Source organism: Paraclostridium sp. (genome assembly GCF_051656405.1).
Lineage (GTDB): Bacteria > Bacillota > Clostridia > Peptostreptococcales > Peptostreptococcaceae > Paraclostridium.
Genome location: NZ_JBOGBV010000002.1, coordinates 1 through 56,363, shown reverse-complemented (window position 1 = coordinate 56,363; position 56,363 = coordinate 1). Strand labels below are relative to the sequence as shown.

General features: G+C 28.4%; 54 protein-coding genes and 1 other annotated feature. Of the genes, 47 read left to right on the top strand and 7 right to left on the bottom strand.

Annotation, left to right across the window (positions count from 1 at the left end; all coding sequences use genetic code 11):
- Positions 1 to 468 precede the first annotated feature (468 nt).
- The 14 genes from ACRDDE_RS00610 to ACRDDE_RS00545 all read left to right on the top strand — a co-directional run bounded on the left by ACRDDE_RS00610 (position 469) and on the right by ACRDDE_RS00545 (position 16,024).
- A complete protein-coding gene (locus ACRDDE_RS00610; RefSeq protein WP_438624820.1) occupies positions 469 to 1,155 on the top strand; it encodes a sugar transferase in 687 nt (228 codons plus the stop codon).
- 82 nt (positions 1,156 to 1,237) lie between these two features.
- Positions 1,238 to 2,626: a hypothetical protein gene (locus tag ACRDDE_RS00605; protein WP_438624818.1), complete on the top strand. Its 1,389-nt coding sequence runs from the start codon at positions 1,238 to 1,240 to the stop codon at positions 2,624 to 2,626.
- A 10-nt stretch (positions 2,627 to 2,636) separates the two neighbouring features.
- Positions 2,637 to 3,737, top strand: coding sequence for a glycosyltransferase family 4 protein (locus ACRDDE_RS00600; RefSeq protein WP_438624816.1), 1,101 nt, complete (start codon positions 2,637 to 2,639; stop codon positions 3,735 to 3,737).
- A gap of 2 nt (positions 3,738 to 3,739) precedes the next feature.
- Positions 3,740 to 4,864, top strand: coding sequence for a glycosyltransferase (locus tag ACRDDE_RS00595; protein WP_053832678.1), 1,125 nt, complete (start codon positions 3,740 to 3,742; stop codon positions 4,862 to 4,864).
- Between the two features lie 19 nt (positions 4,865 to 4,883).
- Positions 4,884 to 5,957, top strand: coding sequence for a mannose-1-phosphate guanylyltransferase (locus ACRDDE_RS00590; RefSeq protein WP_438624814.1), 1,074 nt, complete (start codon positions 4,884 to 4,886; stop codon positions 5,955 to 5,957).
- Between the two features lie 36 nt (positions 5,958 to 5,993).
- Positions 5,994 to 7,697 (top strand): phospho-sugar mutase, encoded by a 1,704-nt coding sequence (locus tag ACRDDE_RS00585; protein WP_438624813.1) that lies wholly within the window; start codon positions 5,994 to 5,996, stop codon positions 7,695 to 7,697.
- 24 nt (positions 7,698 to 7,721) lie between these two features.
- Positions 7,722 to 8,636 (top strand): glycosyltransferase family 2 protein, encoded by a 915-nt coding sequence (locus tag ACRDDE_RS00580; RefSeq protein ID WP_438624811.1) that lies wholly within the window; start codon positions 7,722 to 7,724, stop codon positions 8,634 to 8,636.
- 15 nt (positions 8,637 to 8,651) lie between these two features.
- Positions 8,652 to 9,491, top strand: coding sequence for a dTDP-4-dehydrorhamnose reductase (gene rfbD / locus ACRDDE_RS00575; protein WP_438624809.1), 840 nt, complete (start codon positions 8,652 to 8,654; stop codon positions 9,489 to 9,491).
- A gap of 7 nt (positions 9,492 to 9,498) precedes the next feature.
- Positions 9,499 to 10,368, top strand: coding sequence for a glucose-1-phosphate thymidylyltransferase RfbA (gene rfbA, locus ACRDDE_RS00570; protein ID WP_438624808.1), 870 nt, complete (start codon positions 9,499 to 9,501; stop codon positions 10,366 to 10,368).
- The gene (gene rfbC / locus ACRDDE_RS00565) at positions 10,368 to 10,940 is read left to right on the top strand and encodes a dTDP-4-dehydrorhamnose 3,5-epimerase (protein ID WP_438624806.1); all 573 of its coding nucleotides are present in this window, start codon (positions 10,368 to 10,370) and stop codon (positions 10,938 to 10,940) included. Before rfbA ends, rfbC begins: the two co-directional genes overlap by 1 nt.
- 4 nt (positions 10,941 to 10,944) lie before the next feature.
- On the top strand, positions 10,945 to 11,952 hold the full coding sequence (rfbB, locus tag ACRDDE_RS00560; protein ID WP_438624805.1) for a dTDP-glucose 4,6-dehydratase: 1,008 nt from the start codon (positions 10,945 to 10,947) through the stop codon (positions 11,950 to 11,952).
- A gap of 15 nt (positions 11,953 to 11,967) precedes the next feature.
- Positions 11,968 to 13,032 (top strand): glycosyltransferase family 4 protein, encoded by a 1,065-nt coding sequence (locus ACRDDE_RS00555; RefSeq protein ID WP_438624804.1) that lies wholly within the window; start codon positions 11,968 to 11,970, stop codon positions 13,030 to 13,032.
- 238 nt (positions 13,033 to 13,270) lie between these two features.
- On the top strand, positions 13,271 to 15,607 hold the full coding sequence (locus tag ACRDDE_RS00550; RefSeq protein ID WP_438624802.1) for a DUF4214 domain-containing protein: 2,337 nt from the start codon (positions 13,271 to 13,273) through the stop codon (positions 15,605 to 15,607).
- Positions 15,608 to 15,619: 12 nt separating this feature from the next.
- Positions 15,620 to 16,024, top strand: a complete 405-nt coding sequence (locus ACRDDE_RS00545) for a hypothetical protein (protein ID WP_438624800.1) — start codon at positions 15,620 to 15,622, stop codon at positions 16,022 to 16,024.
- A gap of 94 nt (positions 16,025 to 16,118) precedes the next feature.
- Here the strand turns inward: ACRDDE_RS00545 and ACRDDE_RS00540 are convergent, their stop codons facing one another.
- The gene (locus ACRDDE_RS00540) at positions 16,119 to 17,081 is read right to left on the bottom strand and encodes an LCP family protein (protein WP_438624798.1); all 963 of its coding nucleotides are present in this window, start codon (positions 17,079 to 17,081) and stop codon (positions 16,119 to 16,121) included.
- 151 nt (positions 17,082 to 17,232) lie between these two features.
- Between ACRDDE_RS00540 and ACRDDE_RS00535 the strand changes: the two genes are divergently transcribed.
- Together ACRDDE_RS00535 and ACRDDE_RS00530 are read left to right on the top strand one after the other, a co-directional pair.
- A complete protein-coding gene (locus ACRDDE_RS00535; protein ID WP_438624797.1) occupies positions 17,233 to 17,766 on the top strand; it encodes a hypothetical protein in 534 nt (177 codons plus the stop codon).
- A 4-nt stretch (positions 17,767 to 17,770) separates the two neighbouring features.
- Positions 17,771 to 18,292, top strand: a complete 522-nt coding sequence (locus ACRDDE_RS00530) for an amidase domain-containing protein (RefSeq protein WP_438624795.1) — start codon at positions 17,771 to 17,773, stop codon at positions 18,290 to 18,292.
- A 41-nt stretch (positions 18,293 to 18,333) separates the two neighbouring features.
- Here the strand turns inward: ACRDDE_RS00530 and manA are convergent, their stop codons facing one another.
- The gene (gene manA / locus ACRDDE_RS00525) at positions 18,334 to 19,278 is read right to left on the bottom strand and encodes a mannose-6-phosphate isomerase, class I (protein ID WP_438624793.1); all 945 of its coding nucleotides are present in this window, start codon (positions 19,276 to 19,278) and stop codon (positions 18,334 to 18,336) included.
- Between the two features lie 133 nt (positions 19,279 to 19,411).
- Entirely contained in the window at positions 19,412 to 19,879 is a 468-nt protein-coding gene (locus ACRDDE_RS00520; protein ID WP_438624791.1) for a DUF4358 domain-containing protein, read from the bottom strand.
- A 154-nt stretch (positions 19,880 to 20,033) separates the two neighbouring features.
- Between ACRDDE_RS00520 and uppS the strand changes: the two genes are divergently transcribed.
- The 9 genes from uppS (at position 20,034) to ACRDDE_RS00475 (ending at position 29,395) form a co-directional block, all read left to right on the top strand.
- On the top strand, positions 20,034 to 20,678 hold the full coding sequence (uppS, locus tag ACRDDE_RS00515; protein ID WP_438624789.1) for a polyprenyl diphosphate synthase: 645 nt from the start codon (positions 20,034 to 20,036) through the stop codon (positions 20,676 to 20,678).
- A 72-nt stretch (positions 20,679 to 20,750) separates the two neighbouring features.
- A complete protein-coding gene (locus ACRDDE_RS00510) occupies positions 20,751 to 21,536 on the top strand; it encodes an N-acetylmuramoyl-L-alanine amidase family protein (protein WP_438624787.1) in 786 nt (261 codons plus the stop codon).
- A 110-nt stretch (positions 21,537 to 21,646) separates the two neighbouring features.
- Positions 21,647 to 23,383, top strand: a complete 1,737-nt coding sequence (locus ACRDDE_RS00505) for an Eco57I restriction-modification methylase domain-containing protein (RefSeq protein WP_438624785.1) — start codon at positions 21,647 to 21,649, stop codon at positions 23,381 to 23,383.
- 48 nt (positions 23,384 to 23,431) lie between these two features.
- Complete coding sequence (locus ACRDDE_RS00500; RefSeq protein WP_021430017.1) at positions 23,432 to 23,776, top strand: hypothetical protein; 345 nt, start codon at positions 23,432 to 23,434, stop codon at positions 23,774 to 23,776.
- A 199-nt stretch (positions 23,777 to 23,975) separates the two neighbouring features.
- A complete protein-coding gene (locus tag ACRDDE_RS00495; protein WP_438624783.1) occupies positions 23,976 to 25,181 on the top strand; it encodes a patatin-like phospholipase family protein in 1,206 nt (401 codons plus the stop codon).
- Positions 25,182 to 25,240: 59 nt separating this feature from the next.
- The gene (locus tag ACRDDE_RS00490; protein ID WP_021429993.1) at positions 25,241 to 25,501 is read left to right on the top strand and encodes an HPr family phosphocarrier protein; all 261 of its coding nucleotides are present in this window, start codon (positions 25,241 to 25,243) and stop codon (positions 25,499 to 25,501) included.
- A gap of 81 nt (positions 25,502 to 25,582) precedes the next feature.
- Complete coding sequence (ptsP, locus tag ACRDDE_RS00485; protein WP_438624781.1) at positions 25,583 to 27,295, top strand: phosphoenolpyruvate--protein phosphotransferase; 1,713 nt, start codon at positions 25,583 to 25,585, stop codon at positions 27,293 to 27,295.
- A gap of 264 nt (positions 27,296 to 27,559) precedes the next feature.
- Positions 27,560 to 27,819, top strand: a binding site (T-box leader).
- Between the two features lie 113 nt (positions 27,820 to 27,932).
- On the top strand, positions 27,933 to 28,937 hold the full coding sequence (asnA, locus tag ACRDDE_RS00480; protein ID WP_438624779.1) for an aspartate--ammonia ligase: 1,005 nt from the start codon (positions 27,933 to 27,935) through the stop codon (positions 28,935 to 28,937).
- A 71-nt stretch (positions 28,938 to 29,008) separates the two neighbouring features.
- Complete coding sequence (locus ACRDDE_RS00475) at positions 29,009 to 29,395, top strand: YkvA family protein (RefSeq protein ID WP_438624777.1); 387 nt, start codon at positions 29,009 to 29,011, stop codon at positions 29,393 to 29,395.
- A 4-nt stretch (positions 29,396 to 29,399) separates the two neighbouring features.
- On the opposite strand, the gene ACRDDE_RS00470 is transcribed toward ACRDDE_RS00475, so the two are convergent.
- Complete coding sequence (locus ACRDDE_RS00470) at positions 29,400 to 30,485, bottom strand: pyridoxal phosphate-dependent aminotransferase (protein WP_438624775.1); 1,086 nt, start codon at positions 30,483 to 30,485, stop codon at positions 29,400 to 29,402.
- Positions 30,486 to 30,707: 222 nt separating this feature from the next.
- Here ACRDDE_RS00470 and hpt point away from each other — a divergent pair, with 222 nt between their 5' ends.
- From hpt to ACRDDE_RS00420, 10 genes are all read left to right on the top strand, one after another.
- Positions 30,708 to 31,229, top strand: coding sequence for a hypoxanthine phosphoribosyltransferase (hpt, locus tag ACRDDE_RS00465; protein ID WP_438624773.1), 522 nt, complete (start codon positions 30,708 to 30,710; stop codon positions 31,227 to 31,229).
- Positions 31,230 to 31,331: 102 nt separating this feature from the next.
- Positions 31,332 to 32,270 carry an ROK family protein gene (locus ACRDDE_RS00460; protein ID WP_438624771.1) on the top strand — a complete coding sequence of 313 codons (939 nt, stop codon included), beginning with the start codon at positions 31,332 to 31,334 and terminating at the stop codon, positions 32,268 to 32,270.
- A 174-nt stretch (positions 32,271 to 32,444) separates the two neighbouring features.
- Complete coding sequence (gene agaB, locus ACRDDE_RS00455) at positions 32,445 to 32,921, top strand: PTS galactosamine transporter subunit IIB (RefSeq protein ID WP_438624769.1); 477 nt, start codon at positions 32,445 to 32,447, stop codon at positions 32,919 to 32,921.
- A 15-nt stretch (positions 32,922 to 32,936) separates the two neighbouring features.
- Entirely contained in the window at positions 32,937 to 33,704 is a 768-nt protein-coding gene (locus ACRDDE_RS00450; RefSeq protein WP_438624768.1) for a PTS mannose/fructose/sorbose/N-acetylgalactosamine transporter subunit IIC, read from the top strand.
- Positions 33,694 to 34,533, top strand: a complete 840-nt coding sequence (locus tag ACRDDE_RS00445) for a PTS system mannose/fructose/sorbose family transporter subunit IID (protein WP_053832655.1) — start codon at positions 33,694 to 33,696, stop codon at positions 34,531 to 34,533. Before ACRDDE_RS00450 ends, ACRDDE_RS00445 begins: the two co-directional genes overlap by 11 nt.
- Positions 34,534 to 34,545: 12 nt before the next feature.
- Positions 34,546 to 34,950: a hypothetical protein gene (locus ACRDDE_RS00440; RefSeq protein WP_438624766.1), complete on the top strand. Its 405-nt coding sequence runs from the start codon at positions 34,546 to 34,548 to the stop codon at positions 34,948 to 34,950.
- A 76-nt stretch (positions 34,951 to 35,026) separates the two neighbouring features.
- Positions 35,027 to 35,872, top strand: coding sequence for a phosphatase PAP2 family protein (locus ACRDDE_RS00435; RefSeq protein ID WP_438624764.1), 846 nt, complete (start codon positions 35,027 to 35,029; stop codon positions 35,870 to 35,872).
- Between the two features lie 5 nt (positions 35,873 to 35,877).
- Positions 35,878 to 37,101 (top strand): NAD(P)/FAD-dependent oxidoreductase, encoded by a 1,224-nt coding sequence (locus tag ACRDDE_RS00430; RefSeq protein ID WP_438624762.1) that lies wholly within the window; start codon positions 35,878 to 35,880, stop codon positions 37,099 to 37,101.
- 199 nt (positions 37,102 to 37,300) lie between these two features.
- Positions 37,301 to 37,516, top strand: coding sequence for an alpha/beta-type small acid-soluble spore protein (locus tag ACRDDE_RS00425; protein ID WP_021430022.1), 216 nt, complete (start codon positions 37,301 to 37,303; stop codon positions 37,514 to 37,516).
- A 155-nt stretch (positions 37,517 to 37,671) separates the two neighbouring features.
- Entirely contained in the window at positions 37,672 to 37,839 is a 168-nt protein-coding gene (locus tag ACRDDE_RS00420; RefSeq protein WP_021430097.1) for a hypothetical protein, read from the top strand.
- 29 nt (positions 37,840 to 37,868) lie between these two features.
- Here the strand turns inward: ACRDDE_RS00420 and ACRDDE_RS00415 are convergent, their stop codons facing one another.
- The gene (locus ACRDDE_RS00415; RefSeq protein ID WP_438624761.1) at positions 37,869 to 38,342 is read right to left on the bottom strand and encodes a hypothetical protein; all 474 of its coding nucleotides are present in this window, start codon (positions 38,340 to 38,342) and stop codon (positions 37,869 to 37,871) included.
- Positions 38,343 to 38,441: 99 nt separating this feature from the next.
- On the opposite strand from ACRDDE_RS00415, the gene ACRDDE_RS00410 reads away from it, so the two are divergent.
- The 7 genes from ACRDDE_RS00410 (at position 38,442) to pduL (ending at position 45,612) form a co-directional block, all read left to right on the top strand.
- Positions 38,442 to 38,930: a hypothetical protein gene (locus tag ACRDDE_RS00410; RefSeq protein WP_438624760.1), complete on the top strand. Its 489-nt coding sequence runs from the start codon at positions 38,442 to 38,444 to the stop codon at positions 38,928 to 38,930.
- Positions 38,931 to 38,962: 32 nt separating this feature from the next.
- Positions 38,963 to 40,732 (top strand): GAF domain-containing SpoIIE family protein phosphatase, encoded by a 1,770-nt coding sequence (locus ACRDDE_RS00405; RefSeq protein WP_438624759.1) that lies wholly within the window; start codon positions 38,963 to 38,965, stop codon positions 40,730 to 40,732.
- Positions 40,733 to 40,742: 10 nt separating this feature from the next.
- Positions 40,743 to 41,333, top strand: a complete 591-nt coding sequence (locus tag ACRDDE_RS00400; protein WP_438624757.1) for a flavodoxin family protein — start codon at positions 40,743 to 40,745, stop codon at positions 41,331 to 41,333.
- Between the two features lie 185 nt (positions 41,334 to 41,518).
- Complete coding sequence (gene aroC, locus ACRDDE_RS00395; RefSeq protein ID WP_438624755.1) at positions 41,519 to 42,691, top strand: chorismate synthase; 1,173 nt, start codon at positions 41,519 to 41,521, stop codon at positions 42,689 to 42,691.
- Complete coding sequence (aroB, locus tag ACRDDE_RS00390) at positions 42,676 to 43,704, top strand: 3-dehydroquinate synthase (protein WP_438624754.1); 1,029 nt, start codon at positions 42,676 to 42,678, stop codon at positions 43,702 to 43,704. The genes aroC and aroB overlap by 16 nt, the downstream gene beginning before the upstream one ends.
- Complete coding sequence (aroA, locus tag ACRDDE_RS00385; RefSeq protein ID WP_438624753.1) at positions 43,697 to 44,959, top strand: 3-phosphoshikimate 1-carboxyvinyltransferase; 1,263 nt, start codon at positions 43,697 to 43,699, stop codon at positions 44,957 to 44,959. The genes aroB and aroA overlap by 8 nt, the downstream gene beginning before the upstream one ends.
- Before the next feature lie 83 nt (positions 44,960 to 45,042).
- On the top strand, positions 45,043 to 45,612 hold the full coding sequence (gene pduL, locus ACRDDE_RS00380; RefSeq protein ID WP_438624752.1) for a phosphate propanoyltransferase: 570 nt from the start codon (positions 45,043 to 45,045) through the stop codon (positions 45,610 to 45,612).
- 142 nt (positions 45,613 to 45,754) lie between these two features.
- On the opposite strand, the gene ACRDDE_RS00375 is transcribed toward pduL, so the two are convergent.
- Positions 45,755 to 46,150, bottom strand: a complete 396-nt coding sequence (locus ACRDDE_RS00375) for a winged helix-turn-helix transcriptional regulator (RefSeq protein ID WP_438624750.1) — start codon at positions 46,148 to 46,150, stop codon at positions 45,755 to 45,757.
- Between the two features lie 249 nt (positions 46,151 to 46,399).
- On the opposite strand from ACRDDE_RS00375, the gene deoC reads away from it, so the two are divergent.
- The 3 genes from deoC (at position 46,400) to ACRDDE_RS00360 (ending at position 52,493) form a co-directional block, all read left to right on the top strand.
- Positions 46,400 to 47,074, top strand: a complete 675-nt coding sequence (deoC, locus tag ACRDDE_RS00370; RefSeq protein WP_438624749.1) for a deoxyribose-phosphate aldolase — start codon at positions 46,400 to 46,402, stop codon at positions 47,072 to 47,074.
- A gap of 227 nt (positions 47,075 to 47,301) precedes the next feature.
- The gene (nifJ, locus tag ACRDDE_RS00365) at positions 47,302 to 50,841 is read left to right on the top strand and encodes a pyruvate:ferredoxin (flavodoxin) oxidoreductase (RefSeq protein ID WP_438624747.1); all 3,540 of its coding nucleotides are present in this window, start codon (positions 47,302 to 47,304) and stop codon (positions 50,839 to 50,841) included.
- A gap of 197 nt (positions 50,842 to 51,038) precedes the next feature.
- Entirely contained in the window at positions 51,039 to 52,493 is a 1,455-nt protein-coding gene (locus tag ACRDDE_RS00360) for a UDP-N-acetylmuramoyl-L-alanyl-D-glutamate--2,6-diaminopimelate ligase (RefSeq protein ID WP_438624746.1), read from the top strand.
- A gap of 170 nt (positions 52,494 to 52,663) precedes the next feature.
- Here ACRDDE_RS00360 and ychF read toward each other — a convergent pair whose 3' ends face one another.
- Positions 52,664 to 53,761 carry a redox-regulated ATPase YchF gene (gene ychF / locus ACRDDE_RS00355; RefSeq protein WP_438624745.1) on the bottom strand — a complete coding sequence of 366 codons (1,098 nt, stop codon included), beginning with the start codon at positions 53,759 to 53,761 and terminating at the stop codon, positions 52,664 to 52,666.
- A 113-nt stretch (positions 53,762 to 53,874) separates the two neighbouring features.
- Between ychF and ACRDDE_RS00350 the strand changes: the two genes are divergently transcribed.
- Positions 53,875 to 54,981: a CbiX/SirB N-terminal domain-containing protein gene (locus ACRDDE_RS00350; RefSeq protein WP_438624744.1), complete on the top strand. Its 1,107-nt coding sequence runs from the start codon at positions 53,875 to 53,877 to the stop codon at positions 54,979 to 54,981.
- A 9-nt stretch (positions 54,982 to 54,990) separates the two neighbouring features.
- Positions 54,991 to 56,253, top strand: coding sequence for an EF-P 5-aminopentanol modification-associated protein YfmF (yfmF, locus tag ACRDDE_RS00345; RefSeq protein WP_438624743.1), 1,263 nt, complete (start codon positions 54,991 to 54,993; stop codon positions 56,251 to 56,253).
- The last annotated feature ends 110 nt before the right edge of the window (positions 56,254 to 56,363 follow it).

Below are 56,363 nucleotides of genomic sequence, written 5' to 3'. Positions count from 1 at the left end.
TAAATTATTACTATATTACTATATTACTATATTTTAAAATATATATAAGGATATAGCTTTAAATATTATAAATATTTACTTAATTTATAATGACTTAATAAATTTATAGTAAAAAGTATAAAATTGAAAGTAGTGCTTTGATTTTATTAGGATTAACAAATTTATCAGCATAATACTAAGAAACTAAAAATATATTTATTAAATTGGAAAGGACAACTACAAATGTAAAATATCATCAAGTTTTTAAAAACTAAAAAATTAGTAATAGATTTAATTATAAATCTATTATATAAAGTTTATGTTAGAAAGATTACAATTTATCTTGAAATTATATGGATTAAAAATTAATAAGTAAAATTTATAATAAGATAGAATAATAAGCAATATTAAGAAGTAATTGCATATTTAAAAATATAATAATATAGTAATTAACGACAAATAATAATATAAAAATGAAAGGGAGAAAATATGCAAAATAAATATTTAAGCAATAATTCAATAGATATAAGTGATGGAAAATTTGTATATGATGCAGATGCATATGCATCTCCAATTTATCTCTTTTTAAAGAGACTAATTGATATAACAGGGTCTTTAATAGGACTTATAATACTATCGCCTATATTTATAGTAGTAAGCATAGCGATTAAGGTAGAAGACCCTAAAGGTAGTATTTTCTTTGGCCAAGAAAGAAATGGAAAATATCCTAAAACCTTTAAAATGTATAAATTTAGATCTATGGTACACAATGCAGAAGCATTACTAGAGCAATTAAAAGCACAAAATGAAATGAATGGACCAGCATTTAAAATGAAAAATGATCCTAGAATAACAAAGGTAGGTAAATTTATAAGAAAGACTAGTATAGATGAACTACCACAATTAATAAACATATTAAAAGGAGATATGAGCTTTGTTGGACCTAGACCTCCTATTCCAAGAGAAGTATCAGAGTATGATGAATACCAATTACAAAGGTTATCGGTTAAACCAGGATTAACTTGTTATTGGCAAGTAAGTGGAAGAAATAATATAGATTTTGAAGAATGGATAGAATTAGATTTGAAATATATAAAGGAAAGAAATATATTTATAGATATTAAACTTATAATGATGACTATACCAGCATTATTAGGAGATAAAAATGCATCATAATAAAATGTATTTCAGACAAAAGCTTAAAGTTAGAATTATTAAGCTTTTGTCAATTTTGTTTAAGAAGGAGATAGCTTAAAATATGAGCGTTATGTATATAGGATGGGTAATTATACCTCTTATGATTTTTTTAAGTATAAAATTGGAAATACCTAATTTTATATTATTAACTTTATTTACATCTTTTTTCACATCAACAGCAGTTGCATATGTTGAATATTTAGATTTATATATAGGATTACAACAGTTTATGGCAGGACTTCTTATATGTAAATTTATTTATGAATTAATTATAATGAAAAATATAAAATATAAAAATATAAATGTATTTTTAACATTGTTCATTTTATATGCTAGTATATCAATATTTATACCTTTATTTTTTGATAAAACAGATAGCTATGTCATAGGTGTTAGCTCTCATATGGACTTTTCTCCTGTAAGATTTTCTTTAAGTAATATAACTCAGTTAATATACTTATTATTAGGATTTATAGTTTACTTCACATCATATATTTCTATTGATAGCGAATATAGTAGATATGAATATTTTATGGATAAGTTTAATTATGTAATTTTATATAGTGGAATATCTTTAGGAGTTTTAGGTATTATACAGATGTTCTTAAATTATAAAATATTTGATTTATTATTTAGACACTATAACTATAATATTCAGCAAGTCGATTTTTTAAGCTTAGTTGTCAATAGACCATCGGGGCCAACAGGTGAGCCTTCTTTTTATGCATTAGCATTAGTTCCAATTTTATGCTATGTTATTTATAACTTTAAAATTTACATTAAAAAAGTTAATATATATATATATATATGTTATATATTAACTATGATACTACCTCTAGTAGTATCGAAAAGTAGCAGTTTTTTAATAGGAATATTCTTATTTATAGGGATTTTAGCAATATTGGCTATAAACAAATTTATTAAGAATTTTAAAAATATAAAGTCAAGTTTTTTGAAATCAAAAAGAAGAGGTTTAATTTTAGTAGGAATAGCTATGTTCTTTATTATAGTTATTGCGATTGTTATATATATTATTAATACAGATATATTCAGAGACTTTTTATTTAAAATAAAAGGTGGAGGAGTATCTGGGAGTGAGAGAACTATAGCATTAATGCAACACTTACAGGTATTTAAAGATAACTTTTTATTTGGAGTTGGGTTTGGAAGCCTAAGGTCAAAAGATTTAATGTCTACATGGTTAGCAGCTATGGGCATAATAGGAAATACTTTATTTGCTATATTTTTGATTAAACAACTATATCAGTTATTTAAAATAAATAAATCTGAAACTGTATCTTTAGCTATATTAATAATAATTAGTTGGGGCATATTATTTATTTCAGTTCCAGAGCCATACTATCTATATTTATGGATATATTTTGCAATAGCAGACTATGTAATATTAAATAGTAACGAAAAAATATATATAAACAAAAAATTGAAATAAGGTGACGAATATGAATTCAGTTATAATAAATGGATTACAATATGCTAAAAATGGAGCAGGTATATCTAGATATACACATAAACTATCTGAATATATGGATAAAAATGTTGATATACTTATTCAAAATAGCGTAAAGTCTAGCTTTAAGAAAGATAATATAAGGGTTTTAAATAAAACTATAAGTGGAAGTAAAGACAGAATAGTAGAAGAACAGTTAAAAAGTTTAAAAACATTTAAAAAATATAAGTTAGTACATTTTCCAGATTATGCAACTCCTATACTTTATAGAGGTAAAAAAGTAGCTACTATACATGATATGGCTATGCATACTATGGAAGATAAATATACAAAGAGTCAAGTTTTTATAAAAAAAATTTTCATGGAAAATACAATAAAGAAAGCTGATAAGTTGATATGTATTTCTAATTTCACAGCACAAGAATTAAAAAAATATTATCCATACGTAGATGAGAAGAAAATTGAAGTTGTTTATAACGGATTTGAACATACTCATGTAGATATAACTAAATCAGATAAAGAAAATGTATTAAATAAATTTAATATAGATGAAAAATATTTATTGTATGTTGGAACTATATCTCCGCATAAAAACTTAGAAAGATTAATAGAGGCGTTTTCAATATTAAGAAAAAAAGGATACAAACATAAACTTGTTATAGCAGGCAAAAAAGGGTGGATGTATAATGAAATCCTTAATAAATCAAAAGAATTAGGTATAGAAAATTATGTGATCTTTACTGATTATGTAACGGATGAAGAGTTAGAAATTTTATACAGATGTGCAGATGTTTTTACATTCCCGTCTCTTTATGAAGGATTTGGATTCCCTCCTATAGAAGCTATGGCAAGAAAAATACCTGTTGTTTCTTCAAGTGAAGGTGCATTAGGTGAGGTTGTTGGAGATGCAGCATTAATCTGCAATGCATATGATATTAAGGATATAGCTTCTAAAATAGAAGATGTAATAACTAATGAAAATTTAAAAAACGATTTGATTGAAAAAGGTATAAAGAGGAGCAGTTATTTTTCTTGGGAAAAAACTGCAAGACAAACCTATGAAATATATCAAAAAGTATTAAGAGGAGAATAATTATGAAAGTTGCTTTAGCACATGACTGGTTAACCAATATGGGTGGAGCTGAAAAAGTTGTTATAAACTTTAAACAAATATATGAAGATTCACCAATATACACAGTATCTTATAATGAACAAAATCTAGATCCAGAATTAAGAAATATTGATGTAAGAACTACATTTATTGACAAATTACCTAAAGGTAAAACAAATCACCAAATGTTTTTGCCTTTTATGCCAACAGCTTGGGAACAATTAGATTTTACTGATTATGATGTAGTATTATCAAGCTCATCTTCTTGTGCAAAAGGAATTATTACTGCACCAGATACAGCACATATATGTTACTGCCATTCACCTATGAGATATGCTTGGGAGTTCTATTATGAATATATGGAAAGAGAAAAATTAGGAAAAGCTAAGAAAAAACTTATAAAATATATAATGAACTACATACGTATGTGGGATAAAGCATCTGCAGATAGAGTCGACTATTATGTAGCAAATTCTAAAAATGTAGCAAAAAGAATTTACAAACATTATAGAAGAGAAGCTGATGTAATTCATCCTCCTGTTAAAGGTTCATATTTTAATATATCGGACAAGGATGAAGGATACTTCCTTATAGTTTCTAGATTAGTACCATATAAAAGAATAGACTTAGCTGTAGAAGCATTTAATGAATTAGGACTACCACTAGTGGTTATAGGTGGGGGATCTCAGTTAGAGTACTTAAAATCTATAGCAAAAGACAATGTTAAGATTATGGGAAGACAGCCAGATGAAGTAATAAAAGAGCACTATGCTAACTGTAGGGCATTTATATTCCCAGGGGAAGAAGATTTTGGGATAACGCCATTAGAAGCTCAAGCGAGTGGAAGACCAGTAATAGCATTTGGCAAAGGCGGAGCATTAGAGACTGTAGTATCTGAAAGAACTGGATTATTCTTTGAAGATCAAAAAACAGATGAATTAGTAAAAGCTGTAAAGCAGTTTGAAAAAATGAATTGGGATAAAGAAGATATAAGAAAACATGCATTAACTTTTGATGAAGAAATATTCAAGTCAAAGATTAAGAATTATGTGGATGAAAAACATTTAGAACATAAGAACAAAATGAATAGTATAGGTAGAGTATTATAAAAAAATCGGAGTGATAGATATGAATATATTTAATGTAATAATGGCTGGAGGCGGAGGAACTAGATTCTGGCCTATGAGTAGACAAGCTAGCCCAAAGCAACTATTAAATTTAAGTGGAGTAGATACATTAATTAATGAAACGATAGATAGAATTAGTTCTATTTCTGATAAAAATAATTTATATATAGTAACTAATGAAACTCAAAGTGATTTATTAAAGGAAACTGTGCAAGATAAATGTATACATGAAAATGTACTTCAAGAACCATCAGCTAGAAATACCGCAGCAGCAATAGGTTTTGCTGCATTTAGCATAATGAAAAAACATGGTGATGGAGTAATGTGTGTATATCCAGCTGATCACTATATAAAAGATGAAGAAGGATATATAAATACAATTAATGATGCAATAAAAGTTGCTAGTGAAAATGACAAATTAGTGACGATAGGTATAAATCCTACGTTTCCATCTACAGGATATGGATATATCAACTTTGATAAAGATGAAAGCTACAATAATGGAGCATATAAAGTATTAGAATTTGTAGAAAAGCCTAACTATGAAAAGGCTAAAGCATATGTAAAATCTCAAAAATATGTGTGGAATAGTGGAATGTTTGTCTGGAAGGTATCTAAAATATTAGAAGATTTCAAAAGATATTTACCAAAAGTATATGATAAGTTAGAACAACTTTCAAAATATATAGGAACAGATAAAGAGTCTGAAATGATAAAACAAATTTACCCTACAATTCCATCTATATCTATAGATTATGGTATTATGGAGAGAAGTGATGATGTAGTTGTAGTACCTGGGGAATTTGGGTGGAATGATGTTGGATCATGGGATGTACTAGGAGCTATATACGATACAGATGAACAAGGAAATATAAAAAGAGGTGAAACTATAACTATTGACACTGAAAACTCTGTAGTTTATTCAGAAGATAAACTAATAGCTACAGTAGGGATAAAAGATTTAATAGTTGTTTCAACAGAAGATGCAGTAATGGTATGTAAAAAAGATAAAGCTCAAGATGTTAAACTGATTGTAGAAAAGCTAAAAGAAGAAGGTCAAACTAAGTATTTATAGTATACTAAGTATTTTTATAACAAGAGGTGGATAATTATGGAATATATAGAAACTTATAATGAATGGATAAATAATTCTTATTTTGATGACGAAACTAAAAAAGAATTATTAAACATAAAAAATAATAAAAAAGAAATTGAAGATAGATTTTATAAGAACTTAGAATTTGGAACAGGTGGACTAAGAGGGGTAATTGGAGCTGGAACAAATAGAATAAATGACTATACTGTAAGAAGAGCAACTTTTGGACTTGCAAACTACATCTTACAAAAATGTGGTGATGAAGGGAAGTCAAAGGGTGTTGTAATAGCATATGATAGTAGACATAAATCAGCAGAGTTTTGTCTAGAAACAGCTAAAACATTAGCTGCTTGTGGAATAAAAGCATATATATTCGATAGTTTAAGACCAACTCCAGAATTATCTTTTGCTGTAAGATATTTAGGATGTACAGCTGGAGTTGTGATAACTGCTAGTCATAATCCGCCAGAATATAATGGATATAAAGTATACTGGACTGATGGAGGTCAAGTATGCCCAGATATTGCTTCAGAGATTATTAAAGAAGTTAATGAGGTAAAAGAGTACAGTACTATACCAACTATAAGTAAAAATGAAGCTATTGACAAAGGTTTATTAAAAGTTATAGGTGATGATGTAGATAATGCATTTGTGGAAGCTGTTAAAACTCAAGTTCTTAGACAAGATATAATAGACAAAGTTGGGAATGATATAAAAATATTTTTCACGCCTATACATGGTACAGGAAATGTTCCTATAAGAACTGCTCTTAAGGAAGTTGGCTTTAAAAATGTGGAGGTAATAAAAGAACAGGAATTACCAGATCCTAATTTCTCTACAGTAAAATATCCAAATCCTGAAGAAAAGGAAGTCTTCAATATAGCTATAGAAAAAGCTAAAAAAGAAGGCGCTGATATAATAATAGGAACAGACCCAGACTGCGATAGAGTTGGGGTTGTAGTTAAAAATACTGACGGTGAATACATAGTATTAAATGGAAATCAAGTAGGTTCATTACTAGTTAATTATATACTAGAAAATTTAACTAATGAAAACAAACTTCCAGTTAATCCTACAATTGTAAAGACTATAGTTACATCAGAATTAGGATCAGTAATAGCAAAATCTTTTGGTGTAGAATCTATAGATACTTTAACTGGATTTAAATTTATAGGTGAAAAAATCCATGAATTTGAAAATAACAATGAAAAAACTTTTATAATGGGATATGAAGAAAGTTATGGATACTTAGTGGGTACCCATGCCAGAGATAAAGATGGTGTTGTTGCATCTTTATTAATATCTGAAATGGCAGCTTTCTATTATGATAAAGGTATGAGTTTATATGAAGGATTAATGGAAATTTATAGAAAATACGGATATTTTAGAGAAGAATTAAAATCTATAACTTTAAAAGGTATAGATGGAATGGAAAAAATAAAATCTATAATGAATTATTTTAGAAACTCAAATATAGATTCTATAGGGAATTTAAGTATAAAAGAATTAAAAGACTACTCAAATGGAATAGATGGTCTTCCAAAATCAGATGTACTAAAATTTATATTAGAAGATAATTCATGGATAGCTATAAGACCATCAGGAACAGAGCCTAAGATAAAGTTCTATTTTGGATGTAATGGTAAAGATAAAAATATAGTTGATAAAAAGATATCAAATTTAATGGATGATATCGTTAGAAAAACTGAGGCTATATAAATAGGTATCTTAAAAGGAGTAATTATGAAAAACAATCCAAGTGTTCATATAATACTACTTAACTATAATGGATACAAAGATACAATAGACTGCATAAAAAGCTTGCAGTCTATTGAGTATCCAAATTATAAAATAGTTGTAGTAGATAATAAATCAACTAATGAATCAGAAAAATATATAAAAGAATTTATAGAAGTAAAGAAATCTATACATTTTATACAAACTGGAAAAAATTTAGGATTTTCAGGTGGAAATAATGTGGGGATAGAATGGTCTTTAAAAAATGGAGCAGATTATATATGCTTATTAAATAATGATACAACTGTAGAACCTGATTTTTTAAATAGTTTAATTGATGAAATGGAAAGTAATGCTAATATAGGTATATCTGCGGGGAAAATAATGTATTACAGTAAGCCAGATACTATATGGTCAGCTGGAGGCTATATAGACGAATCCAAGTGTTTAGGTTATCATTATGGAATAAATTGCAAAGACAGTGAAGAATATGATGTGAAGAAAGAAGTAACGTTTTTGACTGGATGTTTGCAATTAATAAAAACAGACGTAATAAAAAATATAGGATTATATGATGATTCATACTTTTTATATATGGAAGATGTAGATTTTTGCTATAGAGCAAAATTAAAAGGGTATAAAATAATGTATATACCAGAAAGTAAAATATACCATAAAGTAAGTGCATCTACAGGTGGAGAACAATCTCCGATGGTATTATATTATATGACTAGAAATGTTATGTTATTTAATCAGAAATTCAAAGATAGTTTAAACCATAGTGCTAAATTTAGTATTTATTGGAAGCTAAAGATGATAGTAGACAGATTTAGAAGAAGAGATAAGTATAAATATATAGAAGAAGGCCTTAAAGACCACAAGATAGGAAAGTACGGATGTAAAGTCTTTGAATTTAAATAAGAAAGAGGTAATATTATGAAAGTATTAATTACAGGTAGTAATGGTCAATTAGGGCTAGAACTTTCTAAACAATTGCATGAAAATAATACTTATGATGTGATAAAAACAGATCGAGAAAATTTAAATATACTGGATTTTAAAAATGTGAATGATATTATAAGTAGAGAGAAACCAGATGTTGTTATCAATTGTGCAGCTCATACTGCAGTTGATTTATGTGAAAATGATATAGAAAATGCTTATAAAATAAATGCATTAGGCCCTAGAAATTTAGCAATAGCTTGTGAAAAAATAGGGTCTAAATTTGTGCAAGTTTCTACTGATTATGTATTTGATGGAAGTTGGCATAGACCTTATCGAGAAGATGATATGACTTGTCCTAACTCTATATATGGAACAAGTAAGTTAATGGGAGAACAGTTTACAAAGGAATTTTGTTCAAGATATTTTATAGTGAGAACGGCATGGTTATATGGAGATGGAAATAACTTTGTAAAAACTATGCTAAAATTATCAGAAACAAATAATGAGCTTAATGTTGTAGATGATCAAGTTGGAAGCCCTACGAGTACAGTAGATTTAGCAAAATCTATAATTGAATTAATGGATACAGAATATTATGGAACATATCATGGAACATGTGAAGGACAATGTAGTTGGTATGATTTTGCAAAGAAAATTTTTGAATTAAAAAATATAGATATAAAAGTGAATCCAGTTACAAGTGAAGAATTTAAAAGACCAGCACCAAGACCAGCATATTCAGTTCTTGATAATTTTATGTTTAAATTGGTTGGATTAAATTCATTTAGAAATTGGGAAGAATCGTTAGCAGAATACTTAAAAGGAGAGTAGTGGTATTATGAAAGGAATTATATTAGCAGGTGGATCAGGAACAAGATTATACCCTATTACAAAATGTGTATCAAAGCAGGCCTTACCTATTTATGATAAGCCTATGATTTATTATCCAATGTCAGTTTTGATGTTGGCAGGAATAAAAGATATTTTAATAATATCAACACCTAGAGATATAAGCGTATTTAAAGAATTGTTTGGAAGTGGAGATGAGCTGGGGATTAAAATCGAATATGAAGTTCAAGAACATCCAAATGGACTTGCAGAAGCATTTATAATAGGTGAAGACTTTATAGGAAATGATAAAGTAGCATTAGTTCTTGGAGATAACATATTCTATGGATATGGATTTAGTGAAAGACTTCAAAGAGCGGTAGAAAGAGATGAAGCAACTATTTTTGGATATCAGGTTGCAGATCCAAAAGCATTTGGAGTTGTAGAATTTGATAAAGATTTCAATGTTTTATCTATAGAAGAAAAACCTGAAGTGCCAAAATCAAATTATGCAGTACCTGGATTATATTTTTATGATAATGATGTAATAGAAATTGCTAAAAATGTGAAGCCATCTGAAAGAGGAGAATTAGAAATCACATCGATTAATAATGAGTATTTAAAAAGAGGAAAGTTAAAGGTAGAGTTATTTGGAAGAGGAATGGCCTGGTTGGATACGGGAACACATAAGGGATTACTAGACGCATCTAATTATGTTGAAGCTGTTCAAACGAGACAAGGATTATATATTGCATGTTTAGAAGAAATAGCATATAGAAAAGGATATATAGACAAAGAACAACTTTTAACTTTAGCTAAGCCGCTTATGAAAACTGATTATGGTAAATATTTAGTAAAAATAGCAGATGAGGTGAAATAATGGGTAACTTCAAATTTACAGAAACTAAAATAAAAGATTTATATATAATAGAGCCTAAAGTATTTGGAGACAATAGAGGATACTTTATGGAAAGTTATAATAGAAAAGATTTTGTAGAAGCTGGACTTGACATGACGTTCGTACAAGATAATGAATCTAAGTCAAAAAAAGGCGTTCTAAGAGGAATGCACTTCCAAACTAAACACACTCAAGGAAAGCTTGTTAGAGTTAATGAAGGGGCTGTTTATGATGTTGCGGTAGACTTAAGAAAGGGTTCGCCAACATTTGGGGAGTGGGAAGGGATACTTCTTACTTCTGAAAATAAAAAGCAATTTTATGTTCCGGAAGGTTTTGCTCATGGTTTCTTAGTTGTGTCTGATGAAGCTGTATTCAATTATAAGTGTACAGATTATTATGCACCAGAATTTGATAGCGGATTATTATGGAATGACCCTGAAGTAGGAATAGAATGGCCTTTAGAAGGAATAGAAGAAATACTATTATCAGAAAAAGATAAGATACAAAAAACTTTAAAAGAATTAGATATACCGTTTGAATATAAAGGAGAGTAATTTTATGAAAAAGATATTAGTAACTGGAGGAGCAGGTTTTATTGGTGGAAACTTTGTTCACTATATGGTAAATAAATATCCAGATTATATGATAGTTAATTTAGATGCACTTACTTATGCAGGAAACTTAGAGACATTAAAACCTGTAGAGGATAAACCTAATTACAAATTTGTAAAGGGAGATATTGCAGATAGGGATTTTGTATTTAACTTATTTAAGGAAGAAAAGTTTGATATAGTTGTAAATTTTGCAGCTGAATCGCATGTAGATAGATCTGTAGAAGATCCAGGAATATTTGTAGAAACAAATGTTATAGGAACACAAGTACTATTAGATGCATCTAAGGAGTTTGGAGTTGAAAGATATCACCAAGTTTCTACGGATGAAGTTTATGGAGACTTACCACTAGATAGACTAGACTTATTTTTTACAGAGGATACACCTTTAAATCCAAGTTCTCCATATTCAGCATCTAAAGCATCTGCTGATTTTTTAGTTCATGCTTATCAAAGAACTTTTGGATTACCAGCGACAATATCAAGATGTTCTAATAACTATGGGCCATATCACTTCCCAGAAAAATTAATACCATTAATGATATCTAGAGCTTTAAATGATGAATCTCTTCCGGTATACGGAAATGGAGAAAATGTAAGAGACTGGTTACATGTTGAGGATCATTGTTCAGCTATAGACTTAATAATCCATAAAGGAAAAGTTGGAGAAGTATACAATGTGGGTGGACACAATGAAAGAACAAATTTACAAGTTGTAAAAACTATCCTTAAAGCATTAGATAAGCCAGAAAGCTTAATAACTTATGTAACTGATAGACCGGGTCATGATTTAAGATATGCAATAGACCCAACTAAATTAGAAAATGAATTAGGATGGAAACCTAAGTATAATTTTGATACAGGAATACAACAAACTATTGAGTGGTATTTAGATAATAAAACTTGGTGGAAAAATATATTATCTGGCGAGTATAAAAATTACAAGTTAAAGTAAAAGGGAGGTATTTTAATGAAAATAAACTTTATAATCCCTTTCACTAATTTTACAGGTGGAATTAAAATAGTTTTTGAATATGCAAATAGATTGAAAGAACATGGGCATGATGTATTAATATATGTGCCAATGAAGGCATACTCATTTTCAGATGAAGGAATAAAATCTTGTTTAAGAGTAGCCAAGGCATCTATTGGAAATACAATCAAAAGAAGAAATGTAGTTGACTGGTTTGATTTAAAGGCTACTATTAAACTAGTTCCTACTATAAGAGATAAGTTTATAAGAGATGCAGATATAACTGTAGCTACAGCATGGCCAACGGCATATGATGTTAATGATTTAACTGAAAGCAAAGGAGCTAAGTTTTATTTGATTCAGCACTATGAAATATGGAGTGGAAGCAAAGAAAAAGTTGATAATAGCTATAAGTTGCCATTAAACCAAATAGTAATAGCCAAATGGCTACAAGATTTAATGAGTGAAAAATTTGATAATAAAAGTGATCTAATATATAACGGAATTAATACTGATGAATTTAATAATACAGGAAGAATTAATACTGATGATATAAATGTTTGCATGATGTACCATAATTTGGATTGGAAAGGATTTAAGGACGGATTAAAAGCCTTTGAAATTGCAAAGAAAAAAAATCCGAATATAAATTTAAAATTATTTGGGATAAAAGATGGAGAAGATATACCTGAATATGCAGAATTTAAGATGAATCCAACTAGGGAAGAATTAAAAGATATATACTTAGATTCGGATATATTTATATTTCCAAGCAAGTCTGAGGGATGGGGGCTTACAGTAGTAGAGGCTATGGCATGTGGATGTGTAGTAGTTGGTACTAGAACTGGAGCTTTAGATGAAATAGGGAAACATAATGAAAATAGCTTAATATGTGAGCCGGAAGATATTGAAGGGCTTGCTAAAAATTTAGAAAGATTAATAAGTGATAAAAATTTATTAAAAAAATTATCTGACTCATCGGTAGAAACTGCAATGAAATTAGATTGGGAAATATCTATTAGTAAAATGGAAGATATATTTAAATCAAAAATCAAAAACTAAAAATAGTTCACATTTAATAAGAACTAATTAGTATATTAAATGTGAACTAATATATATTAAAAAAATAATTAAAATTTTGCGCTACTTACTATAACAAAGTAAGCGCACATTTTTGAGTTTATTAAAAGCTCATTATATAATTAAAATTAAGTTTAACATATTACATAAAATTTGAATTTTAATGTTTTAAGTCGGGGTTAATATTGAAAATTTAAATCATGTGAGGGAGATATCAATTATGAAAAAAAGTACGATTAGTTTTTTAATCGCTCTTAATTTATGCTCAATTAACTTTATTGATGCAAATGCAGAAACAAAAGATATGCAAAGCATAGAAGAACCTATGCAAAATCAAATTCAGGAAAAAGATAAAGAACAAGATCAAGACAAAGAACAAGTTATAACAACAGAAAAAAATATAAATGAAGATCAAAATAAAGAACAAGACCAACCAGAGATTCAAGAACAAAATCAACAGCCTGTTGAAATAAAAGAAAAGCAAATTCAAAATGAATCGTACTCAGCAGATGTAAAAGAGAACTGTAAAATACTTATAAGACAGTTTTATAAGGGGTTTTATGGAAGAGAAGCAGATAATGATGGAGTAGAATATTGGTCAAATGAGATAGTTAGTCAAAGAAGAACTGTAGCTAATGTTTTTGAATGTTTTATAAATAGCGATGAATGTAAGAGCAAAAATTATAATAATGAAGAATATGTAAAAGCACTGTACATAGGATTACAAGGTAGAGAACCTGATGGAGCTGGTTTAGAATACTGGACAAGTCAACTTGGATTAGGTCAAAGTAGAAAAGTTGTACTATACAATATATTTAACTCTAACGAGTTTCAAACTAAGTTAGATTTAATGGGAATAAAAAACAAAGGTCAAATAGACTTAGATTTAAATGATAATAAGGGTAGTGTTAAAAATTTAATAAATCAATTTTATAAAGGAATTTATGGGAGAGAAGCAGATAATAGTGGATTAGAATTTTGGTCAAGCCAAGTTCTAGACGGTAAAAAAAGTATAGCTGAAATTCTACTTACATTTACAAATAGTGATGAATGTAAGAGTAAAAACTATAATAATGAAGAATATGTAAAATCTATATATACAGCTTTATTTAATAGAAACCCTAATAATGAAGATCTAAACTATTGGGTAGGTGTTTTAGAGGATGGAAATTCGAGAGTTTCTGTATTAGCTGTAAATGTTAATTCAAAAGAATTTCAAGATATTTTAAACAATATAGGTATTAAAAATAAAGGGAATATAGATACAAGTTTAGAAGATAGAAAAGGTGAAGTTAAAGGAATAGTGGAGAATTTCTATGTAGGGTTCCATGGAAGGAAAGCAGATTTAAGTGGAGTAAATTTCTGGGCTGATCAAATTATAAGTGGAAATAGAAGTGTAGCACAAGTAGTAGATTCTTTTATAAATAGTGATGAATTTAAAAATAAAGGATACTCAAGTGAAGAGTATGTAAAAGCTGTATATAAAGGTATTTTAGGACGAGAAGCTGATATTGGAGGATTAAATTTTTGGTTAAATCAAATTGTAAATGGTGGAAGCAAAAAGTATGTTTTAAAATGTATATTTAACTCTCCTGAGTTCCAAGATAAAGTTAAAAGTATTGGAATAAAAAATATAGGGGACATTGAATTATCTTCTAATGAAGTACAAAGTACAATTGGAAAAGCTAGAATTAAGGTTAGTGCTTTAAATTTACGAAAAGAACCTAGTTTAGAGGCTGATGTGTTAACTACAATGCAATCAGGTGATAGAGTAGTTATTTTAGGAAGAGTAAAAACTGATTTAACATATTATCAAATAGAGTATGTTAAAAACGGGAAAATTTATAATGGATATGCTAGCATGTTTGTAAGTGGAGTTAATACAACTGAAATTTTTGAAGATAATTTGAATAATGAGTTCTTAGGTGTGTTATCAGAAAGATATGAATCTAATGGAGATCCAGGACTTGTATCAAGTGGAAATGGAGATTATGGTGGAAAGTCATATGGTGCATGGCAGTTTTCTTCTACAATGGGATCTTTGGATGAATTTGTTAGCTGGTTGAGAAATGAAAATAATGAATTTTATAAAAAATTAACTGATGCAAGAGCATTAGATGATAATACAAATTGTGGACCTAATTTCGATAAAGCTTGGAAAGAAATTGCACAAAATCATAATAATACATTCTATAATTTACAACACAAATATGTAAAAGAGAATTTTTACGATAAACTAGTAAATAAATTATTAAAATCAGGTGATTTCTCAAATGTAGTATCTACATTTGCAGGACGTAATGTACTATGGTCAACAGCAGTTCAGCATGGAGTTACAGGATCATATAGAATAATATCACCACTACAAAGTAAGTGTAATAATGTAGAAGATTTTATAAAAGCGGTATATGCAGAAAGAGGACGTAAAGATGAAAATGGTCAGTTAGTTTATTTTGCAAATAACTCTCAGGCTGTTCAAGATAGCGTTGCTAAAAGGTTTACTAGAGAACAAGAAGATGCTATACAATGTTATAGATATAGTTTAGAAAATAAATAGAGGAAAACATAGATGAGTAAAAAAATAATTAAATACATATTAATAATACTTCTAGTTGTGTCTGGAGTATATTTTGCAGTTCATAGTTTAGGTAAAAAGGGCGCAGATGTAGATAGTGCCAATATTAGTAAACAAGACAATAAAGAAGAATATGATTTGAAAAGTAAAGAATATAAAGAAAAGAATAAAAAGTCAAATACTAATTTTACTTTAGAGAAAGCCATTGAATTTTGTAAAGCAAAATATGGAAATGATGCAGATACAGTATATGTTGGGAATGAAGATATAGAAAATATAAATGGAAAGACTGGATATATAGTTCAAATTAAATCAAAAGAACTTATGAAACAAGGTGGTACAGGTGTATTATTCACAGTTTTAGTTTGTGAGAATGGAGAAATAATTGAAATAGAGTAATACATAAAGTTTTAATTAGACAATAAAAATAAATATTTGGCTAAAAACCGATTAAATAGATGTTATAAATAGTCTATCTAATCGGTTTTTTATTTTATTTTTTATATACAGTGTCATTAAAAATAAAATCATGAAGTATTGGCAAACACTTCTCTTCGTCATAACGCCAAACCCATCCAGCATTTTTATAAATGCCACCAGTACTATACTCTTCTATAGGGAATTCTAAAGTTTTAATATTAAAGTTACCAATAGATAGAATCGAATTACCAATAGATAAAATATCAGATGTATCCATATTAGTTTTAATGTATGGCAGTATGCCGTCTATTAAATTAGGGTACTTGCTAATTGGTAGATGTTTAACTTTTTCAAATGCACTTTCAAGTACAAGCCTTTGTCTATTGTCTCGCTCTAGAGCACTATCATTATACCTAATTCGGCTATAAGCTAATGATTGATAACCATTTAGTTTTTGTTTACCTGAATACTCTATATTTTTCATAGGACTTTTATTTTTATTTTGGTCAAATGAATAACATTCTGGCATATATCGGTTTAACTCTTTTATTTCATTAGGTTTTACATCAATGACAATTCCATTTAAAGTATCGATTATATTAATGAATGAGAAAAAATTCACGACAACATAATTTTGAATATCTATTTTAAAATTAGATTCAAGGGTTTCTAACAATAAATTAAGTCCTCCATAAGCATATGCATGTGTTAGTTTTTGCTTTCCGTGGCCAGGGATTTGTACATATGTATCTCTAGCTAAAGATGTAAGTTTTAGGTTTTTATGCTTATTATCTACAGTTAAAATCATCATAGCATCAGATCTAGATTTTTCCTCTGTATTTCTAGCATCTGTCCCAACTAATAAAATATTCGTTATTCCTTTTTCAGATGCATAATTTGTTTCTTTAAGTGATTTTATAGATGAAGATGGATCGTATACTTTATTTACTTTAGAGTGAATATAACCAAATATGCTTACAGGTAACAATATTAAAATTATTATAATAAAAATCAAAAATTTTTTAAAAATAGACATAGTATCCCCCTTTTGTATAAAAATTTTGCTTTGTATATATTTATATTAAACTAAAAATACATATTTAACATCAATAAATAAAAAAACTTATATCAAAATTTACAATGTTATCATACATAATAATATAGTTTAAACACAGGAGGCTATTTAAATGGTAGATATAAAAAAAAGATATATAGACATAATAGATAAAAACTTTAACTGTATAATAGAATATCCTGTAATAGAAAAATTAAATAATGATTTATTTATAGAATATATAAATAAAAAAATACATGATGATATATTGATTTTTAAAGAAATATCGCAGGATGAATATATACATTCTAATATTAATACTATTATATTTACAGAGTTTAAAGAGCATGTTAATAAAAATAATATAATTAGCATATCTATAATATTTTCAGAAATTTACGATTCTAACAAAACAATAAACTATATAAATACTTACAATTTTGACCTTAAAAGAAAGAGAGAATTGCTAATCGAAGATATTTTTAATAAAACAGAGCTTATAGAGAATATTATAGATCAAAAATTTTATATAACTAAGGACTATATATCTATAGTGTCCTCTTCATATGAAAATAAGGATACATGTGATATAGATGAGCAGAGAATTTATTTTAAAGATAATGAAAATAATACATCGAATTACATTAAGCGTTATGTAATGGAGTGATAATATGAAATTATTAAGTGAATATAATAGAGAGGCTGCAGTTGATTATGCTAGAACATGGGCTTTATATAGAAATCCTAAATACAAAGACTATGACCCCTGGGGAGGAGACTGTACTAACTATATATCCCAGTGTATACATGCTGGGGATATACCTTTTGATCATGAGGGAAAAGATATAATGCACAAATGGTATTGGTATAGCGATTTTAGTAGAACTCCAACCTGGACGTCTGCAGATGCATTTGGTAGATATGTTTTAAATAACAACAAATATAAAACAGAAAATTACGGTATATATGCAGTGCTAGCAGATTATGATGAGTTAGAAAAAGGAGATTTAGTTCAATTAATATATCAAGGTAGTGCATATCATACGATGATAATAAGTGAAGTGATATTAGATGATAGAAATTACTTATTAGATTACTTAATATGTCAGCATACAGATGATTTGATAGATTTTCCTTTAAGCGAAAAAGAAGGAGAGAGAAGATATATAAAAATACTTGGGTATTATAAGTAAGTAGAAGGGATGTATTAAAATAAATATGCATCCCTTTTTAACTACATATGAGAAGTTATTAATTGTAAATTACCTATTAGTTTAAATTCTCCAAAGTTATTAGGTAATATAAAGTTATCGCCTTTATTTAAACTATATTCATTTGAATCTGATAATAGTTTTCCATTACCATCTATGACACTATATAATTCGAATGGCTTATCCTGAGTTGAACTATACTCAGTGAAAACATCTAATTTATGAACACTAAAAAACTCATTGCTTAAAAATGTTGTAAGTTTAAAGTTATCATTTTCGATAATATTGTAGTTAGGTTTATTTTCAATATGAGGAACTGTAGTAACAGCTATAGACTTGTCTACATGAAGATCTCTTTTATTACCATTAGAGTCTACTCTATCATAATCATAAACTCTATAAGTAGTATCAGAATTTTGTTGAGTTTCTAAAACTAGAGTTCCTTTGCATAAAGCATGGATTGTTCCACTTGGAACATAGAAAAAGTCTCCTTTATTAATTTTAACTCTTCTAAGTAGGTCACTCCATTTATTATTTGAAACCATAAACTCTAACTCTTCTTTAGATTTAGCATTGTGTCCAAATATCATTTCAGCATCATCATCACAATCTATTATGTACCAGCATTCAGTTTTACCCAATTCTCCGTTTTCATTTTTCTTAGCATACTCATTATCAGGATGGACTTGAACTGATAAATTATCATTAGCATCTAATATCTTTGTAAGTAATGGAAATTTATCTCCCGGCATATTTCCAAATAGTTCTTTGTGATTAGACCATAAGTTAGATAAAGTCATACCCTTAAACTTTCCATTTGTAATTTCGCAATCTCCATTTTCATGAGAACTTATAGCCCAACATTCACCTGTATTTTCAGATGGAATTTCATAGTTAAACTTATCTCTTAATGCAGTTCCTCCCCATATTCTGTACATAAACAATGGCTTTAAAAATAACGGTTCCATGAATATCCTCCTAAAATTAAAATAATATATCTAAAGTAATTATATAACATATTTAATTAAAAAAAACAATAAGACTTAGATTTACTTAAACTACTAAAAACTAATTAACAGAATAAATCAGATAGATTAACTATTATTTCTGAATAGTATTTAAAATTACTTTTTCAATCTCATCAGCGTTTGGAGTAGCTATAAAATATACATAGTTGCCTATTGTTTTCAATATTGAGTTTGACACACTTTCCATATTATCTTCTCCACCATATCCGTCAGCAAATAGTTTTAGTGAATTGTTTTTATATTTTTCTAAAGATTTAAGTACTACTTCAGTATTATCAGTTTTAATAACTATGACATCTCTTAATTTAACATTTATCATAGCACTTAACATAAAGCCTTCGTTAATATCATTTTTTACAGAACTAAGAGCATGAAATTCTGAAGCGTTAATATCATTTAAAGTATCTACGTCTAAAAGATTACTTTTTAATATAGCATCTTTAATTTTACTTACAGGTACATCTTTAATATTTGATTTAGAAGAGCAACCTACAAGTGAAAAAGTAAAAAGTAAAAAAACTAAAAACAAAGTTTTTCTCATATAATACCTCCGAATAAAAATATATTTATAGTTTACTATAAATACAATAAATAATGGAGTTATTTTATTGAAAATTTAAAAAATTTTAATAAAATATTTTAAATTGTGTAAAAATTCTATATGTGTCAATAATTCACATCAAGAGGTGATTAAAATGAGAATTCCAAAACATGTAGGAATAATACCAGATGGAAATAGAAGGTGGGCTGAATCTAATGGGCTTACTAAAGACAAAGGGTATGATAATGGACTAGATCCAGGGATTGAAGCATACAGGGTGTGCAGAGATATAGGTGTAGATGAAGTTACATTTTATGGATTTACGACGGATAATACAAAGAGACCTGCACCCCAGACCGAGGCTTTTACTGATGCGTGTGTAAATGCAGCTAAGATGTTAGTAGATGAAGGCGCATCTTTGCTAGTTATAGGAAATACGAGTTCGCCGATGTTTCCAAAGGAACTAATTCCATACACTAGCCGTACAGAGGCTAAGGATGGGCAAATAAAAGCTAATTTATTAGTTAATTATGGGTGGCATTGGGACCTAAATACATTATCTACGGCTAAAGGAAATAATAAAAATAATATACATGAATACATACAGTCTTTTGATATATCTAGATTGGATTTAATAATAAGATGGGGTGGAAGAAGAAGACTAAGTGGTTTTTTACCTGTACAATCTATATATGCAGATTTTTATGTTTTAGATGATTACTGGCCAGATTTTAAGCACAATCATATACATGAAGCGATAAATTGGTATAGCAAACAAGATATTACTTTAGGAGGATAAAGCTAGTCATATTGAAAATATAATCGAAAAATGCTAAAATTAACCTGAATTATATAGTAGAAGGGTGGATGTATGGCAAAGAAGAAAAAAACTGTTAAGAGAAAAAGAATAAAAAAATCAAGACTATTAATTTTAGTATTTTTATTATTAGCAATTATATTTTCAATAATGTTTGGGTTAAAGATGTTAACAGGGTCAACGAGTGAGGATAAAACAAAAACTGATTCTAAAAGCAATGAGACTAAAACTCAAGACAATACTGAAATTGAACATCTTAGCTTAGATGAAGACAAATCAAAAGGGAAAATTAAGATATTGATAGATCCTGGGCATGGAGGAAATGATGCAGGAGCTAAGGGAGTAGACGGCAGTTTAGAAAAAAATATATCTTTAGAAATTGCAAAGAAAGTAGCTGGAGATTTGTCTCAATACGAAGACTTAGAAGTTATTCTAACTAGGACAGAAGATACATATGTATCTTTAGAAGAAAGAAGTAAAATGGCTAATGAGCAAGGGGTAAATATGGTTGTTTCTATACATCTTAATTCAGAAAGTGGAGGAAGGTCTGCATTTGGAACAGAGACATATTACCAGTCAAATAATATTGATGGATCAGAAAAGCTGGCTAAATCTATACAAGATACAATATGCTTATATTTAGACACTAAAAATAGAGGTATTTATCCTTCTAACTTAGAAATTTTAAGAGAGACAGAAATGCCATCAGTTTTAGTCGAGGCTGGATTTATAAGTAATAAGGAAGAAGAAAAAAAGCTTAGTAACTCAAGTTATCAAAATCAAATGGCAGAAGGTATAGCTCAAGGAATACTAAGATACATAGACTCTAAACATAAATAAAAAGAAGTATATAATATATACTTCTTTTTATTTATGTTTAATTATATATTAATTAATTCAAACTTTGATATAATGGTAGCTAGAAAGTGTATTTTCTAGGGGGAAGTTATATGGAGATTCTAAATTGTAATAATTACTATTTATCTGATTTATATGAAAATAGTCTAAGTGAAAATGAAAAAAAAGCGTTGGGGATTTATTATACTCCTAAATATATAATAGATTATATCGTTAATAAAATTTTGACAGAACATGATTTTAAAAAGAATCCATTTCCTAAAATATTAGATATGTCTTGTGGATGTGGGAATTTTTTATTAGAGGTATATGATGTTTTATATAAAAAGTTTGAAATTATAAAAAATGATCTCAATATTGAAAATATACATGAACACATAATTAAAAACTGTATATATGGTATAGATATAGATCAAAATGCAGTAAATGTTTTGAAATATTCTTTGAGAAATAAAGAGTTAGATTCATGTACTGATGAATTTAATATATACTGTTTTGATAGTTTAATGGATGAAGGAATAGATGATACTTTGAAAGAAACATTCTGGGGTGAGAAGTTTGACTATATAATAGGGAATCCTCCGTATATAGGACATAAAAATTTGACTATGAAATATAAAAAGCAATTAATAAAAAATTATGGTGACGTATATAAGGATAAGTCAGACATTTACTTTTGTTTTTATAAACGTATAATTGACTTACTTAAAAAAAATGGAGTTGCAAGTATAATAACTCCAAGATATTTTTTGGAAAGTCCGAGTGGAGAAAATTTAAGAAACTATATCATTAATAATGTTAAAATTAAAGAAATTATAGACTTCAATGGATTTAATGTATTTAAAAATGCAAATGTAGCAAGTTGTATATTTACTATGGAAAAGGCAAAGTATATAGATTCGAGTTTTGATTTTTATAGGATTACCAACTATAATATTAAATTAAAGTTTATAGAAGATATCAAATCAACTCTAAAGTTTAGCGACTATTTTACTAAAATACATATGAATCAAAATGATATGAGTAAAAAATGGATTATAGATAAAAAGGAAAATGTATATTTGTATAACGTTATAGAAAAGAGTTGTAAATATAAATTAAAAGATATATGTATAAGTTTTCAGGGAATTATAACGGGATGTGATAAAGCTTTTGTTATAAAAAATAATGAAATACAATGTAATAATATAGAAGAAGATATAGTGAAAAATTGGATTAAAAATAAAAATATTAAGAAATATTATATAGAAGAAAGTGACTTAAAACTTATATATAGTGACGATATAAATGATATAAATGATTATATACAATCTGTAAAATACATACAAAATTATAAAAATAAATTGCAAAATAGAAGAGAATGTAAGAAAAATACTCGTAAATGGTATCAATTACAATGGGGTAGAGATAAATCAATGTTTGAAAGAAAAAAGATAATGTACCCATATAAATCAAATGAAAATAAATTTGCTATTGATGAAAATAATAGTTTTTGCAGTGCCGATGTATATTCATTTTGTATAAAAAAAGAGTATGAAGAAGAATTTTCATATGAATATTTATTAGGATTATTAAATTCAAATGTATATGATAATTATTTTAAGGTATTTGCAAAAAAGATGGGTAAGAATTTATATGATTATTATCCGAACAAAGTTATGGAGATAAGTATTTTTAAAGATGAAAATTACTTAGAAATAGAAAATTTATCAAAACAAATTATAAAAAATATTAAATTTGATAATAAAGTAAATGAAGAGATAAATTATTTACAACAAGAAATAGAAGAGTTAATAAAAAAATCATTGAATCTAAATTCACTAAATTAAGTATATATACATATATTCATAGTAAATGTATTTTACAGGGGGGAAATTATGATATATACTCAGGTTTTAGGTGAAAATAGTAAAGTGTATATAAAAGTTAATGGATATTTAAACAGCAATGAAATAAAAACGTTTGTAAATGATTATAAAGATAAAATAAAGGGAATAAAAACATCTAAGTATAATTTAATAATAGATGTAGATCCATTTGATGCAGACAATTTTTCTGATATTAAAAATGTTTGTATGATGTTTTATAAAACTGGTTATAAAAAGATATATTTAATAGACCCTAATAACTATATAATGTCAAATATAAAGCTAAATCCTATAGAGAAAAAGATGTTCTTAAAAGTAGTAAAAATAGTAAATAGTGATTTAGATGTGAAATAATAAAAATAGTAAAATTTGCATATTTAATTTAGTGAAATGCTAAAAATACAAGCTTCTATCTTATTTTTAGAATCTAACATAAAATTAAAATTGAATAAATATTATAAAAAAATATAATTTTTACTTGAAATAGGGAGAAACTTGTAATATATTTGTTTTTAGGAAGATATATCTTTATAACTTATATAAGGTGATATTTATGAAAGGATTAGTACTTGAAGGTGGAGGCACAAAGGGTGCTTACCAGTTAGGTGCATATAAGGCATTAAGAGAGTTAGGTATAGAATTTAAAGGTGTTGCAGGAACTTCTATAGGAGCCTTGAATGGAGCGTATATAGTCCAAAATAACCTAGAGGTACTAGAAGAGATATGGACTAAGTATGACTACACTCATTTTATGGATGTGGATGAGGAGACATACCACAATATAAAAAATGTTGACTTTACTCCTAAAAACATAAATAGAGTTATATCTCTTATAAATAAAGCTAGAAAAAATAAAGGAATAGATATAAGTCCATTTAGAAGCTTATTAGAAAAGACTATAGATGAAGACATTATAAGAAATTCCAAAAAAGATTTTGGATTAGTAACAGTTGTATGGGATGGAAAAATAATTCCAAGTCCTATGTTCTTAGAAAATATTGAAAAAGGAAAATTACTAGACTATCTAATTGCAAGTGCTAGTTTGCCTATATTTAAACTAGATAAATTAGACGATAAATTATTTTTAGATGGTTTATTTCATAATAATATACCTGTAAGTTTATTAAGAGAAAAAGGATATGAAGATATTGTTGTTATAAGACTAGTTGATGATTTATTTGGAAAGATAAATTTAAATCACCATCAAGATGTGAACATGAAGATAATCGTGCCGTCAGAATCTCTAGGAGGGTGTCTAAACTTAGATCCAGACAATGTAAGTAAAAACATTAAGCTAGGGTACTTTGATGCTATGAAAACCTTTGACAGATATGATGGTCTAAGATATTATTTCAACAAGGAATATAAATATGATGATGACTATTGTTTTTACAAGTTAAGCAACTTGAGCAAAGAAACTATAGAATCATTAACAAAGGCATTGAACATAAAAAGAGATATAAGTAAAAGGACACTTTTAGAAAATATAATTCCAAAATTAGGAGAGTGTTTAAATTTACAAAAAGACTTCTCGTATAAAGATTTATTTTATTGCATATATGAGAAAAAGCTTGAGGAAAATAATATAAATAGAACAAACTTATATGATTTTAATAAGGTAGTAGAAGTAGTAAATACTAACATGAATTCTAATGTGAATTGGGAATCTAATTTTGAAACTAGACCTATAATTACAATTCATAGGAATAGGTTTACTAAACTTTTAACAAATATAATAATAAATGATATAAAGGCATAAATTAATATTGCAAATATTTATATCAGAATATAACAAATGAAATCTATGGAGGTATTACAATGGAAAAAATAGTAACTATCAAAAATGCAAGTGGATTACATGCTAGACCAGCAGGAATGTTTGTAAAGAAAGCATCTGAGTTCAAATCAACAGTAGAGATAAAGGCAAAAGATAAAGTTGTAAATGCTAAATCAATAATGGGAATAATGAGTTTAGGATTAGCTCAAGGAGATGAAGTTGTTGTAGTTGCTAATGGAGAAGATCAAGAATCAGCAGTTAACGCATTAGTTGAGTTAATAGAAAGCGGATTTGGTGAATAATAAAAAATAAAAAGCCTCGGTGAAAACCGAGGTTTGTTGAATATATATAATGTATACACAAGACAATGGGAGGACGCATATATGTATAAAGGAACAGGAGCATCACCAGGAGTAGCTTTAGGAAAAGCTTTGGTTATAGAACATAGCGAACTTAATATAGAGAAAAAAAACATAGAAAATGTTGAATCTGAAGTTGAAAAGTTACAAGCTGCAGTAGAAGAGTCAAAGAAAGAGTTAGAGCAAGTCAAAGAAAGAGCTAAAGTTGAATTAGGGGAACATGAAGCTGAAATTTTTGAAGCTCACCTATTAGTTTTACAAGATCCAGAATTAATAGATCAGACTATAGCTAAAATAAGAGATGAAAAGGTAAATGCTGACTTTGCATTAAATGAAGTTAAAGAGATGTTTGTAAGTATATTTGAATCAATGGACAATGAATATATGAGAGAAAGAGCAGCAGATATCAAGGACGTTACAAATAGGGTCTTAAGACATATATTAGGTATAAAAGTTGTAGATTTATCAGCTTTATCTGAAGAAGTTATATTAATAGCTCATGACTTAACTCCATCAGACACTGCAACAATGAATAAAAAAATGGTTTTAGGATTCTTAACTAATATAGGTGGTAGAACTTCTCATACTGCTATAATGGCTAGAACATTAGAAATAGCTGCAGTAGTAGGATTAAGTGATGTAACTGAAAATGTTAAGGATGGAGATTTTATAGTATTCAATGGTGAAACAGGACAAGTTATAGTTAACCCAGATGAAAAAGTTATAAATGAGCATAGAGATTTAAAGGCTAAGTTCGATGAAGAAAAAGAAGCATTAAAACAATTGATAGGAAAAACTTCTATAACTCTTGATGGTAGACATGTAGAGCTTGCAGGGAATATCGGAAGCCCTAATGATTTAGAAGGATTAATAAAAAATGATGCAGAAGGTGTAGGACTATATAGAACTGAGTTCTTATACATGGATAAGGAAGACAATTTCCCGAGTGAAGAAGAACAATATGAAGCATATAAAGCAGTTCTTGAAGGTATGAATGGAAAGCCTATAGTAATAAGAACATTAGATATAGGTGGGGATAAAGAATTAAAGTATTTCAAAATGGACGAAGAAATGAATCCGTTTTTAGGATATAGAGCTATAAGATTATGTTTAGATAGAACAGATATATTTAAAACTCAATTAAGAGCTTTATACAGAGCTAGTGTACATGGGAAATTAAGAATAATGTTCCCTATGATATCTTCTTTAGAAGAACTGTTAAAATCTAAAGAGATAATAAAAGAAGTTTTAGCTGAAATGGATGCTGAAGGAATTGAATATTCTAAAGCTGTAGAAGTTGGAATGATGATAGAAATACCATCTGCAGCAGTAATATCAGATATATTAGCTAAACATGTAGATTTCTTCTCTATAGGAACTAATGACTTAATACAATACACTTGTGCAGTAGATAGAATGAACCAAAAAATAAGTTATTTATATAATCAATTTAATCCAGCTGTATTAAGACTTATAAATATGGTAATAGATAATGCTCATAAAGAAGGTAAATGGGTAGGAATGTGTGGAGAATCTGCCGGAGATCAAAGAATGATACCTATTCTTTTAGGAATGGGACTTGATGAGTTCTCTATGTCTCCTATATCTATACTTCCAGCTAGAAAATTCATAACTTCTGTTAAATATGAAGATATGAAAAAATTTGCTAATGAAGTATTGACTATGGGGACAGCGGAAGAGATAAAAGCTTACGTAGATAAAACTTTCAATATGTAATATATTAAACAAAAAAGCTACTATGAAATAGTAGCTTTTTTGTTTTGAATAAAAATTCTGAAAAAATAAAGTTTTTTGAAAATAAATTAAAAAGCACAAAATAGAATAAAAAATAAAGTCAATTAGAATAAAAACAATGAAAAAGAATAAATAAATAAAAAATTATATATTTAATTAAATAGTAAAAAATGATTTAATAAGAAATTTTAGTTGACATAAATCATATATTGAAATAAAATTACTTTAAACAATTTCAAATCTTTTAAAAAGACGTTGAAAGGAAGAGTATATATAGGAAGTAGTCAAGAGCGAGTTGGTTATGGTGTGAGTCCAATACGAAGCCTATATTGAAGAACATCCTGGAGTTGCTAACCGAAATTTTAAAGAGTAGGCTTAGACGGAACCAAACCGTTATCAAGTTGGAACGCACTAAGATTTATCTTGCTGCGTTATTTGAGAGAACTTGATAATATACTCAGGTTAATCAGGGTGGTACCGCGGAAATATAAACTTTCGTCCCTATATTTATATAGAGATGAGAGTTTTTTTTATGCAATAAATAGTGATGGCCACACTATAAGTTAAAATGTATGACGTCATACTCTCTAAAATAAAAAATGTAAAGGAGAGTATTAATATGAGTTTAATAATACCAAAAGGATATACATCAAAATTAGAAGTAATTCAAACGCAACAAGCTATAAAAGATTTAAAAGATTTTTTTGAAAGCAGACTAGGAGAAACATTAAAACTTACAAGAGTATCATCACCATTATTTGTTCTACCGGAGACAGGAACAAATGATAACTTAAATGGAACTGAAAAGGCTGTAAGTTTTGAAGTTCCGGACATAAAGAAAAATGCAGAAATAGTTCATTCTTTAGCTAAGTGGAAGAGAATGGCTTTAAAAAAATATGGATTTACAGTAGGAAGAGGTCTATATACAGATATGAATGCTATTAGAAAAGATGAAGAACTAGATAACATTCATTCAATATATGTTGATCAGTGGGATTGGGAATTAATAATAGATAAAAAGGAAAGAAACATGGATACACTAAAAGGTATTGTGAAAAATATATATTCAGTTTTTAAAGAAACTGAAGAGCATGTAAGTAGTATATATCCAAAACTGCAAAAAACTTTACCTGAAGAGATTACTTTTATAACATCTCAAGAACTTTTAGATATGTATCCAAGTTTAAAACCAAAAGAAAGAGAAGATAAAATTGTAAAAGAAAAAGGTGCTGTGTTTTTAATGCAAATAGGTAAAGTATTATCTACAGGAGACAAACATGATGGAAGAAGTCCAGATTATGACGATTGGGAATTAAATGGAGATATATTATTTTACAACCCAGTTTTAGATAATGCTATAGAGCTTTCATCTATGGGTATCAGAGTAGACGAAAAAAGTTTAGAAAAGCAATTAAAATTAACTAAATGTGAAGATAGAAAAGAATTAGATTATCATAAATCTCTGTTAAAAGGAGAATTACCATACACTATAGGTGGAGGAATTGGGCAATCTAGAATTTGTATGTACTTTCTAAATAAAGCGCATATAGGCGAAGTTCAAGTAGGTATATGGCCGAAAGATATGATAAAAAAATGTGAGCAATCTGGTATCAACTTATTGTAAAAATTGCATGTTTAAGAAAAACGCTCTATCGGTTATAATAGTTTTAAGTTATAACTTTAGGGGTGGTAAGTATGAAAATATTAATGAGAACTATAGATATACTTTTAGATATATTAAAAAAGATTTTAGTAAGATTTAAAGATGCTAAGTTTGGAATAATGTTTATGATTAATCTATTTAAATTACCTGACTTTTTTACAGATAAAGATGTTAATATAATAAGTAAAGCTAAAGTTACATCTGTAATTTTTATAGCTATAACATACCTTGTATCGGGAATAGACTTTATTCCGGAGATGATAACTGGAGTATTTGGTTTTGTAGATGATTTATTTGTAATGTTATGGAGTTTAGGTATAATTAGTGAAGAAATAGAAAAATATAAAAAATTAAAAAAAGAAAGCTATGACCCAAATATAATTGAGGGAGTAGATTTTTCAATAAAAGATGAAGAGTAGATTTCTACTCTTCATTTTTAAATATATCTTTTAAAGACTCTATCAATAAAACATTATCATCATGATTTAAAGTACAAATTCTAAAGAAATATTCATCTAATCCTTCAAAAGACTCACAGTCTCTTATTATAAATTTCTTTTCAATTAGAAATTCTCTTAACTTAGATGCTGTTATTTTTTTTGTTTTAATTTGGCTAAGTATAAAATTACCATCGCTATGATACACTACTAAGTCTTCAATCGAAGAAAGTTCTCTCAATAAAAACTCTCGTTCGCATTTTAATACAGAACTAGAATTATCTATAAAGTCTGAATCAGTAAACATAACTTCACCCATTATAGATGCTAATGTATTTATATTCCAAAGGTCTATATGATTTATAATTGAATCTTGTATTTGAAAATTACATGTAAGCCCATAACCAAGTCTTATACCAGGTGTGCCAAAAAATTTAGATGTACCTCTTATTACAAATAACTTACTAAAATTATCTACTAAATGTGTAGAAGAGTAAGTTTGTGTATCTGTAAACTCAATGTATGTTTCATCAACCATTAAGAAGGCATTTGTATTTTCTAATATTTTTTTTATTTCATTTTTATTAAATGCAAATCCAGTTGGATTGTTTGGGTTGCAAATAACAACTAAATCACATTTAGTTATGTTTATGTAATCTATAAACTCATCTACGTCTACTTTGAACTTATTTTCTTTTTTTGAAAAGAATTTATGTATCTCACAATTTACTTTGTTTAACTCTTTCTCATACTCAGAATACGATGGAGATAATAAAACTGATTTTTTTGGATTAACTATTTCTATAAATGATGAAATAAGTTCAGTTGCACCACTTCCTAATACTATATTTTTTATATTACAATTACAATATTCTGATATTGAATTCTTTAGGGTATAGTAGTTTGGGTCAGGATATATAGATACCATATCTATATTATCTACAATAGCTTTTTTGCCTAAACTAGAAGAGCCTAATGGATTTATATTTGAACTAAAATCTTTTAATTCATTTTTTTTAAAACCTAATTTATTTGATAGGTCGTATAAGTTAGCACCATGATTTGTACTCATTTTAATAGTCCTCCTAAAATATTGATTACAATAATAATTATATATAATAATTTGCATATAATATATAACTAATACGTAAAAAATTAAAATATATGAAGGGAATAACAAGAATAAGAAATAAACACGAATTATTATTAAACAAAATAAAAAAATATTCACAAATTATCTAAAGTATATGTTATAATGATATATATTAATATACGGTAAATTGGAGGTACAATTATGTACAAGGTTACAGGTGTAATGATAAGTGAAGAAGAGATATTAACAAAAGTTAAAGAACTAGGAAAAAGAATAGAGGCAGATTTTAAAGGTCAAGAATTATTAGTAGTAGGTATACTTAAAGGTGCGAGTGTATTTGTTGCTGATTTAATAAGAAATATAAACTTAGATGTTAATATAGATTTTATGAGTGTATCAAGCTATGGAAGTTCAACAGAATCTTCAGGAACAGTTAAAATATTAAAAGATTTAGATGTAGATATAGAGGGCAAAAATGTTTTAATAGTTGAAGATATAATAGATAGCGGATTAACTTTAAGTAATTTAGTGGCAGCATTAAAAACTAGAAATCCAAAATCTTTAAAATTATGTACGTTATTAGACAAGCCACAAAGAAGAAAAGTTGATATGCATGTTGACTATGTGGGGTTTGTTATAGAAGACAAGTTCATAGTTGGATATGGAATTGACTATGCAGAAAAATATAGAAACTTACCATATATAGGAATAGTAGGAGAGTAATCTTCTACTATTATTTTTTTAAAACATATTTTAAATAATTAAGATTGATTGTATAATAAAATTATAAATAGAACTTAATTATAAAATAAGGGGGATATGAATATGTACTATATAGGTGTAGACATAGGTGGTACAGGAGTACAAGCTGGTGTAGTAGATGAAAATGGGCAAATTCTTTTTAGAAAAGAATGTCCAACGGATGTTTTAAATGGATTTGAAAAAATAATGGAAGATATTAATCAACTCGTAAGAACCATGTTAGAGGAAAACGGTGTTCGAATTTCGGAGATTAAGTCAATTGGATTTGGAGTTCCTAGTTTTATAAATAAAAAGGGGCAAGTGACATGTGTTAACTTAGGCTGGAAGGAAGAAGACTTCATAAACACTTTAAAATCTAAGTTTCCAGAAACAAATGTATATGCTGAAAATGATGCTACAGTTGCAGCTTTGGCAGAAGCTAAAGCTGGAAGTATGAAAGGTTGCGATGTAGGTGTTATGTATACCTTAGGAACTGGAGTAGGTGGAGGAATAATAATAAATGGGAAAGTTTTCAATGGAGCACATAAGATGGGGTCTGAAATTGGTCATGTTATAGTAGACACTAATTATTTTGATTGTAACTGTGGAAACAATGGATGCTTAGAAACTTTTTGCTCAGCTACAGCTATTATAAAGTATGCTAAAAAATTAATAGAAGAAGGCAATGATAGTAAAATATTAGAATTAGCTAATAACAATATAGATAGTATAAATGCTAAAAATGTATTTGATGCATATAGATTAAACGATAAAGTTGCTATTGAAACTATAAGCAGATTCAAAGAGTATTTAGCCAAAGCTATTGCAGGCATGATAAATACATTAGACCCAGAAGTTATATCTTTAGGTGGAGGAGTATCAAGAGCTGGAGATATAATATTAGATGGGTTAGATGAATTAGTTAGAAAGTATATAATTTATAAAAATGAAGACTTTGCAGATATTGTAATAGCAACGCTAGGTGCAGATGCAGGTATAGTTGGGGCAGCATTTTTAAGCTAAAATTTTATAATAAATATATTAATGATTTTGAGAAGTTTAGTACTTCTCTTTTTTTTGCTTAAATATATTTAAATTACCGAAAAAAATATAATAAAGTACAAGTTACCTACGTAAAATTAAGTATAAACACAAGTATTTAAACAATTACATAAAAAATCTAAGGGGGATGATATTATGCCAAATATAGTTTTAACGAGAATTGACAATAGACTTATTCACGGTCAAGTAGCGACTATGTGGTCTTCTAGTGTGGGGGCTAATTTATTATTAGTAGCAAATGATGAAGTATCAAAAAATGAATTTAGACAGGGATTAATGGATATGGCAGCTCCAAGTTTTGCTCAAACAAGATATTTTTCTATAGAAAAAACAATAAATATAATAAATAGAGCTAGTGAATCTCAGCATATTGCTATAATTTGTGAAACTCCACAAGATATTTTAAAACTTGTTGAGGGTGGAGTTCCTATAAAAAGAGTAAACATAGGAAATATGCATATGACTCAAGGTAAAAGACAGATTTCTAAAGCTGTTTGTGTAGATGACAACGATGTAGATGCATTTAAAAAACTTAAAGCATTAGGTGTAGAGCTAGAAATCAGGAGAGTTCCTAGTGAATCTGCTGAAAGTATAGATGAATTATTCAAATAAGAAAGGGGTAAAGTCATGGAATTAGGTTTTATGCAGATTGTTCTTATACTAATTGTAACTTTTATAGCAGCTATTGACCAATTTAACTTTTTAGAGTCTTTATATAGACCTATAGTTATGGGGCCGATAGTTGGAGCTATAATGGGAGATTTAAACACAGGACTTATAGTTGGTGGATCATATGAACTTATGATGATAGGAGCTATGCCGGTAGGAGGAGCGCAACCTCCAAATGCGGTTATAGGTGGAATTATGGCTACTGTATTTGCAATTACATCAGGACTAGACACTAGTGCAGCATTACCACTTGCAATACCATTTGCATTATTAGGTCAATATGCAGTAACAGCGCTATTTACAGTAATGTCTCCGTTAATGGGATTATGCGATAAGGCGGCTAGTGAAGCTAATCCAAAGGGAATAGATAAAGTAAACTATATGGCTATGGCAATACTAGGAATATCATTTGCATTAATTGTTTTAGCTGGATTATTAGCAGGTCAAGCGATAGGAGATACATTGACAAGAGTTTTACCAGAACAAGTTTGGACTGGATTAACTGCAGCAGGAAAAATGATGCCTGCGCTAGGATTTGCAATGCTACTTAAAGTTATGTTAAGTAAAGATTACGCTATATTCATGATGTTAGGGTTTGTATTAGTTGCATATTTAAACTTACCACTTTTAGCATTAGCTATAGTAGGGTTAGTAGTTGCTATATACGACTTTAATATTAGTGTAAAAACTAAAAATGTCGGAGGAGGTATGAGTGATGGCATCTAATATAGAACAAAAATCAATAATTCATACTGAGTATATAGACAAAAGCGAAGGCGAAACATTAGATAAGAAGACTTTAAATAAAATGGCTTTTAGATCTATGTTTTTACAGGCATCATTTAACTATGAAAGAATGCAAGCTGGAGGATGGTTATACTCTATATTACCAGGGCTTAAAAAGATACACAAAAATAAAGACGACTTAGCAACTTCTATGAAACATAATTTAGAATTTTTTAATTGCCATCCATTTTTAATAACTTTCGTTATGGGAATTATATTATCTTTAGAGCAAAAAAAATCAGATGTGCAAACTATAAGATCTTTAAGAGTTGCGGCTATGGGACCTTTAGGTGGAATAGGAGATGCAATTTTCTGGTTTACATTACTTCCAATTGCGGCAGGAGTTGGAGCAAACTTAGCACTTCAAGGAAGTATAGCAGGGCCTATAGTTTTCTTATTAATGTTTAATGTTGTTCATTTAGGATTGAGATTTGGGCTAATGCATTGGTCGTATAAAGCTGGAGTTGATGGTATTACAAGATTGACTAAAAATGCAAAAGAATTTACAAGAGCTGCAACAATACTAGGTATGATCGTTGTAGGTGCACTTATAGCTTCTTACGTAAACATAAATATAGTAACGGAAATTCCAATAGGAGAAACTACTTTAAAAGTACAAGAAATACTAGATGGAATAATGCCTAAAATATTACCTCTTGGATTGACTTTCGGGATGTACGGATTGGTTAAGAAAAATGTAAGTCCACTTGTAAATATATTAATAATGGTTGCGATAGGTATATTAGGAGCGTATATAGGATTATTTTAGGAGGAAGTTGAATTGATTATAATAACAGGTCATGGGAAGTTTGCATCTGGAATAAAAAGTAGTTTGAACTTAATAGTAGGAGACTATGAATTTTTAAGAGCGGTTGATTTTACCGAAGAAAAGACTCCTAGAGATTTAAAAGAAGAAATACAGTCTTTAGTTAATGGAAATATAGAAACAAAAACATATATATTTACAGACTTAGCAGGGGGAACGCCATTTAAGGTTAGTAGTGAGTTAAAATTAGAAAATAAAAACATAGAAGTGTTTTGCGGAACTAATTTGCCTATGGTAGTTGAATCTACTATGATGGAGTCATTAGGTTGCGAAATAGACATTGATTTGATAAAAGAAACAGGAATAAATAGTATAAAACCCAAAAAGAAAATAATTGAGTTTTGTGAAGACGGGATATAATAAAGAGTAGCTTAGGCTACTCTTTTTCTATATAATAATAATTATATTTATTTTTAAAAGGAGGGTGATATTAAAAATGAATATGGAAGTTGAAATATTAAAGTATATACAATCTTTTAATAATCCAATATTAGATACGATATTTTCAATGATAACGATGAGTACAGAGATACCTGTTATTTTAGTATTTGCTTCAATCTTATACTGGTGTATAAACAAAAAGTATGGAGCAAGATTACTCTTTGCACTAACAGGAAATATAGCATTAAATACTGGAGTAAAAGAGTATTTTAAATCTCCAAGACCAATAGGTGTTGAAGGAATTAAATCTATGAGAACATCAACTGCAACAGGGTATTCATTTCCAAGTGGACACACTCAAATAGGAACTACTTTTTGGGTTAGCATAATGAATATATTAAAAAATAAGTATATGTATTTATTTGGTGCAATAATGTTTATATGCATAGGGCTATCAAGATTATATTTAGGTGTTCATTGGCCTGTTGATGTATTGTTTGGATGGTTTTTCGGAATATTTTTCACTATTATATGTAATTGTATACTAATAAAAATTGAAGAGAGTCAAAAGTATAGTTATTTTATGATAATAGTAATTCCTATGATATTAGGTATATTTATTGTAAATAGCATAGAGTACATAAAAATGTCAGGGCTATTAAGTGGATTTATTGTTGGTTATATAATAGAAAGACAATGTATAAATTTTAAAGTAGATGTTAGCTTAAAATCTAAAATATTTAGGTATATATTTGGATTGTTAAGTTTAGGAATTGTATATGCTATTTTAAAATTAATTATGCCTCAAAACTATATAGGTAGTTATTTAAGATATTTTATATTGATGGTATATGCAATGGCAGGAGCGCCATATTTATTCGATAAAATTTGGAAGGAATGATAAATTTGAAAAAAGTAGTTGTAATAGGTGGAGGAGCAGCAGGGATGATAGCAGCTTCAACTGCATCTAGTATGGGACATGATGTTACTTTACTAGAGAAAAATGATAGATTAGGAAAAAAATTACTTATAACAGGAAAAGGAAGATGCAATATAACCAATGATTGTGATATTGAAGAGCTTATTGAAAATATACCTACTAATGGAAAATTTTTATATAGTTCATTTTATACATTTACAAATGATCAAGTCATAGATATGTTTAATTCTCTTGGAGTAAAAACTAAAACTGAAAGAGGAAAAAGAGTCTTTCCAGAGAGTGATAAAGCTAAGGATGTTGTTGTAGCACTAGAAAAACAATTAAAACAAAATAATGTAAAAATTGTTATGAATGCATTAGTTGATAAGATAGAAGTGAAAAATGGAGAAGTCAAAGGTGTTGTTTTAAAAGATAAAAAGACAATAAACTGTGATTGTGTAATAGTTTCAACTGGAGGAATGAGTTACCCAAGAACAGGTTCAACAGGTGATGGATATAAATTTGCTAAAAATTTAGGACATACTATAGTGAAACCTATACCATCTTTAGTTGGACTTGAAACTATGGAAGATGTTTATGAGTTAAATAAGCTATCTCTTAGAAATGTTGCTATAAAAGTAATGGATAAAAGAGGCAAAAATATCTTTGAAGATTTTGGTGAAATGGAGTTTAATGAGTTTGGGATAGATGGACCCATAATAAAATCGTCAAGTTGCAGAATGAAATCTTTTGAAAATGAAACATATAAGATTTATTTAGATTTAAAACCAGCTTTAAGTGAAGAAACTTTAGATAAAAGAATTCAAAAGGACTTTAAAAAATATACTAATAAAAAATTTGAAAATAGTTTAGATGATTTACTACCTAAAAAACTAATACCTTATGTTATTAAACGAAGTGACATAGATAAAGAATTAGTAGTTCATCAGATTTCAAAAGAGCAAAGAAAACATTTAGTTAATTTATTAAAAAATATGGAATTTAATATAAAAAGATATAGACCTATAGATGAAGCGATAGTAACATCTGGTGGAGTTAAGACAAATGAAATAAACTCATCAACGATGGAGTCAAAGGTAGTTAGTGGTCTATTCTTCGCAGGAGAAGTAATAGATGTAGATGGATATACAGGTGGATTCAATTTACAAATTGCATTTTCAACAGGATATTTAGCGGGAATAAGTTGTTAAATTCTCTTTTAACGTTTGTAGTTTAAAAAAAATAAAAAATTTATAAATTTTAGTATATAAAAAACTAAGATTGGCATAATAAGAACATGAACAACGAACAAAGTAAATGGAGTAAAAAGTTGTTCATGGTAAATTTGCCACTTATAAATAAAACTCCATAAATACTACAAATAAACTAATATAAAGAGAGGTAATCAACATGACAACAAACAATAATAACACTAAAGCAGTACCAGAAGCTAAAGCAGCTTTAAAACAAATGAAATTAGAAATAGCAAATGAATTAGGTATATCTAATTATGACACTGCTGACAAAGGAAATATGACAGCAAGACAAAATGGATATGTTGGTGGATACATGACTAAAAAATTAGTTGAAATGGCAGAACAACAATTAAGTGGACAACAAAGATAGTTAAAGAAAGGAAGGGTAAAACCTTCCTTTTTTTATGCACAAAATAAAAATGTGTAAAAATTATCAAAGTTAAGTGTATTTATTTTAATTTAAGAGTAAAAATAGGAGAGATGGACAAAATATAAATGAAATACATAAAAGGAGGAATCGTTGTTATGGCAATAAACTTTGAAGAAGTAAAAACTAAATTTATAAATGGAGATTTAGATGAAAAAATAAGAATATATACTACAACTGAAGGACTTTCAGTTGAACAGTTTAGAGAATTACTTAAGTATTATCCAATTCAACATCTTTCTAAGTTAGAAAAAGCTTTAGGATAAATACAAAAGCACTAAGGGAATTATATACCTTAGTGCTTTTGTATTTTATGAACATAATTATAGATCTTTTCGTTACCTAAATCTATTTGTCCAGTTGAAATATATTTTGAAATATTACTAACGTCACTTTGATCTAAATATTGTTGAGGTATATTAAGTTCAAATCCAGTTTCGTGTAAAAGTTTTTTTAATTGAAGTTGTTGAGAAATTGAGGGTTTTAATACTGTTTTTTTTATTTTTTTCTTTTTTGAATTACTAATAGTTTCATTTTGATCTTTAATAAGTGTTTGAATATAACTTGTATAGGAATTTCTAAAATCCTCTTCATAAAGTAAATTAGAATTTATAATATCTGTTATTTCTTCGTTAGATAGTATGTTTTCAGCGAATTTTTCCGCAGTTAATTTTCCTGTAGTTATACCTTTTTGATATTTTCTTAAAATTTTTTTAGTAAAACTATATATTTTACTTCTGGTCTCTAAATCTAAATCTTCAATAATCATTAAATCACTCCTTAATTACGTTATATTAACAGTATTAACAAGTATAGGAAATAATATAATTGTAAATATTACAAATATATATTAAAGGAGGCTAAATTTATGATAAATGGTATTATTAAACTTTTTTATTCTGAAATAGTAAAATCAAAAATGAAAAGTATGCCAAGTAAAGAATATGATATTAGAGATGAATTTAAAGATATAAGTAATATAGCTATGAAGGTAGATAGCTTTTTTTTAATAGCGTTCAAGTTAATAATAGCGTTAACTATAATAGTAATATCATTAAGTATTAATATATTATTTGGGGTTGGAAGTACATTGATACTAATTGTGTATGGAATTAGTAAACTTCATATTGCAAATCAAATAACAGATCAAGTTAAAGATGGAATGGAGAATATAAAAATTAATTTAGAATCTAGTAGTCAAAGTGTAGTTACAGATAAAATTAAACAAAAGATAAATTCATTAGTATGTTTATTGTTTATAGGAATATTTTCGAACTTTAACTACATAATCATAGGGTGCTTTATAATAGTTTTTATGTTTACTATAAAAGATATATATAGTAATATTAATAAATAGACTTTTATAAAGAGGGGAGAGAAAGCACCTATATGAATTACTACAATGAAAATGACAGACTTAAGCGTGTAGTAGAAATATCAACCTTAGTAACGGAGTCAGATAATTTCTTTGAAATAAAAGATATAATAGTTGAAAAAATGTTAGATGTAGTTCATCCAGCAAAAGCATGTGTAAATTTATTTTATAAAAATAATTATAAACATGCTTATTTAGTGTGTTCACAAACTCTAAACTATATATCTAAGGTGTTTCCTATAGAGAAGCCAATAGGAGTTAAAATAGATTTTAATCAGTACCCTAAGTATATTCACGAGGCTGTAAAAGAGCAAAAAGTAGTTTATGTTGAGAATGTATTTTTAGATGAAAGAGCTCTTGATGAGAGGGATTTAGCTACAAATGAAGGATATATAGGAAGAATCGTATTTCCACTTATAGTTCATGATAAAGTAACTGGATTTATGACATGCTTTTTAACTGAAGATGATAAAATTACAGATGATGATATGGACTTTATTTCATCAGTAGCATCTTTAATAAGCTTATCTATAGAGATAACAAGTAAAAATAATGATATACAAAATCTTATACACAAATTAAGAGGAGCTATATCTTCTATAAATGATGCAACAAAGAAGCTATATTTAAACAAAGATATAAAGAGTTTCTTAGATCATCTAAGTAAACAAGCTTGCAATATAACAAAAAGTAGAGAAGCTGTTATAGTAATACATGAAGCAAATATAAGTGGAAAGAAAAAAGAGCTATCAAGCTTTTTTACCTTAGACAAAATTAAACCAGATGTTTATTATACTTTAGATAAACTAATTGATAGTCAAACTGTAGGTTCATACTCAAATGAAATACATGGGGATGTGGATTTACAAGGAATTCAGACGTATATATATCATAAGTTAATAAATAAAAATGATATAGTAGGATATATAGCTTGTACTAACGCTAAAAACTATACTAAAGACGATTTAAATATACTTAGTATACTTGCTAAGCAAGTAGCTGTTGCTATGCAGTTGTATGAGTATAGTAAAAGTGAGGTAAAGCATCAAGTTTTAGAAAATGAGCTTAAAGTTTTAAATCAACAACAAAAACTTATAATGAATAAAGGTAATAAAGTATTAGATAACAATAGAGAATTGAGATATTTTCATAAACCAGCAAAAGTAGTAGGTGGAGATTTCTACCATACTATAAAGAAAGATGATGGAACTGTTGTAACTATACTAGCAGATGTAATGGGACATGGTATTGTATCAAACTATGTGGTTGCTATGATAAAGGGAGCATTTAAAGTATTAGCAAAACAATATGATACACCTAGCGAAATAATGGAAAATATAAATCAATTCCTATTTGATGAATTTGATAAAATGGGAGTTTTTACTACTTGCATAATAGGGGTAATAAAAAGTAATGAAAATAAAATGATTGTATCAAATGCAGGTCATTACTATCCAATTGGGGTAGATAAAAATCATAAGGCTTCATTTTTAAAATGTAGTAAGGGCATACCAATAGGTATATTAGAAGAAGTAGAATACTCAGATAAAGAAATTGATATATCTAAATATAAAACTGTTTCTTTATACACAGACGGGGTATTAGAAATAAAAGACCATAACAAAGAAGAGTTTGGTGTTGAGAGGCTAAAAACATTTTTAGAAGAAACTAGTTTTTCAGACCAAGATGATATGGAAACTAGATTGAAATCTAAGTTATGGGAGTTTTCAAGAAAAAGCAACTTTGAAGATGATATATTAATTGTTACTCTGAAAGAGAGATAAGGAGATTAATATGAGTGAGGTTTTAATAATAAATGGAAGTCCAAGAAAAAATAAAAATTGTTCAGCTGTAGTAAAATCAATAGTTGAGAATTTGGATGAAAATAAAATAACCTACAAAGTTTTTGATATATATGATATGAATATAGAATATTGCACGGCTTGTGGATTTTGTGAAAAAACAGGGTTTTGTAAATTTAAGGATGATATGACACCTATGTATGATATGTTTGATAAAGCTAAAGGGACTATAGTAGTCAGTCCTGTTCACTTTGATTGCATATCTGCAAAAGTTAAAACTGTGGTTGATAGAACACAAGCAATATATGCAAGTAAATATATACTAAAAAAGCCATCTATTGATAGAAATAAGAAAAGAGTTGGTATGTACATTGCCGTTGGAGGTAGTGATCTATACCCATCTCAATTTAAGGGTGGACAGATAGTAATGGATTTTTTCTTTAAAAGTATAAATACTAAGCTATCTTATAACTATTATATAAATAGCAGTGATAAAGTAGCTTTTATAGAGAATGAAATCGAAAAGGGACATTTAGAAAAAAAAATAGAAAATTATGTGAAAGATATAAAAGAGCTTGGTTAAATACAAGCTTTTTTTACGCTTAAGTGAATTGTGATTACTAAAAATATGTTGGGAACCTATGAAACTTAGTTATACCAACATTGTATGTTGAGAGCGTAAAAAAGCTTTTTGAGCAACGGACGAAGTCGTTGGCGACATGAGCGAAGCGAATTTTTTACGCCTAACCCAAATGAAAGGAGAAATTTATGCTTAGATATATAACAAGTGGAGAGTCACATGGTAAATGTTTGACATCAATAATAGACGGAATTCCAGCCAATGTTAGCTTAAATATAGATGAAATAAACCTAGAGATGAAAAAACGCCAATCTGGATATGGAAGAGGCGGACGTATGAAAATTGAAAGTGATACTGTGGATATACTTAGTGGGGTTAGAGGAAAAACTACTATTGGAGGTCCAATAGCTATACAAATAAAAAATAAAGATTATGAAAATTGGATTAAATATATGAATCCGCTTGAAGAGGTTGATAGAGAAACTAGAAAAGTTGAACAAGTAAGACCAGGACATGCAGATTTAATCGGATCTTTAAAGTACGATTTTGATGATGCTAGAAATGTTTTGGAGAGATCAAGTGCGAGAGAGACTGCTAGTAGAGTTGCAGTAGGTGCAATATGTAAACAGGTTCTAAAAGCATTTGATGTAGAATTTGTATCACATGTAGTTCAAATTGGAAACGTAAAGGTTGATAAAATATATAGTTTTGATTTTATAAAAGACAATGTAGATATAAGTGAAGTTAGATGTATTGATAAAGGTATAGAAAAATTAATGATATCAGAAATTGATATGGCTAAATCTGAAAAGGATACATTAGGAGGGATAATTGAGATAAGGGTAAAAAATGTACCCCCAGGACTAGGATCGTATGTCCACTATGATAAAAAAATAGATGCTCATATAGCTATGAATGTAATGAGTATTCAAGCTATAAAAGGGGTAGAAATAGGAATAGGATTTGAGGTTGCAAATAATAGAGGATCAAATGTTATGGATGAAATTTTCTATAACGATGAAAAAGGTATTTATAGAGAAAGTAATAGATTAGGTGGAATAGAAGGTGGAATGACTACAGGTGATGAAATTATAGTAAGGTGTGCAATGAAACCAATACCTACACTATATAAACCTCTAAACTCTATAAACATGAAAACATTAGAAAATTTTCAAGCGACTGTTGAAAGATCAGACACTTGCGCAGTTCCAGCGTGTAGTGTTGTATGTGAAAATGTAGTTGCGTTTGTAATTTTACAATTTATGTTAGATAAGTTTGGGAAAGACAATATAGAAGATATAATGAATAACTATAATTCGTATATGAATAGGCTAGGTGATAGAGGATGGAAAAATCTATAAAAATTGAATATGATTATAATGAATTTGAATTAAACAATAGATACGACAAGTTACTTATAATAACTGATGAAAATGTAAATAGATATCAGTTCGATGAATTTGTAAAGGTATTGAATCATGAGTTTATAGAAGTGTTTATAGTTAAAAGTGGAGAGCAATCTAAAACTTTGGCTGTTTATGAAGATATAATTAAATTTTGCATAACTGTTGGGGTAACTAGAAAATCAGCTATAATTGCACTAGGTGGAGGGGTTGTAGGAGATTTAGCTGGATTTATTGCAGCTACGTATATGAGAGGAATTGATTTAATTCAAGTTCCTACAACATTATTAGCTCAAGTGGATTCATCTGTTGGAGGAAAAACAGGTATAAACATAGGTAATATAAAAAATATAATAGGAGCATTTTATCAACCTAAACTTACATATATAAATGTAAATGCGCTAAAAACTTTAAATAAAAGTGAGTTTTTAAGTGGCATGGCAGAAGCTTTAAAATACTCATTTATATATGATTATGAATTTTTAAATTACATAATTGATAATAGTAAAGGTATATTATTGAAAAATCAAGACGTATTGTCTTATATTATAAACAAATGCACATGTATAAAATGGGAAGTAGTAAGTAAAGATGAAAAAGAAAATGGATTGAGAAAAATTTTAAATTTAGGACATACATTTGGTCATGGAATTGAAAAACTTTGTGGATTAAGCCATGGATTTGCGGTTAACATAGGTACAAATATGGCATTTAATTTAGCTTTAGATAAAGGATTTATAGACGATGAATACTACCAACAATTTTTATACGTATCTAAATTATTAAATATACCTATTTCTATTAAATATGATAATCCAGAAGAAATACTAGACTTGATGAAAAGTGATAAGAAAAACAGCTTTGGAAGTATAAATCTAGTTATACCAGTTGGAAGAGGACAAGTGGAAGTTTTTGATAATATTAAAGAAAGTGAAATATTAGAAGTAATAAAGAGGTGTACTAATGCTTAAAGGAACTGTAGAGTTAATTGGAGACAAATCAATATCTCATAGAGCTATAATGTTTTCGTCTATAGCGAAAGGTACTACAAGAATAAAAAATTTTTTAATGGGACAAGATTGTTTAAGTACTATTGACTGTTTTAGAAAAATGGGTGTAGATATAGATATAAATGATAAGGAAGTTATCGTAAATGGGGTTGGATTAAGAGGACTGAAAAAGCCTAATGAAATTTTAGATGTTGGGAACTCAGGGACGACGATAAGGCTTATGATGGGTATACTTGCTGGGAATGAATTTGAGACCACTGTAATAGGAGATGAATCCATTGGGAAAAGACCTATGAAAAGAGTAACCGACCCGCTAAGATTAATGGGATGTAGGATAAAAGGAAATGATGATGCAAATTTTACTCCAATAACTATATATGGTGGAAATTTAAATGGAATTGAGTATAAAATGCCAGTTGCATCTGCTCAAGTAAAATCATCTATAATACTAGCATCTTTATATGCAGATAGTAGTAGTACTATAATTGAAAAATCAAAAAGTAGAAATCATACAGAGATAATGTTAAAATCATTTGGAGCTGATATAAAATCTAATAATTTAACAATAGATGTAAAACCTGTAAGTGAACTTTTTTCAGTAGAAAAAATAAATATAGCAGGAGATATTTCATCTGCGGCGTTTATAATTGCAGCTGCTAGTGTAGTTGAAGGTTCAGAAGTTCTTATAAAAAATGTTGGATTAAATGAAACTAGAACAGGAATAATAGATGTATTAGAAGCTATGAATGGAAATTTTGAAATTATAGATAAAAGAGTTGAAAGCGGAGAAGTTGTAGGAGACTTAATAGTAAGATATAGTGATAAACTAATAGGGACAACTATAGATTCAAATTTAATACCTCGATTAATCGATGAGATCCCAGTTATTGCAATTTTAGCAACTCAAGCCAATGGAACAACAGTAATAAAAGATGCAAAAGAACTTAAAGTGAAAGAAAGTAATAGAATAAAAGCTGTTGTTGATAATTTAAAAAACATGGGAGCAGAAATAGAAGAACTAGAAGATGGCATGGCAATAAAAGGAAAAACGAAATTAAAAGGAGCAAATATAAAAACTTTTAATGATCATAGGATAGCTATGGCATTTTCAGTAGCTTCACTGATTTCAGAAGGTAAATTACAATTAGATAATACAGCTTGCATAGATATATCTTTTCCGGGATATTTCGATTTAATAAATAATTTATTAAAGTAAAATTAGAATAAAATTTGATTTTATTAGGAATATTATGTATAATTGTATTGCAATATTTTAAAAAACTTAGGAGGACTTTATAAATGAAATTACCAATAGCATTATCAAATAAACACGTTCATTTAAGTCAAACAGATATAGAGACATTATTTGGAGCAGGTCATCAATTAGTAGAATTCAAGCCATTAAGCCAACCAGGGCAATATGCTTGTGAAGAGAAAGTTGATTTAGTAGGGCCTAAAGGAACTATAAAAGGAGTTAGAGTTTTAGGACCAGCTAGACCTAACACACAAGTTGAAATATCTTTAGCAGACGGATTTACTTTAGGAGTTAAAGCTCCAATAAAGGAATCTGGAGATATAGAAGGAACTCCAGGAGTTAAGTTAGTTGGGCCAGCAGGTGAAGTAGAATTAACAGAAGGTGTTATAGTTGCATCAAGACATATACATATGAGCTTAGATGACGCAGCTAAATTTGGAGTGAAAGACAAGCAAATAGTAAAAGTTAGAACTTTCGGACCTAGATCTATAGTATTCGAAAATGTATTAGTAAGAGCTAATGCTAACTTTGCTTTAGAAATGCATGTTGACGTTGAAGAAGGAAATGCAGCAGCTGTTAGAAACGGAGAGATGGTAGAGTTAATAGCTGAGTAATATATATATAAAAAAAGTATGTGGTTTTTCACATACTTTTTTTGTTTATATGAAATTTATTTAAGATTGAATTATAGATATATGTAAATAAGAAACTAAATCAAATCCTATACATACAATAAAGGCTCTATTCACACAAAAATTACTTATCTAATTTTAAGCTATCCAAACTATTGTCCTGAAGATAATCTACTCCATAGCTATACATACTTTCTAAAACTGGAATAAGCTTCTCCCCACATTCTGTAAGTCCATATTCTACCTTTGGAGGAACTACAGGATATACTTTTCTATAGATTAAGTTATGAGACTCTAAACTTCTTAATTGTTGTGTTAACATTTTTTGAGTTACATCAGGAAGTTTACGTCTTAAATCACTAAATCTAAGAGGGTTAGGCATTAAATACCAAAGAATTAATATTTTCCATTTTCCCGAAATGATTTTATGAACTAAGTTTATAGGACACATTTCATACTTATTACATCTTTCATTCATGTGACATTTAGAATGATCTTGTACCTCGAGTTGAATTTTCATAATAACCACCTTGAATTATAATAGTATACTTTTGGGTACTATAAAACAAAAAAGTACCTACTTGTTATAAAAAAACTTAATTGGTACTATTATATCATGAATTTCGCAAGCTATCTATTCGTTGATACCTTAAAATTTTTTAATAAAAATATGATACTCTGTAAATTATAATAAGTAAGTGATATATACAAAAAATGTATATATTTGCTATAATAAAGTAACATTATAAAATAAAAAGGAGACATATTTATGGATAAAAATATAGCAAAAATGATTGATCATACTATTTTAAAGGCTTTTGCCACAGAAAATGATGTAAAACAATTATGTAAGGAAGCTAAAGAATATAATTTCTTTTCAGTATGTATAAACCCAGCAAATGTAGAACTTGCAAAGAAAGAATTAGAAGGATCTAATGTAAAGGTATGTACTGTTATAGGATTCCCTCTAGGGGCAAATACATCAGAAGTAAAAGCTTTTGAAACAGACGATGCTATTAAAAAAGGTGCAGATGAAGTTGATATGGTTATAAACATAGCAGCATTAAAAGATAAAAAGTACGATTATGTACTAAATGATATAAGAGCTGTTGTAGATGCTTCTAATAAAAGAGCATTAGTGAAAGTAATAATAGAAACATGCTATTTAAATGATGAAGAAAAGAAAATAGCTTGTGAATTATCAGTTAAAGCTGGAGCTGATTATGTAAAAACATCAACTGGTTTTGGAACAGGAGGATCTACTCCTGAAGATATAAAACTTATGAGAGATGTTGTTGGACCTAATATAGGGGTAAAAGCTTCAGGTGGAGTAAGAAATCAAAAAGATGCAAAAGCTGTAATTGAGGCTGGATGCTCTAGAATAGGAGCAAGTGCATCAATTGCAATTGCTAAAGGTGAAGATTCTGAAACACAAGGATATTAAAAAAAATAAAAAAATGTAGAAAAATGTTTTGAGTATACAAAATAGGGTATATATGTAATATTGAACTTTTAAAGTATACAAAAAACAAAAACATATATTGAATAGAAGGAATTTGTAAGTTAATGTAGAATTTATTACTTAAGAATATCTTAAGCTATTCAAAATATTTACTCAATATAGAATACAAAGGACTATTTTGGGAGGAATATACAAGGAGGATACATACTATGGCAAAATTTATGAAAACAGTAGATGGTAACACTGCTGCTGCTCACGTTGCATATGCATTTACAGATGTAGCTGCAATATATCCAATAACTCCATCATCTACGATGGCAGAAGTTGTAGACGAATGGGCTGCACAAGGAAGAAAGAACGTATTTGGACAAAAGGTTAGTGTTGTAGAAATGCAATCAGAAGCAGGAGCTGCAGGAGCATTCCACGGTTCTTTACAAGCAGGAGCATTAACATCAACATTCACTGCATCACAAGGTTTATTACTTATGATACCAAATATGTATAAAGTAGCTGGAGAGTTATTACCTGGAGTATTCCACGTAAGTGCTCGTGCTTTAGCATCACAAGCTTTATCAATATTCGGTGACCACCAAGACGTTATGGCTGCTAGACAAACAGGATGTGTATTATTAGCTTCTGGATCAGTTCAAGAGGTTGCTGATATAGCACCAGTTGCACATTTAGCTGCAATAGAAGGTAGATTACCATTTATACATTTCTTTGATGGATTCAGAACATCTCACGAAATACAAAAAGTTGAATTATTAGAAAATGAAGATTATGCTAAATTATTAAATATGGAAGCTGTTCAAGAGTTCAGAAACAGAGCTTTATCACCAAATCACCCTGTAACTCGTGGTACAGCACAAAACCCTGATATATACTTCCAAACAAGAGAAGCTTCAAATAAATATTACAATGATATAGTTGGAATAGTTGACAAATACATGAACCAAATGTCTGAGTTAACTGGAAGAAAACATGGACTATTTGATTACTATGGAGCAGAAGATGCTAAATATGTAATAGTAGCTATGGGATCTGTAACAGAAGCTATAGAAGAAACAATAGATGTATTAAATGCACAAGGTGAAAAGTACGGTTTAGTTAAAGTTCACTTATACAGACCATTCTCAATGCAACACTTTGTAGATGCTATGCCATCAACAGTTGAAAGAATATGTGTATTAGATAGAACTAAAGAGCCAGGAGCAACTGGAGAGCCATTATACTTAGATGTTAAATCAGTATACTATGGAAAAGAAAATGCTCCTATGATAATAGGCGGAAGATACGGATTAGGATCAAAAGATACTGTTCCTACTCATATAAAAACAGTTTATGATAACTTAAAATTAGAAAATCCTAAAGATCAATTTACATTAGGTATAGTTGATGATGTTACTAACACTTCTTTAGAATTATCTGATGAATTAAAAATAGCTCAAAAAGGAACTGTAAGATGTAAGTTCTGGGGATTAGGATCTGATGGTACAGTTGGAGCTAACAAACAAGCTATAAAAATAATAGGAGATAACACTGAAAAGTATGCTCAAGCTTACTTTGCATATGACTCTAAAAAATCTGGTGGTATAACAATGTCTCACTTAAGATTTGGAGATGCTCCTATAAGATCAACTTACTTAATAGATGAAGCTGATTACATTGCTTGTCATAATCAATCATATGTATATCAATATGATCTATTAAAAGGATTAAAGAAAGGTGGAATATTCGTTCTTAACACTATATGGAATGAAGATGAGTTAAACGAACATTTACCTGCAGCTATGAAAAATTACATGGCTAAAAATGATATCCAATTCTATACAGTAAATGGTACTAAATTAGGTCAAGAAATAGGACTTGGAAACAGAATAAACATGATAATGCAATCTGCATTCTTCAAGTTAGCTCAAATAATACCAGAAGCTGATGCTGTAGAGTACTTAAAAGACTCTATAAAGAAAGCTTACGGTAAAAAAGGTGAAAAAATAGTTAATATGAACTACAAAGCTGTTGATGCAGGTATGAATGCTTTAGTTAAAGTTAATATACCAGCTAACTGGGCAGATGCTAAAGATGCTGTTAAAGAAGAAGTTAACGAACCAGCTTTCGTAAAAGATATAGTAAGACCTATGAATGCACAAGAAGGAGATAATTTACCTGTAAGTACATTCAATGGAATAGAAGATGGTACATTCCCAGCTGGACTTGCTGCATATGAGAAGAGAGGGGTAGCAGTAAACGTTCCTGAGTGGATAGTTGATAACTGTATCCAATGTAACCAATGTGCTTACATATGTCCTCATGCATGTATAAGACCAGTATTAGTTAATGAAGAAGAAATGAAAAATGCTCCAGAAAAATTCGATACTAAGAAAGCTATAGGTAAAGGATTTGACGGATTACAATACAGAATGCAAGTAAGTCCAATGGACTGTACTGGATGTGGTAACTGTGCTGATGTATGTCCAGCTAAAGAAAAAGCTTTAGTTATGAAACCTCTTGATACTCAAGACGTTGAAGTTGAAAACTGGGCATTTGCAGTTGATACTAAGAAAGTAGCTCCAAAAGGAGATATAATGGCTCCAACAACAGTTAAAGGAAGTCAATTTAGACAACCACTTATGGAGTTCTCAGGAGCTTGTGCTGGATGTGGAGAAACTCCATATCTTAAGTTAGTAACTCAATTATTTGGAGATAGAATGATGATAGCTAATGCTACTGGATGTTCTTCTATATGGGGAGGATCAGCTCCATCAACTCCATACACTGTAAACCATGAAGGTAAAGGTCCATCTTGGGCAAACTCATTATTCGAGGACAATGCAGAGTACGGATTTGGTATGTTCTTAGGTGTTAAACAAATGAGAGCTAAGTTAGTTGAGACTATGGAACAATTAATATCTATGGATATATGTGATGCAGCAAGAACAGCATTCACTAACTGGTTAGAAAATAGAGAAGATAGTGAAGCATCAGCTAAAGCAGCTGAAGAAGTACTTGCAGTATTAGCAAATGCTCATAATATAGAAAATGCTGAAATAAAAGCTTTAGTAGCTGAAATAGAATCTAGAAAAGATTATTTAGCTAAGAGATCTCAATGGATACTAGGAGGAGATGGATGGGCTTATGACATCGGTTACGGTGGATTAGATCACGTACTTGCTTCTGGTGAAAATGTAAATGTATTAGTATTTGATACAGAGATATATTCTAATACAGGAGGTCAAGCTTCTAAATCAACTCCAGTTGCAGCAATGGCTAAATTCGCAGCAGCAGGTAAGAGATCTAAAAAGAAAGATTTAGGTATGATGGCTATGTCTTACGGAAACGTATATGTAGCACAAGTTGGTATGGGTGCAGATAAGAACCAATTAATAAAAGCTGTAGTAGAAGCTGAAAAATATGATGGACCATCATTAATAATAGCTTACTCACCATGTATATCTCATGGATTAAAAGAAGGTATGGGAAGAGCTCAAGCAAACATAGAGCAAGCTGTTAAGTGTGGATACTGGCATTTATACAGATTCAACCCAACTTTAAAAGCTGAAGGTAAGAATCCATTTACATTAGACTCTAAAGAAGCAACTGAAAGCTTCAGAGATTTCTTAATGAAACAAGTAAGATATTCTGCTATAGCTAAACAATTCCCAGATGTAGCTGATGAATTATTTGAAATGGCAGAAGAAAATGCAAAAGAGAGATACGAAAGTTATAAGAGATTAGCTGAACAAAACTAATCTAGTATATAAATAGAGAGGATTTCATCCTCTCTATTTTATTTTGCATTTTTTGCAATAAAAATAGCATACTAGACAATTTCTATTTTTATGATATTGTTATATAATAATATAGTTATAAATTCTAACTGCTAAACTTGATTAATAAGTTAAGTATTCAAGCATAGCGAATTTTTTATTGAAGGAAGGTTAAATTTATGTTACTAAAAGAAGTAATAAAAGGCTTAGATATTTTAGATACTAAAGGAAGTTTAGATATTGAAATAGATAACATACAATATGATTCTAGAAAAGTAGGAGAAAATGACCTATTTATATGTGTTAAAGGATTTACAGTTGATGGACACAAATTTATAGATATGGCTATAGAAAAAGGTGCAAAGGCATTTTTAGTTCAAGAAGATATCGAAAGAGATGGAGTAACTTTCATAAAAGTTAAAAACACTAGAGAAGATATGGCTAAAGTTGCAGATAATTTCTACAATCATCCAAGTCAAAGATTTGATGTTATAGGAGTTACGGGAACTAATGGAAAAACTAGCATAACTACATTTTTAAATGAAATACTAACATCAGCTGATAATAAAGTAGGATTAATAGGAACTATAAAAATATCTGATGGAGACAAAGAAATTGAATCAAATTCAACAACTCCAGAAAGCAGAGATTTACAAGATTACTTCGATCAAATGATAAATAATGGATGTAAGTATTGTGCTATGGAAGTTTCATCTCATGCATTAGCATTAAACAGAGTAGCACAAACTAAGTATAAGGTTGGGGTATTCACTAACTTAACTCCAGACCACTTAGACTTCCACAAGGATTTAGAAGATTACAGAAATGCTAAAGAGAAATTATTCTATATGACAACTAATGCTAATGTTATAAATATAGATGATGAAGGCGGAAAAGTTATATATGAAAATATAAAGAATTTAGATACAAAATGCTACACTTATGCTATAGATCACGAAGCTGATTTTATGGCTAAAGATATAAAAATAGAAGCTAGAGGGGTATCATATAAACTTGTAACTCCAACTTATGAAGAAAATATATTTGTTCCAGTTCCTGGTAAATTCACAGTTTATAATACTCTAGCAGTTATAGCTACATGTTATGCATTTGAAATTCCTAAAGAAATAGTTCTAAATGGATTAAAAAATACAGGTGGAGTAGCAGGAAGATTTGAAGCTATATCTAATGAAACTGGAATAAGTGTTATAGTTGATTATGCTCATACTCCAGATGCATTAGAGAATGTAATCAAAACAGCTAGAGAGTTTGTTAAAAATAGAATAATAACAGTATTTGGGTGTGGAGGAGATAGAGATACAACTAAAAGACCTTTAATGGGAGATATTGCTCAAAAACTTTCAGATATATGTATAGTAACATCAGATAATCCAAGAACAGAAGATCCAGAACTTATAATAAATGATATATTAGAAGGATTAGATAAATCTAAAGAAAATTATAAAGTTGTTATAGATAGAAAAGAAGCTATAAAAGAAGCTATAGAAATGGCGCAAAAAGGTGATGTAATACTAATTGCAGGTAAAGGGCATGAAAATTACCAAGTAATCGGCAAAGTTAAACATCACTTTGATGATAAAGAAATAGCTAATGAGTTTTTACAAAATAAATAAGGTGTAATACTAGTTAAAAGATTTTGTGAATTTGTATAAGAGGGAGTGAGAGTATATTTTAGCTACATTTCAAGCATTTTTTCAGCTTGTGTAGCAAAATATACTCTCACTCCCTTTAGTGTTATTAGCTAAAAAAAGTATCGATAAAAAATATCGATACTTTTTCTATATTAAACGTTAAATCTGAATAATATAACATCTCCATCTTTAACTATATATTCTTTACCTTCAAGTCTAACTAAACCTTTATCTTTAGCAGCTGTCATTGTTCCTACGTTAACTAAATCATCAAATGCTATAGTTTCCGCTCTTATGAACCCTCTCTCTATATCAGAGTGTATCTTACCACCAGCTTGAGGAGCTTTAGTTCCTACTTTTATAGTCCAAGCTCTAACCTCTTGAGGTCCAGCAGTTAAATAAGAAACAAGTCCAAGTAAAGCATATGAAGATTTTATAAGCTTATCAAGTCCAGATTGCTCAAGACCTAATGTTTCTAAGAACTCTTTCTTTTCTTCGTCAGTGTCAAGTTCTGCTATTTCAGCTTCTATTTGAGCACATACAACAACAACTTCAGCATCTTCAGTTGATGCGAATTCTCTAACTCTATTTACATACTCATTGTTTTGAGCTTCGTCAGCTAAATCATCTTCACTTACGTTAGTAGCATATATAACTGGTTTAGAAGTAAGTAAGTTTAATGAGTTAACAAATGCTTGTTGATCTTCAGTAAACTCCATAGTTCTAACACAATTACTATCTTCTAAAGTAGCCATTATTTCTTTTAAGAACTCAAGCTCTGAAGCTAAAGATTTATCTGCTTTAGCAGCTTTTTGAGTCTTTTGAATTCTTCTTTCTAATATTTCTATATCAGAGAATATTAATTCTAGGTTTATAGTTTCTATATCTCTTAAAGGATCTACTGAACCATCAACGTGAACAACGTTAGGATCTTCGAAACATCTAACAACATGTACTATTGCATCAACTTCTCTTATGTGAGATAAGAATTTATTTCCAAGACCTTCACCTTTAGATGCACCTCTAACTAAACCAGCTATATCACAAAATTCTATAGCTGTAGGTACAACTTTTTTAGAATTATATAGTTCTTTTAATTTTTCTAGTCTTTCGTCCGGCACAGCCACAACACCTACGTTTGGCTCTATTGTACAGAAAGGGTAGTTAGCAGATTCAGCACCTGCTTGAGTTATCGCATTAAATAGTGTACTTTTACCTACGTTTGGTAAACCAACTATACCTAATTTCATATTGTATCTTCCTCTCTTCTTAAGTCTTATATTTATTTTAATTTAGACATACATTCTAATTATACATCATATATATTAGTCATGCAAACTATACTTTTAATGGAGTTGATTCAATGGTTATGCCAATTTGTTTAGGTATTTTATTTGGATTGAGCATTATATTTGATGGGTATATGGAGAATATATTTATTATAGCTGCTACAGTGTCTGTATATACATATTTTATATATTATGAAAAAGATTATAAAAAATTATTTACAGGTTTTATAGTATCGTTTTTAATAATAAATTTATCAATTGTAGTTTTCATAAAGGATGATATAGCAGTTAAAGCTATAGAACATGGAGATATTCAAGATGAAACTTTAGTAATGCTTGTATATGATGGAGAATCTAAAAAATATAATATTAGAGAACGTGCAAGTGAAATTTATTTTGATAAGGGGTACGAGGCATACATATCCAGTATATATAATTTGCATAAGTATAAAGGGTACTATGCAAACTTAGGGACTAGTGAATTTAAAGATACTGCACATAAAATTTCATCGGGGCTAAGATCTAAATTAGGATCTAAATATAAAGTTGTTGATGCATATATGTACACTAAACCATATTTTGAAAATATGGTACAAGAGGTTGTAGAACTAGGGTATAAAAATATAATAATATGTCCCATGTTTATAACAGAGGGTAAAGATTTTGATGTATTTAACAAAAGGTTAGATAGTATGAGCCTTAATAAATATGGAGTGAATATTAAACTTACTGATGTTTTTTATAAATCTAACAATTTAGCAAAGTCATACACTAATGAGATTTTGGGAAATATAAAAAATGAAGATGTAGATTCAGGTGTTCTTTTAATAGGATTAGAAGATGAAAATAATTTAGAACAAGATATTATTTTTAGAGAAAAAATAAAATATTACATAGAAAAAGAGAAAAATACAAAAATTCAAATAAAATTACCACTTTTAGAAAATAATAAAGACGATATAATAAAATCAGGAGAACAACTTCTAGAATATGGAATCGATGTATTGCATGTGGTTATTCCTACATGTACAATTGATAACATGTACAATAAGAATTTAGTTGAAAGTATTTTAAAAGAATTAGATACTTCAGAGGTCAGATTTCATTATATAGAACCAAAAGATAAAGTAAAGATACTTATTGATGAAATGTATACTCAAATATTGTTAATAGAAAAATAGGAGGATTATATGGAGAATATAAAAAAAATAAATTTAGATGAAAATATAAATTTAACTTTAATACAGTCTAAAAAATTTAAAACAAATTTAGTTAGCGTATACATACAAAGGATTTTAGACAAGAATGAAACTACAAAAAATGCGCTAATTCCAAATATGATAACTAATGCAAGTAACAAATACAAAACATTAAAAGATATATCTAATAAATTAGAAGATTTGTATGGTGCGTCTATCTTAGCTGATGTAAGTAAGAGAGGGGAAAGACAGGTTTTAAACATAAAACTAGTAACAACTAATGAACAATATCTAGAAGAACCTATATTTACAGATGCAATAGAGTTTTTGAATGAAATAATAAATAATCCACTAACAGAAAATGGTGGTTTTAAAGAGGAATATCTTAGATTAGAAAAACAAAATTTAGCTGAAAGAATAAAAGCTAAGATAAATGATAAAGGAAGATATGCACTAGAAAGATGTTTTGAAGAAATGTGCAAAGATGAAAAATTTAGTATAAGTGAATACGGATATATAGATGAAATTGATAAAATAAATGGTAAAGATCTATACAATCACTATAAAAATATTTTAAAAACATCTCCTATCGATATTGTTATAGAAGGTGAATTTGATGAAGAAAAAGTTATAGATATTATAAAATATAAATTTAAATTTGAAAGAGATAAAGTTATAGAAATACCTAGAGAAAAATATGAAAAAAATGTGAAATCTGTAAAAAATATAGTTGATAAAATGGATATAACTCAAGGTAAATTAGTTATGGGATATAGAACAAATACAGATTTTGCAGATGCAAAAAATTATTACCCTCTAGTTGTAGGATGCAATATTTTAGGTGGAGGACCACAATCTAAAATGTTTATAAATATAAGAGAAAAAGAAAGCTTATGCTACTATATATATTCATCTATAGAAAAATATAAAGGAATACTATTCATATCTTCAGGTATAGAAACTCAAAATTATGAAAAAACAACAGATTTAGTTAGAAGACAAATAGAAAGCATTATAAATGGAGAGATAAGTGACGAAGAACTTGAAAATAGTAAAATATCACTTATAAGTTCTATGAGATCTTTAAAAGATAGTATAGGTGGATTATCTGATTTTAAATTTTCTCAAGATATAAGTAAAACAAATTTAAGTATAGAAGATATTATTAATTATGTAGAAAAAGTGAATAAAGAAGAAATTATTAGTGTGTTTAAAAAATTACAATTAGATACTATTTATTTCTTAAGAAATTAGGAGGAGTATATGGAAAAGATAGTTAACGATATATTAAAAGAAGAACTTTATTATGAAAAATTAGACAATGGACTTGATGTATATTTTATGCCTAAAAAAGGGTTTATGAA

Excerpts from the sequence above, each read along its gene's own strand:
- aroA (WP_438624753.1), top strand. The coding sequence starts at position 43,697 with ATGCTTAAAGGAACTGTAGAGTTAATTGGAGACAAATCAATATCTCAT.
- yfmF (WP_438624743.1), top strand. The coding sequence starts at position 54,991 with ATGGAGAATATAAAAAAAATAAATTTAGATGAAAATATAAATTTAACT.
- ACRDDE_RS00590 (WP_438624814.1), top strand. The coding sequence starts at position 4,884 with ATGAATATATTTAATGTAATAATGGCTGGAGGCGGAGGAACTAGATTC.
- ACRDDE_RS00610 (WP_438624820.1), top strand. The coding sequence starts at position 469 with ATGCAAAATAAATATTTAAGCAATAATTCAATAGATATAAGTGATGGA.
- ACRDDE_RS00585 (WP_438624813.1), top strand. The coding sequence starts at position 5,994 with ATGGAATATATAGAAACTTATAATGAATGGATAAATAATTCTTATTTT.
- ACRDDE_RS00475 (WP_438624777.1), top strand. The coding sequence starts at position 29,009 with ATGAAAATATTAATGAGAACTATAGATATACTTTTAGATATATTAAAA.
- ACRDDE_RS00400 (WP_438624757.1), top strand. The coding sequence starts at position 40,743 with ATGAGTGAGGTTTTAATAATAAATGGAAGTCCAAGAAAAAATAAAAAT.
- ACRDDE_RS00535 (WP_438624797.1), top strand. The coding sequence starts at position 17,233 with ATGGTAGATATAAAAAAAAGATATATAGACATAATAGATAAAAACTTT.
- ACRDDE_RS00425 (WP_021430022.1), top strand. The coding sequence starts at position 37,301 with ATGACAACAAACAATAATAACACTAAAGCAGTACCAGAAGCTAAAGCA.
- ACRDDE_RS00545 (WP_438624800.1), top strand. The coding sequence starts at position 15,620 with ATGAGTAAAAAAATAATTAAATACATATTAATAATACTTCTAGTTGTG.
- ACRDDE_RS00350 (WP_438624744.1), top strand. The coding sequence starts at position 53,875 with ATGGTTATGCCAATTTGTTTAGGTATTTTATTTGGATTGAGCATTATA.
- ACRDDE_RS00495 (WP_438624783.1), top strand. The coding sequence starts at position 23,976 with ATGAAAGGATTAGTACTTGAAGGTGGAGGCACAAAGGGTGCTTACCAG.
- ACRDDE_RS00415 (WP_438624761.1), bottom strand. The coding sequence starts at position 38,342 with ATGATTATTGAAGATTTAGATTTAGAGACCAGAAGTAAAATATATAGT.
- ACRDDE_RS00410 (WP_438624760.1), top strand. The coding sequence starts at position 38,442 with ATGATAAATGGTATTATTAAACTTTTTTATTCTGAAATAGTAAAATCA.
- uppS (WP_438624789.1), top strand. The coding sequence starts at position 20,034 with ATGAGAATTCCAAAACATGTAGGAATAATACCAGATGGAAATAGAAGG.
- ACRDDE_RS00450 (WP_438624768.1), top strand. The coding sequence starts at position 32,937 with ATGGAATTAGGTTTTATGCAGATTGTTCTTATACTAATTGTAACTTTT.
- rfbD (WP_438624809.1), top strand. The coding sequence starts at position 8,652 with ATGAAAGTATTAATTACAGGTAGTAATGGTCAATTAGGGCTAGAACTT.
- ychF (WP_438624745.1), bottom strand. The coding sequence starts at position 53,761 with ATGAAATTAGGTATAGTTGGTTTACCAAACGTAGGTAAAAGTACACTA.
- ptsP (WP_438624781.1), top strand. The coding sequence starts at position 25,583 with ATGTATAAAGGAACAGGAGCATCACCAGGAGTAGCTTTAGGAAAAGCT.
- ACRDDE_RS00405 (WP_438624759.1), top strand. The coding sequence starts at position 38,963 with ATGAATTACTACAATGAAAATGACAGACTTAAGCGTGTAGTAGAAATA.
- rfbB (WP_438624805.1), top strand. The coding sequence starts at position 10,945 with ATGAAAAAGATATTAGTAACTGGAGGAGCAGGTTTTATTGGTGGAAAC.
- hpt (WP_438624773.1), top strand. The coding sequence starts at position 30,708 with ATGTACAAGGTTACAGGTGTAATGATAAGTGAAGAAGAGATATTAACA.
- ACRDDE_RS00580 (WP_438624811.1), top strand. The coding sequence starts at position 7,722 with ATGAAAAACAATCCAAGTGTTCATATAATACTACTTAACTATAATGGA.
- nifJ (WP_438624747.1), top strand. The coding sequence starts at position 47,302 with ATGGCAAAATTTATGAAAACAGTAGATGGTAACACTGCTGCTGCTCAC.
- ACRDDE_RS00360 (WP_438624746.1), top strand. The coding sequence starts at position 51,039 with ATGTTACTAAAAGAAGTAATAAAAGGCTTAGATATTTTAGATACTAAA.
- rfbA (WP_438624808.1), top strand. The coding sequence starts at position 9,499 with ATGAAAGGAATTATATTAGCAGGTGGATCAGGAACAAGATTATACCCT.
- aroC (WP_438624755.1), top strand. The coding sequence starts at position 41,519 with ATGCTTAGATATATAACAAGTGGAGAGTCACATGGTAAATGTTTGACA.
- ACRDDE_RS00605 (WP_438624818.1), top strand. The coding sequence starts at position 1,238 with ATGAGCGTTATGTATATAGGATGGGTAATTATACCTCTTATGATTTTT.
- pduL (WP_438624752.1), top strand. The coding sequence starts at position 45,043 with ATGAAATTACCAATAGCATTATCAAATAAACACGTTCATTTAAGTCAA.
- aroB (WP_438624754.1), top strand. The coding sequence starts at position 42,676 with ATGGAAAAATCTATAAAAATTGAATATGATTATAATGAATTTGAATTA.
- agaB (WP_438624769.1), top strand. The coding sequence starts at position 32,445 with ATGCCAAATATAGTTTTAACGAGAATTGACAATAGACTTATTCACGGT.
- ACRDDE_RS00540 (WP_438624798.1), bottom strand. The coding sequence starts at position 17,081 with ATGTCTATTTTTAAAAAATTTTTGATTTTTATTATAATAATTTTAATA.
- deoC (WP_438624749.1), top strand. The coding sequence starts at position 46,400 with ATGGATAAAAATATAGCAAAAATGATTGATCATACTATTTTAAAGGCT.
- ACRDDE_RS00375 (WP_438624750.1), bottom strand. The coding sequence starts at position 46,150 with ATGAAAATTCAACTCGAGGTACAAGATCATTCTAAATGTCACATGAAT.
- ACRDDE_RS00420 (WP_021430097.1), top strand. The coding sequence starts at position 37,672 with ATGGCAATAAACTTTGAAGAAGTAAAAACTAAATTTATAAATGGAGAT.
- ACRDDE_RS00490 (WP_021429993.1), top strand. The coding sequence starts at position 25,241 with ATGGAAAAAATAGTAACTATCAAAAATGCAAGTGGATTACATGCTAGA.
- ACRDDE_RS00470 (WP_438624775.1), bottom strand. The coding sequence starts at position 30,485 with ATGAGTACAAATCATGGTGCTAACTTATACGACCTATCAAATAAATTA.
- ACRDDE_RS00445 (WP_053832655.1), top strand. The coding sequence starts at position 33,694 with ATGGCATCTAATATAGAACAAAAATCAATAATTCATACTGAGTATATA.
- manA (WP_438624793.1), bottom strand. The coding sequence starts at position 19,278 with ATGGAACCGTTATTTTTAAAGCCATTGTTTATGTACAGAATATGGGGA.
- ACRDDE_RS00595 (WP_053832678.1), top strand. The coding sequence starts at position 3,740 with ATGAAAGTTGCTTTAGCACATGACTGGTTAACCAATATGGGTGGAGCT.
- ACRDDE_RS00530 (WP_438624795.1), top strand. The coding sequence starts at position 17,771 with ATGAAATTATTAAGTGAATATAATAGAGAGGCTGCAGTTGATTATGCT.
- ACRDDE_RS00555 (WP_438624804.1), top strand. The coding sequence starts at position 11,968 with ATGAAAATAAACTTTATAATCCCTTTCACTAATTTTACAGGTGGAATT.
- ACRDDE_RS00600 (WP_438624816.1), top strand. The coding sequence starts at position 2,637 with ATGAATTCAGTTATAATAAATGGATTACAATATGCTAAAAATGGAGCA.
- asnA (WP_438624779.1), top strand. The coding sequence starts at position 27,933 with ATGAGTTTAATAATACCAAAAGGATATACATCAAAATTAGAAGTAATT.
- ACRDDE_RS00500 (WP_021430017.1), top strand. The coding sequence starts at position 23,432 with ATGATATATACTCAGGTTTTAGGTGAAAATAGTAAAGTGTATATAAAA.
- ACRDDE_RS00460 (WP_438624771.1), top strand. The coding sequence starts at position 31,332 with ATGTACTATATAGGTGTAGACATAGGTGGTACAGGAGTACAAGCTGGT.
- ACRDDE_RS00550 (WP_438624802.1), top strand. The coding sequence starts at position 13,271 with ATGAAAAAAAGTACGATTAGTTTTTTAATCGCTCTTAATTTATGCTCA.
- rfbC (WP_438624806.1), top strand. The coding sequence starts at position 10,368 with ATGGGTAACTTCAAATTTACAGAAACTAAAATAAAAGATTTATATATA.
- ACRDDE_RS00520 (WP_438624791.1), bottom strand. The coding sequence starts at position 19,879 with ATGAGAAAAACTTTGTTTTTAGTTTTTTTACTTTTTACTTTTTCACTT.
- ACRDDE_RS00435 (WP_438624764.1), top strand. The coding sequence starts at position 35,027 with ATGAATATGGAAGTTGAAATATTAAAGTATATACAATCTTTTAATAAT.
- ACRDDE_RS00510 (WP_438624787.1), top strand. The coding sequence starts at position 20,751 with ATGGCAAAGAAGAAAAAAACTGTTAAGAGAAAAAGAATAAAAAAATCA.
- ACRDDE_RS00505 (WP_438624785.1), top strand. The coding sequence starts at position 21,647 with ATGGAGATTCTAAATTGTAATAATTACTATTTATCTGATTTATATGAA.